The organism is Paenibacillus sp. J22R67, from assembly GCF_059692175.1.
Window position 1 is genome coordinate 1 of sequence record NZ_JCAUAX010000020.1, and the last position, 57,671, is coordinate 57,671.

At 48.2% G+C, this 57,671-nt stretch carries 47 protein-coding genes and 4 tRNA genes (1 of these 51 running past the window's edge); 34 read left to right on the top strand and 17 right to left on the bottom strand.

Annotated features, from left to right (window positions below; genetic code table 11):
- Positions 1–63: 63 nt before the first annotated feature.
- Positions 64–143: transfer RNA gene (locus AC58VC_RS35985), tRNA-Leu, on the top strand.
- A 178-nt stretch (positions 144–321) separates the two neighbouring features.
- Positions 322–1,023, top strand: a complete 702-nt coding sequence (locus AC58VC_RS35990) for a phytanoyl-CoA dioxygenase family protein (protein ID WP_497376317.1) — start codon at positions 322–324, stop codon at positions 1,021–1,023.
- Positions 1,024–1,049: 26 nt separating this feature from the next.
- On the opposite strand, the gene AC58VC_RS35995 is transcribed toward AC58VC_RS35990, so the two are convergent.
- Entirely contained in the window at positions 1,050–1,892 is an 843-nt protein-coding gene (locus tag AC58VC_RS35995; protein ID WP_497376318.1) for a helix-turn-helix domain-containing protein, read from the bottom strand.
- Between the two features lie 135 nt (positions 1,893–2,027).
- Here AC58VC_RS35995 and AC58VC_RS36000 point away from each other — a divergent pair.
- The 3 genes from AC58VC_RS36000 to AC58VC_RS36010 all read left to right on the top strand — a co-directional run bounded on the left by AC58VC_RS36000 (position 2,028) and on the right by AC58VC_RS36010 (position 2,289).
- A tRNA-Gly gene (locus AC58VC_RS36000) sits at positions 2,028–2,102 on the top strand.
- Positions 2,103–2,110: 8 nt separating this feature from the next.
- Positions 2,111–2,187: transfer RNA gene (locus AC58VC_RS36005), tRNA-Arg, on the top strand.
- A gap of 28 nt (positions 2,188–2,215) precedes the next feature.
- Positions 2,216–2,289, top strand: a tRNA-Pro gene (locus AC58VC_RS36010).
- Positions 2,290–2,358: 69 nt separating this feature from the next.
- Here AC58VC_RS36010 and AC58VC_RS36015 read toward each other — a convergent pair.
- Positions 2,359–2,931, bottom strand: a complete 573-nt coding sequence (locus AC58VC_RS36015) for a DUF1697 domain-containing protein (protein ID WP_497376319.1) — start codon at positions 2,929–2,931, stop codon at positions 2,359–2,361.
- A gap of 344 nt (positions 2,932–3,275) precedes the next feature.
- On the opposite strand from AC58VC_RS36015, the gene AC58VC_RS36020 reads away from it, so the two are divergent.
- The 6 genes from AC58VC_RS36020 (at position 3,276) to AC58VC_RS36045 (ending at position 12,195) form a co-directional block, all read left to right on the top strand.
- Positions 3,276–4,313, top strand: a complete 1,038-nt coding sequence (locus AC58VC_RS36020; RefSeq protein WP_161406494.1) for an HD-GYP domain-containing protein — start codon at positions 3,276–3,278, stop codon at positions 4,311–4,313.
- A 42-nt stretch (positions 4,314–4,355) separates the two neighbouring features.
- A complete protein-coding gene (locus AC58VC_RS36025) occupies positions 4,356–5,246 on the top strand; it encodes a GGDEF domain-containing response regulator (protein WP_497376320.1) in 891 nt (296 codons plus the stop codon).
- Positions 5,247–5,273: 27 nt separating this feature from the next.
- Positions 5,274–7,067: a sensor histidine kinase gene (locus AC58VC_RS36030; protein ID WP_497376321.1), complete on the top strand. Its 1,794-nt coding sequence runs from the start codon at positions 5,274–5,276 to the stop codon at positions 7,065–7,067.
- A gap of 5 nt (positions 7,068–7,072) precedes the next feature.
- Positions 7,073–8,731, top strand: coding sequence for a thiamine pyrophosphate-binding protein (locus tag AC58VC_RS36035; RefSeq protein WP_497376322.1), 1,659 nt, complete (start codon positions 7,073–7,075; stop codon positions 8,729–8,731).
- A gap of 138 nt (positions 8,732–8,869) precedes the next feature.
- Positions 8,870–9,748: an aldo/keto reductase gene (locus AC58VC_RS36040; RefSeq protein WP_497376323.1), complete on the top strand. Its 879-nt coding sequence runs from the start codon at positions 8,870–8,872 to the stop codon at positions 9,746–9,748.
- A 413-nt stretch (positions 9,749–10,161) separates the two neighbouring features.
- Positions 10,162–12,195, top strand: a complete 2,034-nt coding sequence (locus tag AC58VC_RS36045) for a transglycosylase domain-containing protein (protein ID WP_497376324.1) — start codon at positions 10,162–10,164, stop codon at positions 12,193–12,195.
- 117 nt (positions 12,196–12,312) lie between these two features.
- On the opposite strand, the gene AC58VC_RS36050 is transcribed toward AC58VC_RS36045, so the two are convergent.
- A complete protein-coding gene (locus tag AC58VC_RS36050) occupies positions 12,313–13,227 on the bottom strand; it encodes a hypothetical protein (protein ID WP_497376325.1) in 915 nt (304 codons plus the stop codon).
- Between the two features lie 63 nt (positions 13,228–13,290).
- On the bottom strand, positions 13,291–14,199 hold the full coding sequence (gene hprK, locus AC58VC_RS36055) for an HPr(Ser) kinase/phosphatase (protein WP_497376326.1): 909 nt from the start codon (positions 14,197–14,199) through the stop codon (positions 13,291–13,293).
- A gap of 177 nt (positions 14,200–14,376) precedes the next feature.
- Between hprK and AC58VC_RS36060 the strand changes: the two genes are divergently transcribed.
- Positions 14,377–14,643 (top strand): zinc ribbon domain-containing protein, encoded by a 267-nt coding sequence (locus tag AC58VC_RS36060; protein ID WP_497376327.1) that lies wholly within the window; start codon positions 14,377–14,379, stop codon positions 14,641–14,643.
- A gap of 79 nt (positions 14,644–14,722) precedes the next feature.
- Here AC58VC_RS36060 and AC58VC_RS36065 read toward each other — a convergent pair whose 3' ends face one another.
- The 4 genes from AC58VC_RS36065 to AC58VC_RS36080 form a co-directional block, all read right to left on the bottom strand.
- Positions 14,723–14,893, bottom strand: a complete 171-nt coding sequence (locus AC58VC_RS36065; protein ID WP_315956040.1) for a hypothetical protein — start codon at positions 14,891–14,893, stop codon at positions 14,723–14,725.
- A gap of 148 nt (positions 14,894–15,041) precedes the next feature.
- A complete protein-coding gene (locus tag AC58VC_RS36070) occupies positions 15,042–16,424 on the bottom strand; it encodes a DUF4129 domain-containing protein (protein WP_497376328.1) in 1,383 nt (460 codons plus the stop codon).
- The gene (locus AC58VC_RS36075) at positions 16,387–17,538 is read right to left on the bottom strand and encodes a DUF58 domain-containing protein (protein WP_497376329.1); all 1,152 of its coding nucleotides are present in this window, start codon (positions 17,536–17,538) and stop codon (positions 16,387–16,389) included. Before AC58VC_RS36075 ends, AC58VC_RS36070 begins: the two co-directional genes overlap by 38 nt.
- A gap of 4 nt (positions 17,539–17,542) precedes the next feature.
- Positions 17,543–18,499: an AAA family ATPase gene (locus AC58VC_RS36080; RefSeq protein ID WP_497376330.1), complete on the bottom strand. Its 957-nt coding sequence runs from the start codon at positions 18,497–18,499 to the stop codon at positions 17,543–17,545.
- A gap of 226 nt (positions 18,500–18,725) precedes the next feature.
- Here AC58VC_RS36080 and AC58VC_RS36085 point away from each other — a divergent pair, with 226 nt between their 5' ends.
- The 7 genes from AC58VC_RS36085 (at position 18,726) to AC58VC_RS36115 (ending at position 28,901) form a co-directional block, all read left to right on the top strand.
- Positions 18,726–20,384 (top strand): response regulator, encoded by a 1,659-nt coding sequence (locus AC58VC_RS36085; protein ID WP_497376331.1) that lies wholly within the window; start codon positions 18,726–18,728, stop codon positions 20,382–20,384.
- A gap of 114 nt (positions 20,385–20,498) precedes the next feature.
- Entirely contained in the window at positions 20,499–22,193 is a 1,695-nt protein-coding gene (locus AC58VC_RS36090) for a cache domain-containing sensor histidine kinase (protein WP_497376361.1), read from the top strand.
- A 12-nt stretch (positions 22,194–22,205) separates the two neighbouring features.
- Complete coding sequence (locus AC58VC_RS36095; RefSeq protein ID WP_497376332.1) at positions 22,206–23,186, top strand: substrate-binding domain-containing protein; 981 nt, start codon at positions 22,206–22,208, stop codon at positions 23,184–23,186.
- 112 nt (positions 23,187–23,298) lie between these two features.
- Positions 23,299–24,375 carry a galactose ABC transporter substrate-binding protein gene (locus AC58VC_RS36100; protein ID WP_497376333.1) on the top strand — a complete coding sequence of 359 codons (1,077 nt, stop codon included), beginning with the start codon at positions 23,299–23,301 and terminating at the stop codon, positions 24,373–24,375.
- Between the two features lie 138 nt (positions 24,376–24,513).
- Positions 24,514–26,031, top strand: coding sequence for a sugar ABC transporter ATP-binding protein (locus tag AC58VC_RS36105; RefSeq protein WP_497376334.1), 1,518 nt, complete (start codon positions 24,514–24,516; stop codon positions 26,029–26,031).
- Between the two features lie 18 nt (positions 26,032–26,049).
- Positions 26,050–27,081: a galactose/methyl galactoside ABC transporter permease MglC gene (gene mglC / locus AC58VC_RS36110; RefSeq protein ID WP_497376335.1), complete on the top strand. Its 1,032-nt coding sequence runs from the start codon at positions 26,050–26,052 to the stop codon at positions 27,079–27,081.
- A gap of 89 nt (positions 27,082–27,170) precedes the next feature.
- On the top strand, positions 27,171–28,901 hold the full coding sequence (locus tag AC58VC_RS36115; RefSeq protein WP_497376336.1) for a methyl-accepting chemotaxis protein: 1,731 nt from the start codon (positions 27,171–27,173) through the stop codon (positions 28,899–28,901).
- Positions 28,902–29,173: 272 nt separating this feature from the next.
- On the opposite strand, the gene AC58VC_RS36120 is transcribed toward AC58VC_RS36115, so the two are convergent.
- Positions 29,174–29,638: a RidA family protein gene (locus tag AC58VC_RS36120; protein ID WP_497376337.1), complete on the bottom strand. Its 465-nt coding sequence runs from the start codon at positions 29,636–29,638 to the stop codon at positions 29,174–29,176.
- A gap of 68 nt (positions 29,639–29,706) precedes the next feature.
- Entirely contained in the window at positions 29,707–30,837 is a 1,131-nt protein-coding gene (locus tag AC58VC_RS36125; RefSeq protein WP_497376362.1) for an alanine racemase, read from the bottom strand.
- A 334-nt stretch (positions 30,838–31,171) separates the two neighbouring features.
- Here AC58VC_RS36125 and AC58VC_RS36130 point away from each other — a divergent pair, with 334 nt between their 5' ends.
- From AC58VC_RS36130 to AC58VC_RS36150, 5 genes are all read left to right on the top strand, one after another.
- On the top strand, positions 31,172–32,968 hold the full coding sequence (locus tag AC58VC_RS36130; protein ID WP_497376338.1) for a cache domain-containing sensor histidine kinase: 1,797 nt from the start codon (positions 31,172–31,174) through the stop codon (positions 32,966–32,968).
- Positions 32,965–34,524 carry a response regulator gene (locus tag AC58VC_RS36135; RefSeq protein WP_497376339.1) on the top strand — a complete coding sequence of 520 codons (1,560 nt, stop codon included), beginning with the start codon at positions 32,965–32,967 and terminating at the stop codon, positions 34,522–34,524. Before AC58VC_RS36130 ends, AC58VC_RS36135 begins: the two co-directional genes overlap by 4 nt.
- A 132-nt stretch (positions 34,525–34,656) precedes the next feature.
- On the top strand, positions 34,657–36,003 hold the full coding sequence (locus AC58VC_RS36140; protein ID WP_497376340.1) for an extracellular solute-binding protein: 1,347 nt from the start codon (positions 34,657–34,659) through the stop codon (positions 36,001–36,003).
- A gap of 78 nt (positions 36,004–36,081) precedes the next feature.
- Positions 36,082–36,957, top strand: a complete 876-nt coding sequence (locus AC58VC_RS36145) for a carbohydrate ABC transporter permease (protein ID WP_497376341.1) — start codon at positions 36,082–36,084, stop codon at positions 36,955–36,957.
- A gap of 60 nt (positions 36,958–37,017) precedes the next feature.
- Positions 37,018–37,872 carry a carbohydrate ABC transporter permease gene (locus AC58VC_RS36150; protein WP_497376363.1) on the top strand — a complete coding sequence of 285 codons (855 nt, stop codon included), beginning with the start codon at positions 37,018–37,020 and terminating at the stop codon, positions 37,870–37,872.
- A gap of 647 nt (positions 37,873–38,519) precedes the next feature.
- Here the strand turns inward: AC58VC_RS36150 and AC58VC_RS36155 are convergent.
- The 3 genes from AC58VC_RS36155 to AC58VC_RS36165 all read right to left on the bottom strand — a co-directional run bounded on the left by AC58VC_RS36155 (position 38,520) and on the right by AC58VC_RS36165 (position 42,102).
- Positions 38,520–39,362, bottom strand: a complete 843-nt coding sequence (locus tag AC58VC_RS36155; RefSeq protein ID WP_497376364.1) for an SDR family oxidoreductase — start codon at positions 39,360–39,362, stop codon at positions 38,520–38,522.
- Positions 39,363–39,547: 185 nt separating this feature from the next.
- A complete protein-coding gene (locus AC58VC_RS36160) occupies positions 39,548–41,164 on the bottom strand; it encodes a long-chain fatty acid--CoA ligase (protein WP_497376342.1) in 1,617 nt (538 codons plus the stop codon).
- Positions 41,165–41,304: 140 nt separating this feature from the next.
- Positions 41,305–42,102, bottom strand: coding sequence for a Cof-type HAD-IIB family hydrolase (locus AC58VC_RS36165; RefSeq protein WP_497376343.1), 798 nt, complete (start codon positions 42,100–42,102; stop codon positions 41,305–41,307).
- Between the two features lie 121 nt (positions 42,103–42,223).
- Here AC58VC_RS36165 and AC58VC_RS36170 point away from each other — a divergent pair, with 121 nt between their 5' ends.
- On the top strand, positions 42,224–42,925 hold the full coding sequence (locus AC58VC_RS36170; RefSeq protein ID WP_497376344.1) for a DNA alkylation repair protein: 702 nt from the start codon (positions 42,224–42,226) through the stop codon (positions 42,923–42,925).
- Between the two features lie 27 nt (positions 42,926–42,952).
- A complete protein-coding gene (locus tag AC58VC_RS36175; protein WP_497376345.1) occupies positions 42,953–43,795 on the top strand; it encodes a helix-turn-helix domain-containing protein in 843 nt (280 codons plus the stop codon).
- Positions 43,796–43,858: 63 nt separating this feature from the next.
- Here AC58VC_RS36175 and AC58VC_RS36180 read toward each other — a convergent pair whose 3' ends face one another.
- A complete protein-coding gene (locus AC58VC_RS36180) occupies positions 43,859–45,751 on the bottom strand; it encodes a rhamnogalacturonan lyase (RefSeq protein ID WP_497376346.1) in 1,893 nt (630 codons plus the stop codon).
- A 360-nt stretch (positions 45,752–46,111) separates the two neighbouring features.
- On the opposite strand from AC58VC_RS36180, the gene add reads away from it, so the two are divergent.
- The 7 genes from add to AC58VC_RS36215 all read left to right on the top strand — a co-directional run bounded on the left by add (position 46,112) and on the right by AC58VC_RS36215 (position 52,732).
- Entirely contained in the window at positions 46,112–47,155 is a 1,044-nt protein-coding gene (add, locus tag AC58VC_RS36185) for an adenosine deaminase (protein ID WP_497376347.1), read from the top strand.
- Between the two features lie 612 nt (positions 47,156–47,767).
- A complete protein-coding gene (locus AC58VC_RS36190) occupies positions 47,768–48,121 on the top strand; it encodes a hypothetical protein (protein ID WP_497376348.1) in 354 nt (117 codons plus the stop codon).
- A gap of 134 nt (positions 48,122–48,255) precedes the next feature.
- On the top strand, positions 48,256–50,499 hold the full coding sequence (locus AC58VC_RS36195; protein WP_497376349.1) for a heavy metal translocating P-type ATPase: 2,244 nt from the start codon (positions 48,256–48,258) through the stop codon (positions 50,497–50,499).
- Positions 50,500–50,580: 81 nt separating this feature from the next.
- On the top strand, positions 50,581–50,910 hold the full coding sequence (locus AC58VC_RS36200) for a metal-sensitive transcriptional regulator (RefSeq protein ID WP_497376350.1): 330 nt from the start codon (positions 50,581–50,583) through the stop codon (positions 50,908–50,910).
- Positions 50,911–50,939: 29 nt separating this feature from the next.
- Positions 50,940–51,143, top strand: coding sequence for a copper ion binding protein (locus AC58VC_RS36205; RefSeq protein WP_497376351.1), 204 nt, complete (start codon positions 50,940–50,942; stop codon positions 51,141–51,143).
- Positions 51,140–51,940, top strand: coding sequence for a DUF8832 domain-containing protein (locus AC58VC_RS36210; protein WP_497376352.1), 801 nt, complete (start codon positions 51,140–51,142; stop codon positions 51,938–51,940). The genes AC58VC_RS36205 and AC58VC_RS36210 overlap by 4 nt, the downstream gene beginning before the upstream one ends.
- Before the next feature lie 39 nt (positions 51,941–51,979).
- Complete coding sequence (locus AC58VC_RS36215; RefSeq protein WP_497376353.1) at positions 51,980–52,732, top strand: (S)-benzoin forming benzil reductase; 753 nt, start codon at positions 51,980–51,982, stop codon at positions 52,730–52,732.
- A gap of 57 nt (positions 52,733–52,789) precedes the next feature.
- Here the strand turns inward: AC58VC_RS36215 and mscL are convergent, their stop codons facing one another.
- Positions 52,790–53,257, bottom strand: a complete 468-nt coding sequence (gene mscL / locus AC58VC_RS36220) for a large conductance mechanosensitive channel protein MscL (RefSeq protein WP_497376354.1) — start codon at positions 53,255–53,257, stop codon at positions 52,790–52,792.
- Between the two features lie 84 nt (positions 53,258–53,341).
- A complete protein-coding gene (gene hisC, locus AC58VC_RS36225; RefSeq protein ID WP_497376355.1) occupies positions 53,342–54,490 on the bottom strand; it encodes a histidinol-phosphate transaminase in 1,149 nt (382 codons plus the stop codon).
- 152 nt (positions 54,491–54,642) lie between these two features.
- On the opposite strand from hisC, the gene AC58VC_RS36230 reads away from it, so the two are divergent.
- Positions 54,643–57,345, top strand: a complete 2,703-nt coding sequence (locus AC58VC_RS36230; protein ID WP_497376356.1) for an ATP-binding protein — start codon at positions 54,643–54,645, stop codon at positions 57,343–57,345.
- 82 nt (positions 57,346–57,427) lie between these two features.
- Here AC58VC_RS36230 and AC58VC_RS36235 read toward each other — a convergent pair whose 3' ends face one another.
- Positions 57,428–57,671: the 3' portion of a 5'-nucleotidase C-terminal domain-containing protein gene (locus AC58VC_RS36235; protein WP_497376357.1), read on the bottom strand. 1,907 nt of this gene lie beyond the right edge of the window; 244 of the gene's 2,151 nt are visible here — the last part of the coding sequence; its start codon lies beyond the right edge, outside the window — the gene reads right to left on this strand; the stop codon is at positions 57,428–57,430.

Sequence of the window (57,671 nt, forward strand, 5' to 3'; positions counted from 1 at the left end):
TTTTAATCAGGGTGTCGTAGGTTCGAATCCTACATGACTCACCATTTGCCTTATTTACAGCATGCGCGTATGGCGGAATTGGCAGACGCACTAGACTTAGGATCTAGCGGGCGACCGTGGGGGTTCAAGTCCCTCTACGCGCATACCTAGCAAAAAGGATTAAGTTATCATTAACTTAATCCTTTTTGCTTTTTGTGCGTCTTTTGCAGCAATTTGAATTGAAGTGAACAAAATTGCTAGTATTCGCCTCTTGAATTGCAAGTAATTGTGCGGCATTCTCATTTACAATAAAGTCAATATCCACGAAGGAGGTTGAGGACAATGACTCAAGTGACAAAGTTTGAATTGACGCAGGAGATGGTTGAACAATTTTATCGGGAGGGTTTCTTCTATGCTCCAGGTTTTCTTACAAAAGAAACGGTAGACGCCATCAATGAGGAGAACGCTGCTTTCGCCAACGAAAGAGGAACTGGTGAATGGAAAAGTAAAGGCATAACCGATATTGCCAAGGAGCAAGAAGCTTACCCTGAGACTACGAGATTTTTGACGAGTCCGGATATTGTAAACGTTTTAGAACAAATTCTAGGGGATCAAGTCAAACTATGGATGGGGATGTATGCGGTCGTGGCTCCACACGGCAATGGGTTGGAGTGGCATCAGGATAATCAATACACACATATTCTCGGCCATATGCTCAATGGTTTCATTGCACTGGATGATATCAGCCAGCAGAACGCGGGCCTATGGCTGGCCCCAGGATCGCATCTACTCGGCCGACAGCCTAATATCAATACAGAGCCTGGTCACAGGCGTGCTGCAGAGCCGGAGAATGGTGTGCCATGCCCGCCACTCGCCCCCGGCGATGCTGTATTCTTCCATCGGGAAACGCTGCACCACAGCAAGAAGAACCATACGGATAAGCCCAGACGCGCGTATGCCTTCCAAGTCGCGGCAGCAAGCTGCCGGTACGCCCAGTCGGGCAAGCGGCTAGAGGATCGTGTCCTTTTGTCAGCCAAGTTGTAGTCCACCACAGTAATATTCTGAATTAGCTAGGTAGCAGTCTGTTTCCGGTACGCACTTGGTGTCATACCCCTATGCTCTTTGAACACTTTGTTGAAATAGCTAGGGGTGCTAAAACCGCAGGCGAGGGCTATATCTGTGATGGAATCATGCGTATGCATCAGCATATGAGCTGCATATTGAAGGCGAAGCCGAATGATGAATTCATTGGGAGTCGAGCCTGTTACTTCTCTGAATTTGGTATAAAACCAGGTTTTCTTTCGTTCAGAGTGTTGAATTAGCATGTCTACGTCGACCTCCTCAGACCAATGGGTCATGATATGCTCGATGGCTGTTAGGATGCCGGATAGGGAGGGGGCTCCGAACGATTGCTCTAACATATGGTAGTATCTATGAATTTGGACAAGAATTTGAATGAATAGCGTCATCTGCTGCAGCTCCCAGCCTGGCTGAGCTTGTGTCTTCTCCTGCAGGGCCTCTATGGCAAGCCGCATGATGGACTTAGCGTGCGGCGAGGCTGCAGGGATTACCTGTGATGTGTTCATCATATAGAAAGGGACAAGCAAACTGTGTCCGTTCGGTATGAAAGCAACATAATCGGGTGAGAAGAGAAGCATGATCCAACGGCTAGGCTTCCCTTCCTCACGAGTTAAGTTCCAGTGCGGTTCGAACGGACGCAGCAAGAGGACATCCCCAGGATCGGCATAATACCACTCGTCGCCAAGCGGATATTTCATCGTGCTATCAAGTGCGATGCTGACCTCCAGTGCAATATGCATATGAAATTCATGCTCCGTGTATACAGCCAGCTTTTCTTCGATAATGACACCTTGTGTGACCTTAACGTTCTGATCAAAATAGGTTGTAACCACGTAGTCCCTCTTCTCAGCATGAAAATGATAGGTGAAAACTGGAAATAAATAATTGGACAAATTGTTTGCTTTTTGTTAAGAATCCTGTTATATTACTACTTGTCGCTTAAAAAGAGCGGCATGAAACACCTACTTGCGGAAGTGGCTCAGCGGTAGAGCATCGCCTTGCCAAGGCGAGGGTCGCGGGTTCGATCCCCGTCTTCCGCTCCATATTTTAAGCGCCCTTAGCTCAGCTGGATAGAGTATTTGACTACGAATCAAAAGGTCGGGAGTTCGAATCTCTCAGGGCGCGCCATTCTTACTTACAACATACATAGTAGTATCGGGATGTAGCTCAGCTTGGTAGAGCACCTGCTTTGGGAGCAGGGGGTCGCATGTTCAAATCGTGTCATCCCGATCCAAAAAAAGAAGTATAATCGATCAGTAGATAGACTGGGAGATTATGCTTCTTTTTATGTTGTCTGTGCTACAGACGCGAGGATTCGGTCATTGCATTGGCTAAAGTAACAAGCTTACTTACTGTTTTCCAATTTCGCACGGTAGCAGGGACATCCAGTTTCGGAAGGTTATTCGCAAGCTTGGATTTTAGAATACTGTGTCTGTATAACAGATAGATTTCTCTTCCTTTTGTTCGCAGCTGGTCATTCTCCGTTTGCAACACTTCAAGACGCGCTAAGCTTTCTTTAGATGGCTCCTTAGGCAGGAAGGCTACGTATAGGCTTTCGGCATCGGACATGGACTCCGCTTCGGCAATTTCGCCCGCGGTGTACGGACAATTTGCGGCTATGAAATTTAGTTCCTCCACTGTTCTCAAAATCACGGCTAGAGATATATGAAAGACGTTTTCAATCTCATTTTCAAGCTGTTTGCGCAGCGATTCTTCATCCTCATCGGATTCGAACAATACATTGCCGCTCTGAATGTAAGTCTGAACACGAAGCAGCCCAAGCTGTTCCAATGTTTGTCTGAGCTCGGCCATTTTGATGATGTTTTTCCCGCCTACATTAATACCTCGCAATAACGCAATATAGATCGCCATCCAAGTCACTTCTCTCTTTTAATATACAATTATCCCATTCCCTCAATATCCATACTTTACCATAGAAATACTATTGTTACACGTTAGTTAGTGGAGGGTTGTGTCAACATGTGTCGAAAGACCTATCGGGATTGCAAAAAGGCTCTGGACCCACTTTGACATGAATCGACGAATGTGTCTCGCACAAATGCTCATAATGTGTGAAAATATCACTTTTCAGGTAAAAAAATATTAAAATTATGGAAAAAATTATTTATAATAGAGGAGATTCTCCTTAACAAGAAGAACTAGTACTAATTAAATTGTCGGGGCAGTCTACTTGAGAAGAATAAGAGGTAACATCTATGCAGAATTCATTGTTTTTCAAGAATGTGATAAATTCTGATTCCATCTTCGAATCGATCGGCCAATTGAACGATATCGCCAAAAAATCAATAGGCTGTGAACATATCTCTCTTTTTCTAATGGATGAGAAACATCAGATTACCCCAGCTTCTTATTCCGTAAATATTAGTACAGCAGTCATGGAGCAGTTAAAGTACATAGTCCTTCAAACACAGTTTTTTTCCCAAATGCCAGAAGGTTCACGTTTGTCTGTGTATGAGGCAGATGGAATGCTTCGAGATTACCTTTTAAAATCCAGATACGAATGTATCTATGGATTCCACATAAAGCACGGCCCTTCGTACGGTGCCCTACTATTCTCATTTCCTTCGGATACTCAGTTGAAAGACGATCAATTGCAGTTGTGCAATCTCATCAAGCTCCATATGGAGCAGTTGATTAAAAAGATTCAATTCCGCAAGCAAGTGTTAAAGCAGCAGGCTTACGAAAGTCTTTTTAATACATTAAGAGTGAAAGACAGCTTCACAGTTGATCATTGCTATAATGTTGCTTTCTATTCAACGCTGCTTGGTGCCAAAGCCGGTGTCACTGAAACTGAGTTGGAAACTTTGAAACTAGGCGCTTTGCTTCACGATGTAGGGAAATTAGCTATTCCCGATCATATTCTTATGAAGCCTGGCCGTTTAACGGACGAAGAGTTTAATGTCATTCGCCAACATCCTGTGATTGGATTTGAATTGCTGAAGGAGCTGCAGGATGTGGAGCACTTATTACCGATGGTAAGGTGGCATCATGAGCGGATGGATGGCCGGGGCTACCCGGATCAATTGAGCGGATCGGATATCCCCTATCTGGTACGCATTGTAAGTATTGCCGACGCGTTCGACGCGATGACATCCACGAGAGTTTACCGAAATTCGCTTCATGTTCATGAGGTAAGAGAACAGCTGCTTACTCACGCGGGAAAGCAATTTGATGAGAAATTAGTACGAATCTTCTTAAGCATCATCGATGAGCAAATGCAAATGAATGGTTAGTTAACGGAAACCTATTATCGTAATGAAAGATGGGATAAAAGAATGAGCGGTCGTATTCTGATCATCGATGATGAACCTCATAATTTAAATATACTACGTATATTTTTGAATTCTTTACACTATGAAATTTTTACCGTTGAAGATGGTACAAAGGCCCAAGAGATGGTCAAGGAAACTATGCCTGATCTGATTTTGCTCGATGTGATGATGCCAGAAATATCAGGGTTTGAAATATGTAAAAACTTGATTGCGGAAGATGAGTTTGATACGCCCATTATTTTCTTATCAGCCAATGCACAGAAAGAAGATATTTTACAAGGACTACGTCTAGGAGCAGTTGATTATTTAACAAAGCCTTTTGATCTGGATGTGCTGGAACGGAAAGTTGAGATCGCCCTCCATCAAAAGGCTAAGATCAAGAACCTGAAGAAAGATAATAAACAACTCGCCAAGTTGGTCTACGTGGACGCATTAACCGGTCTATATAATCGAGCTTATCTAGATATTACGATCCGCATGATCAGTGAGGGAACTAAGAAATTCCAAGCTGCTATGATGGTGGATATGGACTATTTTAAAGATATTAATGATAACTTCGGCCATTTGGTTGGCGATCAAGTATTGCGGGAAGTTGCTGCAATCATACAGTCCAAAGTTTCAAGCGATCATGATTTAGCGTTTCGATATGGCGGAGATGAATATTTGGTTCTGCTCCATAATGAAGCGAATTGTGTTGAGATAGCAAGTAGCATTATTAAGGAAGTAGATAACTTAAAGGTCAGCCTGGCACCTAATAAGTTGCAAGAGTTTTCCGTAAGTATTGGATTAACCAATAATTTCGATCCTACCTGTTTTGAGCAAATTATTTCACAAGCAGATGCTGCATTACTCGGAGCCAAAAACAGTGGAAGACATCAAATAAAGATTCGCTAGACAAAGGAGAATGAGGAAAGTATGGTCATGGAGCTTATGAGTTTTCAGAAATTGTTTCAGATGACAAAAGTTATAAATTCACAGTTTGAACTGTCCGAAATTTTGCAGGTTTTCGTAGATGCAATCGCAGGAGAGATTACGCAAGCAGATCTGGTTGGTTTTTTCCTGAAGCAGCCCGACGGTACGTTCAAAGGATATAAAGGCAATAAATTACCCGTTGATATTACGGAATTGCTCATTGATCCCAAAGAGGATGAATTTGTAAGAGATATTTTACGAAATCAAGCGAGCGACTACATCTCTGATACGAGTGTAGACCTGCGTTTGGATCAGTCCAAAAGACAATTACTGAAAATTAAATCCATCCTCGGTATTCCTGTCATCGTCGACAATGATGTATTTGGTCTAGTATTTGTCCATGATTTTGGTAAACCAATGAACATTACTCCAGAGCAGATGGAAGTCACAGAAGCCTTCGTTAACATGGCAAGTGTGGCCATTCGCAATATCCGGATGTTTGAGCAGCGCCATTTGCTTATGGAGAAGCAGCAGCTTCTTCTCGATGCGACGAAAGCATTATCTGAATCGTTATCGGTTAAAGATGTACTTAACACGTTTTTCTACTATATGCGCAAAGCAAGTGGATCGAAAGATATCGGGATTCATTTATATAATGAAAAAGAACATACGATCGAGCCTTATCAGTTGTCCTCAGAGAACGTGACGATGGATGAATGGAAGGTGAAACATCGCGAGGTCAAATTAACGATTGAGAACGACCGGCTGTTGTATGAAGTCATCACAGAGAAAAAAGCAGCAGCTATCGAGGACGTTTATGCAGATCCACGACCTAATCATAAAGCGTTCGTTTCCTTTGATATCAAAAGTATCATGGTATTCCCGCTTGTAGCCAAAGGCTCCGTGTACGGCGTGGTTGCGATCCCGTCTATCGGTAAGCAGCGGAAGTATGAAGCTAGCATTTTGGAGTTCTGCCAATCCATTTCGGATGCGACGGCAACAGCCTTATCCAATGCGCAGCACACCGAAACTCTGGACCATTCCGTGCATGAGCGATCCATCGAATTACAGCAAGCCAACTTCAAGTTAGAGGGTCTAGTGCGGGAGTTGGAACATTTGAACGAGCTCAAAAGTGATTTCATAGCGACATTGTCACATGAGCTGCGTACGCCGATTACAGCAGTCAAAGGATCAGTTGATATTCTTGGAAAAGGCATTCTCGGCGATCTTAACGATTCCCAGAAAGATTTACTGGATATTGCGGCTAAGTCAATCGACCGATTGCTTGATCAAGTGAATGAGTTGCTCGATTTTGCCAAAATGGAAAATGGTAAATTTGAGCTGCTTTACACCGAAGCAGATTTCAATGAAATTGTTAAAGAATCCGTCCATATCGTACAGTCGCTTATTAATAAAAAGAAATTGATCCTGGTCGTTGAGACCGAAGTGGATAAAGATACCGTCGTCCGAGTGGATAAGCAACGCATTCTACAAATTCTGCTCAATTTACTTTCCAATGCCATTAAATTTACGCCTCCACTAGGTGTAATTACTATAAAAACGAAATTCGAGGATAGCTTGCTCACTGTTGAAGTGCATGATAATGGGATCGGGATTCCGTTTGAGAAGCAGAAAAATATCTTTACCAAGTTCTATCAGGCAAATAATCAAATCAATGGGACAGGCCTCGGTCTTGCGATTTCGAAACAACTGATAGAGCTGCACGGCGGCCGCATTTGGTTCGATAGCAGTGAAGGCCAAGGATCGGCATTTAAGTTCACATTACCAATCGGAAAGGAGTAACGAAGATGCGGGCGATTGAAGTAGGATTGAGATTTCTTGTGCAGCAAGGAGTGAAGTATGTATTCGGTATTCCAGCGGGTTCGATCAATGCTATTTATGACGCCCTTATGGACATCCCAGAGCTTAAGCCGATTGTCGCCAAGCATGAGAACAGCTCCGGTTATATGGCAGGGTCTTATACGAGAATTACCGGTATTCCTTCGCTCTGTGTAGCTTCCAGCGGGCCAGGAGCGACGAATCTGGTAACGCCGGCTGCGAATGCATGGAAACAGAAGCTGCCCGTTATTTTCATCACAGGATCTGTTCCATCGACCAAACTAGGCAAGGGCGGCGCGCAGGAGTTGTATGCGGAGCCGATCTTTGCTTCGATCACGAAGATGAGCCGGACGGTGCTGGATCCACATGAGCTGCCGGAGATTCTGGCAGAGGCTTATCATACTGCAATAAGCGGTGTGCCAGGTCCTGTTCATCTAGCGATTCCGATCGACATTCAGATGAAGGATATCGGGGAAAGAGAGCTTCCGATACTGCCTGCCTTGCAGCAGCCGGTTATGGATTTGGCGGCTGTAGAGGCTGCTGCACAGCGAATGAAGGCAGCAGGCTCCCGTGGAGCTATTTTGCTCGGCAGCGGGGCAAAAGCAGCTTCGGACAGCATCGTGCAATTTGCCGAAACGCTCGGCTGGGGAGTTGCGACTACCCCTCGTGGTAAGGGAGCATTCCCTGAGGATCACCCGCTGTCGCTAGGGGGATATGGCCTTTCAGCCAACTGGAAGGCAAGCGAATATTTGAATGGCGGCAACCACGAAGTGCTGCTTATCATTGGGTCGAGCCTCGGTGAGCTGGCAACAAGCAACTGGGAACCGCGTTTGGTTGCAGGTCGTGAGCTGATTCACATCGATTATGACGTTAGTGAGCTTGGGAAGGTGTATGAGACCCATTACCCCGTACATGGGGAAATCAAGTTGGTTATCGCGGAGCTGCTCGAACAACTGTCGTTAGATGGACAGGTGGATGAAGCCGTGAGCGATACTTTCGCTGGCTTGGCAGAGGCTGCAGCGGCAACCGAGCCTGGCGAGGAGCAGTGGAATACACGATCTGCCATCCGCGGACTAAGTGCAGCAGCACCGAAGAATGCACGCTTCTTTCTGGATATCGGGGAATTCATGACCTACTCGATTCAAAATGTGTTGATCGAAAGCGGACAAGAGTTCGATATCGATATCAATTTCGGAGGCATGGGCTCCGGTCTAGGCGGAGTTCTCGGCGCTCAGCTAGCAGAGCCGAACAGGCCAACGATTTGTATAACAGGCGACGGCTGCTTTTTCATGCATGGCCTAGAAGTACTGACAGCGAAGGAATATCAGCTTCCAATCCTTTTTGTCGTCATCAATAATGCCCGTTTGGGAATGGTCTATCACGGACACATGCTGCAATACAAACGATGCCTCGATGATTTCTCGCAAGAACGCGTAAGTATCGCAGGAATCGCGCGATCCCTTGGATTGCGTCATGCTGAGATTACATCGCTTGATCAATTGCAAAGTGAACATGTAACGGAGTGGCTATCGCATGGGGAGCCAGTTGTGATAGAAGTTATCGTGGACGGGAACGAGATTCCTCCTATGGGGGAGAGAGTGAAGTTCCTACAAGGGGCAACGTATTAATTGGAGTTGCTGATTTAAGCTCTTGGATGCTCGCATCCGAGAGCTTTTTTGCATGCAGGAGGATGGAGATTGTATTCTTGGTTCTGGAAATGATATGGTTATAGGGAGCAAGAACACTAAGGAAGGGGCACTTCATCCATGTTGAAACGCACCATAGGTCGTTTGAATTACGAAAGCTCAGTCGTTATGTTTGGAGCCGCAAGTCTCGGCAATGTGAAGCAGGAGGAAGCGGACGCATCAATTGCTTATGCCCTGCAGCATGGGGTGAACCATTTCGATACAGCCGCCAGCTATGGCGATGCTGAGCTGCGCATGGGGCCAACGATTAGCCAAGTGCGCGGAGATATTTTTCTAGCTACGAAAACAGGGCAAAGATCGAAAAAGGAAGCGAAGGAAGAGATTTATCGATCATTGGAGCGCATGAAAGTGGATTCCGTTGACTTGCTTCAGCTGCATGCCGTGGGTTCAATGGAAGAGCTGGACCGCTGCACAGAAAAGGGTGGTGCCTTGGAAGCGGCTTTGGAAGCGAAAGCCGAAGGCATTGTTAAGGAAATTGGCATTACGGGACATGGGCATGATGCGCCTACTGTTCATTTGGAAGCGTTACATAGATTCCCCTTCGCTACGGTGCTGCTGCCGCTGAACTATTATATGTACGGCTTGCCGCAGTATCGCGAGGCTTTCGATGCTTTGATGGAAGAGGCCGGCAAGCAGCAGGTGGCTGTGCGAGTCATTAAAGCCATTGCGAAGGCGCCATGGGCAGAAGGGCAGGAGCGTCCTTACGCGACATGGTACGAGCCATTTGATCAACAGCAGGTGATTGATGCTTGTGTGCATTTTGTGCTATCGTTCCCAGGGATATGCGGGTTCGCTAGCGCAGGGGACGTTCATTTGTTCCCGAAAATCGTTGACGCCGTCGAGCGATATGGTGCCATGAAGGATGAAGAGGCAGAGCGTATCCTGAGTGGGATTAGCGGGTATACATCTGTGTTTGGAGCGCCAACCTCGATCGCATAAGTAAATAAACGCGTTTTCCCCGTAGGGGAGGGCGCGTTTTTTGTTTTTTGGGGGCGGTGAGTTGCTGTAACGATGAGAAACATCATTGGAGAGGCAAGGGACATGGCTGAGGCAGCTGTAACGATGTAAAACATCGTTGGAAGCCGCGCACAGTGAGGAAGTATGGCCTTTTCTCAGCTGCAGTGATGAGAAACATCGTTAAATTAACCCTCGGGCGAGGGTGAGTTGCTGTAACGATGTTTTACATCGTTAACTATTGCAGGACGGATAAAATGTCCGAGTTAGCAGCATAAAACAAGTTTAACCATCCATCGGGCTATATGCTCAAAATTGACATGAATTGGACTCACTTATGCGTCGCTAACTATAGGCTGAGAACGAATACCTATAGCGAATATAAGGGGGAAGGTAAGATGGTTAAACGATTGTGGTCAAGCAAAAGGTTCTGGCTAATAAGCCTAGTCACGCTTTTGGCTGGTGGCGTAGCTGTATTCGCAGCTTGTTATACATACATTCGCGGGCTCGATGTATCGAAATTAAATCAACCGCTGCCCGAGGCAACGCTCGTGCTGGATAAGAACGGCAAAGCGGCGGCACAGCTCTCCGCTTCAAAGATTGACCCTGTACCGATATCGCAGATGCCTAAGGTGCTCACGGATGCGGTTGTGGCCGTAGAGGATCGAAGATTTTATGAGCATACGGGCATTGATATCCAGTCAATTTTTCGGGCGGTAGCCCGCGATGTGGTGCGAGGCAGCTATTCAGAGGGTGCAAGTACGATTACTCAGCAGCTGGCCCGGAACCTGTTTCTCAATGCAGATAAAACACTGGGGAGAAAATTACGCGAAGCAGCGTACGCGATCAAAATCGATACGTCGTACAGCAAAGATGAAATTCTGGAGATGTATTTGAACAGTATTTATTTTGGGGAAGGCAGCTGGGGTGTACAAGGGGCGGCTAGGACCTATTTTAATAAAAATGTACAAGACTTAACTTTGCCAGAAGCTGCAGTGCTTGCCGCTCTGCCTAAGGCGCCGAGTCGGTACTCGCCCTTTCAGGACGAAGCGCACGCACTAGAACGCAGGAACACTGTACTGGTATTAATGCGCGATGAAGGAAAAATCACTCCGCAGGCGTACGAGAGTGCGAAGGCGGCAGCGATTGGTGTCGTGAAGTCGGATAAAAGCAATGATCTGAAAGGCAAATACCCCGCCTATGTCGATGCGGTCATTAACGAAGCAGTTCGCATGTACGGTTTCACGGAAGAGCAGTTGCTCACGGGAGGCTTACGCATTACTACAGAACTGGAACCTGCCGTGCAAAATGCGGTAACGGAAGTTTATAACAATGACAGTCTCTTTCCCGAAAGCAAGCCGGATCAACTTATCCAGAGTGGCGCGGTCATTGTGGACCAACGGACTGGCGGTATCCGCGCGCTCGCAGGGGGACGGGGAGAAGGCGTCTTTCGCGGCTTCAGTCATGCTACACAGCTGAAGCGGCAGCCGGGCTCGTCTTTTAAGCCGATTGCCGTGTACGGTCCTGCGCTGGAGCAAGGCTATAAGCCATTTTCCACCTTGTATGATGGACAATTGAATATTGAGGGGTATCAGCCGCAAGATTGGGATCACCAATCGCGAGGGCAGGTAACGATGCAGGAGGCGATCGTTTCTTCCTGGAATGTGCCGGCTGTGTGGCTGCTTCATGAGGTCGGCATTGATCGCGGGCTTCAATTTGCCAAATCGCTGGGCATCACATTGCCTGCTCAGGATCGTCAGCTCGGCATCGCGCTAGGCGGACTGTCGGAGGGGGTCTCACCACTTCAAATGGCACAGGGCTTCAGTGCGTTTGCAGCTAAAGGGGATTATCACGAAGCACATACCATTACGAAAATAGAAACTAGCACGGGTCATTTGCTCGTACAAGCTGCTCAAGAGGGCGTACAGGTAATGAAGCCTGAGACAGCTTATGCAATGACCTCGATGCTCCAAGTTGCTGTAAAGGAAGGGACAGGGAAGAATGCTGCAATGAACCGCCCCGTTGCGGGGAAATCGGGTACTACTCAGCTGCCGCAGACGAAGGAGTTCGAGGGAATTAGCAGCGGCAGCGCTAAGGATGCCTGGTTCGTAGGGTACACACCAGAGCTGACAGCTGCCATTTGGGTTGGTTATGACCGCACGGACAAAACCCATTATTTAACGACATCCGGTGGAGCCGTGCCGGCTGTGTTGTTTCGTGAGATAATGACACGGGCGCTAGCTCAAGCACCTGTTGTGGCGTTTGATATGCCCATAGTGGGGACGGAGGGAGTTTCTTCGATCTCGACGGGGAAACCTGAGAAGGAGCCCGGCAGAGGGCCTGAGAAGGGACCAGGCAAAGGTCCAGATAAAAAGCCGGATAAAGAGGATGGGAAACCTCCTGAGCACGGTCATGGAAAAGGGAAGGATTAATCCTATTCCATCCATCTATTTGATTCGAGGCACAGCACCTCAATCGGTAGCTAAGGCATTATGAAAGCTCATACCGAAAAAGCCGCCGGCTCCATGGGAGACTGGCGGCTTTCTTTGTTAATCATCGTGATGGCTGTTGCCACGTGGTTTATCATTATTTTTACGCTCATCTTTATGATCGTCTTTAGCTTTTGGTCCGCTATTAGACTCATTTTTGTTTTTATCATCATGATCATCATGATCATCATCAGGTTTCTTTGGAGTCTGCTGCTGTTGCTGCTGCTCCCATTTGGTTTTCATATGGACATTCAATTTGTTAGCGTCCAAGTTGTAGTGCTGGGCAAGCAGCCCTGCAATTTTCTGCTCAGCATCGGATGATTTGAGATCGATCGAAGCGAGCAGCTTCTGGATCCACTGGGCAGCATCGTCCCCTTTAAGGTGAATCATACCGGAGTCTTCAGGCTTAATACTTAGATCATAGGTCGTTCCTTTAGCATCCTTGGATTGCCCAATGTGCAGCTTGAAATGCTTCCCGTCGACGTTAAGATCAATGCCCTGCAGGTCTGGATAAATGTCTTTATCCGGCTGGGCTGGCTTTGTGCTAGATTCCGGCGCTGGAGTAGCAGGCGTCGGAGTATGTACCTCCGTTGTAGCCGGGCTCTGAGTAGGTTCCGGAGTAGCAGAAGCAACCGGGGACGGCGCAGGCTCATTTGGAACGGTGGATACTGCCTTGACATAGGCAGCCTGCTGCTTGCTATTGAGGATTAGTTCGATCTGATCTCCCGCATGTAAGTCGGTAAGCTGGGCTTTTTGATCATTTTTGAAAACCCACACAGATTTGGCTAAAGGCACCGTTTGGTCCCCACTGTCCGTAATTACAGTGACGGCATCCGTACTAGTAGATTTGAATGTGCCGTTGACTGAAGTAGAAATGGCTGAGTTAGGAGAAGTTGATGCATAGGCTGTCCACCCGCAAACCAACAAAGCCACCAGCGTGATAGATACAATAATAAATGGTAATCTTTTGCGCATGAGAAAACACCTCCACTAACACCTTTCGGCATAGGGAGGTGTTTTGGGACGGTCTTAGGGCTTTTAGTCGCATTGCAGGCGCTGCATGAACTCTTCAGCCGCACTGTATCCTTGCTGGCGCAAATACCAGCTGTTAGCAGCAGCCTCAACAAGTCCGGCAACGTCCCGTCCTGGCTGCAGTTGGATTTCGATATGCGGAATTCGGATATCCATATAGTCTGTAAATGCAGGCTCAAGCTCCAAATCGTTGTTGAGCGCATGCTCCTGCCACTTGGTCAGCTCGATATCAAGCACGATCCGTGTTTCATCTTGGAACGCCTTGCGGCCATAGAGGCGTGACACGTTAATAAGCCCGATGCTGCGCAGCGCAAGGAATTCCTTCGTCTTCCCGTTGTGCGTGCCCAGCAGGGTCTCCGGGCTGATTTTTTTCAGCACAACAATATCATCAGCAACGAGGCGATGTCCTCGGCGGATCAAGGTGTGGGCGGTCTCGCTTTTGCCAACACCGGATTTGCCACGAAGCAAAATGCCGATCCCGGATACGTTGACGCAGACGCCGTGAATGGCAATCTCTTGCGCCAAGGATTTACTGAGATATAAGTCAACGAGATCCTGAAATTTACTTGTTGCTTGGGCGGTACGGAGAAGCGGAATACGCTCTTCCTCGCAATATTTCGTTAAATATTTCAAGCCTTCCTGGTTTCTCGTTACGACGAAACAAGGCGGATGATATTTGACAATATTACCGATATGCAGATTTCTTTCATTTTCGGTGAGCTTGTGCAGGTACGTAATTTCTTTGCGGCCTAAGAGCTGCACATGCTCTTGCGGGAAATATTCAAAATAGCCAACAAATTCCAGACCGGGGCGATGCGCCTTCGTTTTGGTAATCGGACGGTGCAGTTCCGAGTGTCCGGCAAGTACTTCGAGCGAGAAGCGCTCGACTAAATCTTTGACTGTGACGGGCTTCACAACCTGTCCCTCCTTCATAAATTCATAATGCCATATAATTCGCTTACTTACCGTAATAATCCTGCTGTGAAAGCGCTTGAATGTACCATTTTAGTGCAAAATGTGTCAAAATATGCGTTGCTTTTGGAAGCGGCATTGGTATGATAGAGGCAAGAAGTTAATATGGAGGTACATCAAATGGATGCTTATAAAAACTGCCAAAGCTGCGGTATGCCACTAGCGCGTGATGAACAAGGTGGAGGAACGGAGAAATCGGGAGCGAAGAGTAAGGTTTATTGTAGTCATTGCTACCAAAATGGCGAGTTCACGCAGCCTAATTTAACGGTTGACCAGATGAAGGAGACCGTGAAGCAGAAGATGGTGGAGTTCGGGTTCCCACGATTCCTAACAGGGCTTTTCACGCGAAATATTCACAAGCTGCACAGATGGTCCGCGAATAAATAGCGAAAAAAAACGCCCTATGCAAGAAAGCGCACAGAGCGTAGGCCGTATTGGTCGTTTCGTATGTTTATGTAAAAGCAGCTTACCTGTTGTAGCCGCATTTTTTCGCAAGCGTAGGCCATGTTGAGAGGAACATGCCTTCCCACCGGTCTTCGGGCAATACCATGATCCATCTTGCAATTTGATCCAAGCCCATGTCACACAAAGTTTGAACGACTTCTTCTCTTTCACAGCTCGTTTTTAATGCTAACATCTCAAAACCACCTCATCAAATGTATTCAAACAATTATGCATATGCGGCGGCGAGCGGGAATGTGACGATTTTTCATAAAAAAGGTGAAGAGGCCATGCAGTTGGACGCTGCACAGCCTCTTTTTGGTTTACAAATTAGGTGGATTAGGCTACTTTAGGTGATTGCGAAGGTTAGGCTCGACCGATTGCAGCACTTGATCCAGCTGGGCATCGGAGAGGTCCGCTTCACCGTATCGAACTTGATTATAGGCCGATGTAATCGCATGAACGGTTTCCAAAGGCAACTGCTTGCCTAAGCTTAAATCTTTTTCCGTTTCATTAGGAGTCAGAGCTTCCTTATACGTATATCCGCTCAGAGCAGCCCGCTCGATCAAGATCCGGTAAAGAAAGCGGATGCGCTCCCGATTGTTCGGTAGAAGCGACCATTTCTTCGCATGGCTTCTCTCCTTATTCCTTCCTTTCCTCACTTGCTGCCACCACAGGCGAGGCAGTCCTTTCCAATCAACAAGCGCCTCTTTTTCATCAATGAAGCCCTCGGATTCCGCTTCTTGCTTGCTGCTGAGAGAACGGTTCATTAAGCGTCTCAAGAAGGCATTCACCACTGGCAGGAGCTTGGTTACAATCAGATAGACGACAAGGACAATAAGCGCGATCACGATCAGATATCCGAAGACGATCTGAATGTAGTGAAACAAGGCGTCCAGCCAACTCGGTTCTTTGGCTTCAGCCGGGGGCAGGAGCGGCGGCGCAGCAGACGGGCTGGGCTCAGGCGGTGCTTCCGGCGGTGGATCGGATTGCATCAGACTCAGCAGCCATGCGATTGCCGCACGCAAACCGGCAACGATACCTTGTCGAAGCTGCTGGAAATAGCTCGCGACGAAGATAAGGGCAATTAAGACCGTTAACCAAATCCGGCTCGAGCGCTTCACGGTCTCCGACAGGGAGGAAGAGGCGGCTCGCTCATCACTGGCGAGTGTCGCCGTGAGCAGCCCTGTTCGCTGCATAGCAAAGAAAAAGATAATCAGCGAGACGAAGCCTAGTCCATTCATCCAGCCCATGTAAGGCTGATAAGAAGCCTGATGTCCCATGATCGGAACACCGATGAAATACACGGAGCCTGCGACTGCAAAGGAAGCTCCGGGAAAGATAGCCTGCCAGCCGTCTTTCGTGCAGCGAATACCACGATAGGCGAGCAGCATGCCGATAGCGGCACAAGTCCAGCTATGCCAGTTGTTCCCTTGGAATAAGTAGGCTGCTGTTAAGCCGACTAATGCACACCCGAGAAGCTCGTAAAGCGTACGAGATAGCCAAGTAACGCGCCCGAGTAAGCTGCCTGCGACGAAAACAAGCATGAACTGCAGGATCAACTGCCAGAGATGGATCTCTGACAAATAAATGTATGTAGTGACGGCAAGTGGCGAGAATAGGATGAGTTCAGCAACAGCGAACAGAAGAGAATACCCAAAGACTTGAAGATAAGTATCCCTGGTCTTGTTAACTTGCTGAGCTTGCACCTGAAGCGGCGTTGACATCGGATGGACTCGCCTCCTTTTCATGAAGGGTTAGAAGCCCATGCTGCAAGGGAACGATAAAGACGGTATGCCCCTGCGCTTCAAGTCGCTGAATGCTATCTTCAATCGCATCGGATACGAAAGCTGTCAGCAGAATAATATCCAGGGCGCTCCCTTCCTGCAAAGTGCTCTCATCCAGAAAGTCGCTGCAGGAACGGGTATAGGAGATGGACAGCTTTGCCATCGTTTCGAACAGGTACGTCAGATGCGGATGACCGCCCGCAGGTGGGATATGCACAGGGATACCAGGTTGCTGGGTGAGAGAACCGTTATAGCCGAAGCCAACAGGAATCCCTTGACTAATCGCGTATTCAGCCAATGTGGCGGCGTAGGATAAACCCTTTTCTACAAGCTCTGGATCGCTAACAGCATCCCACATGGTTGCGGTTATTTGGGTATTAACGATGATGAGCAGCCTTGGGTCTGCCGTGAACTCCCGATTGTAGACCTGCAGTCGCTGACTGCGGGCAGTGGCTTTCCAGTGAATGCTGTTCATCGTATCGCCGTAGCGATACTCCCGCACACCGGAGACCAGGAATGGATCAGGCATAATCCACCGCTTCACGGTAACATCTCCTTGCCAGCGGCTGGATAGAAGCGGGATGTCATCCCGACTCACTAAGCGCGGGTACACGAGGAGCTCCAAATCTGTGCGCTGACTCTTGGTTGCTGCGTGCATGCCGACCAGATCCCCGATGGAAGCGGATACGGTTTCAAGCTTATACCAGCCTCGCTGCGCGCAGTATACCTGGTGACGCCTGACGATTCGGGTATATGGCATCAGACTGAAAAGACTGCGATGATTCTGGAACATCGCGCCGCTGCTCACGGCAAGATTACTTTGCTTGGCAAAATGAAGCCCGGCATGAATCGTGGACTCCAGGCGCAGCCAAGGAACCGGAGCGAGCTTGCGGTTCTGAATCGTTTCGATCATTTCGATGCGATCCCCTGCGTGGCAGTGATCGGTATTGAATGTTCGTTTAATCGTAAGACCGCGAAAACCCCAGCGGTTGAATAGGGCATGCTGGAGAAGGTACACAAGGCCGGCGATGATTAGGATCCAGGAGATGCCCATCCGCCTACCTCAGCTTGACTTCCGTCGGGACGGGCAGCGCCGCAAGAATGCCAGCGAGCAGCGTCTGCACCTGCTGGTCCTGCTGGCGCGACCGTGTCCGCAGCAGGATGCGGTGCGCCCAGACGGGCTGGGCCAGCGCCTTGATGTCGTCCGGCAGCACGTAGTCGCGGCCCCGCAGCGCCGCGTACACCTGCGCCGCCTTCATCAAGGCGCGCACGCCGCGCGGCGAGACGCCAAGCGCGGCATCCGCATGCGTGCGCGTAGCTTCCGCGAGCTGCACGAGATACTGCAGCAGCTCGTCACTGAAGCGCACCTGCACGAACAAGCGCTGCGCTTCAAGCAGCTCTGCCCGCCCTACAACCGACAGCAGCTGGTCAAGCGGATCTTGCTGCTGGTAGCGCTTTAAAATTTGTACCTGCTCGGCAGCAGACGGATAGCCAAGCGAGAGCTTCATCAGGAAGCGGTCGAGCTGCGCTTCAGGCAGCGGAAACGTCCCCTGATTCTCGACAGGGTTCTGCGTGGCGATGACGAGGAATGGCGCTTCGAGCATGCGTGTTTCCCCGTCGATGCTCACTTGGCGCTCCTCCATGCTTTCCAGCAAGGCGGATTGGGTGCGCGGCGTCGCGCGGTTAATTTCATCGGCGAGCACAATGTGAGCGAATAGCGGTCCTGGGCGGAATTCGAACTCACCGAGTTTTTGATTGTAAAAGTTAATGCCGCTAACATCCGAAGGCAGGAGGTCTGGCGTGAACTGAATGCGCTTCATCGTGCCGTCTAGGGAGCGGGCCAGCGCTTTAGCCAGCTGCGTCTTTCCGGTACCTGGCACATCCTCCAGCAGCACATGCCCGGAAGCGATGAGGGCGATGACCATCAGCTCGACCGTCTCGTCTTTTCCTACAATAACTCTACCTACATTGTCCTTGATGAGTGTAGCGATTTGTCCTATTCGTGTGAAGTCCAACGGCTGTTCCTCCCAAATCATTAATGTGGTGAACAATATGTAAATCGGGACATAAGGGCTGTCTTCTTAAGTTTAACAGACACTAGGTGATTTGTACCATTACTTCCTTATCGCTTGCTAATCCTGTTGTGTATTCCATAGGCAGTTAGTACAATATGGTTAAATATCGTAATTACTAATAACTGCCAGATAAGCACTTTATATGTAAATGTTTAGGGGGACAATGATGTACAAGTTAATTTTAGTGGATGATGAAGAGGATGTCCGTGAAGGAGTCGTTCGGGAGGTGGACTGGGAAGCCATTGGCTTCGAAGTCATTGAGAAAGCGGAGAACGGCAGAGAAGCGCTGGAAATGGTCGAGCGATTACAGCCGGACGTCGTCGTAACAGATATTCAGATGCCATTCATGAATGGATTGCAGCTCGCTGAAGCGATTCGGGAGCGTTATCCGACCATTAAGCTGATTATTCTCACGGGGCATGATGAATTTGAGTATGCCCAAAGAGCGATTAAGCTGCACATTGACGAGTATGTGCTGAAGCCTTTTTCCGCGCAAGAGCTCATCAATGCTTTACTGAAGGTGAAAGGGCAAATTCAAGAGGAAGTGGCTCACCGGGAGAACGTTCAGCTGCTTATGGAGCATTACCGGAAGAGCATGCCTGTGCTGAAAGAGAACTTTCTAGCGACGCTCATGAACAGGAAGCTTCCACGCGAAGAAGTCGTTGAGAAAGCGGTTAACTACGGCATTGAAATCAGCGGTAAAAGCTTCGTCGCGGCTGTCATGAGCATAGACGGGGTACTTATTCCTGAAGAAGAGCTGGAGAATCGGGAAGAGCTGTCCAAATCCGTTTCCTTAAAATATTCGCCTGATCAGGCGCTGAAATATTTCGCCCTATTAAATATCACGGAAGAGATTGTAGATAAACGCCGGCTTGGCCTTGTTTTTATGCATAACGATCAAGTGGTTGTGTTATCTGTGAGGGAGAGTGAGAATAGGGAAATCGCGCTGCAAGAGACCATGAAGGTGCTGGAAGAAGTTCGGCAGAATGTAGAGAAATATTTGAAGTTCACCTTAACGGTGGGGATTGGAACGGTCATGAAGGATGTGACCAAAATCAGCTATTCCTATGAAGATGCCGTGCTGGCGCTGGATTATAGACTTATTCTTGGCAACAACCGGATCATTTCCATTGATGATGTGGAGATGCGCACTGTTGAGAAAGTTCGTTTTGACGATGTGAAAGAGCATGCTTTGACGCGATGTATTAAGGTTGGGACGAATCAGGAGATTCGGGAGACGATGGACGAGCTTTTTCAGGGAATTGAAGGGGCTGTTTCCGTTAAGGACTATCAGATCTATTTGCTTGAAATTTTGACTTGCATCCTGAAGGCGGCGAAGGATTCGAATTTGAATGTGGACGAGGTTTTCGGCGATAACTTCATTCCTTTTACGGAAATCAATAAGTTTACGTCATTAGAAGAAGCCAAGAAATGGCTTGCCGAGCTATGCGCCTCCATGATGAACCATATCGCAACCGACCGTCAATATACCTACAAGAACCTGGTGGAGATGGCCAAGGATTATACCAAAAATCATTATCACGAAGGCGATATTACGATTAATAAAGTGTGCGGCCATTTGCATATTAGCGCGGGGTATTTCAGCAGTATTTTCAAAAAGGAAACCAAAATGACCTTCGTCAACTATTTGAATCATATCCGCATGGAGGCGGCAAAGGAGATGCTGCGTTCCACAGATATGAAGGCACTGGAGATCGCTGAGAAGGTTGGCTATGCCGACGCGAACTATTTCAGCTTTTCGTTCCGTAAAAATGTCGGCGTTTCCCCAAAGGAATATCGCAATAACAGTACCAAAGGGCAGTAGGGGTCAATGAGCGGGGGGTTAGTTTTGATACGAAAAATACGAGCGCTATGCAAGGCTTTGTATGGGGTGCTGCTCGATACGATTCGAGTGAAAAGCATCCAGTTTGCGATTACAATGTCCTTTATTTTTATCACTGTGACCGTCATGCTGATCATTTCGCTGGTCCTATATAATAAGTTTTCCAAGACAGCGGAATCAAGTGCTTTAATAAATACGCAGCAGATTGTAGAGCAGGTCCAATTTAACTTGGAAAATTATATAAAAGCCATGGCGGACACCTTCGAGGTGGTCGATGCCAAGATTGCCAAGAGCCGCGGAGTCCCCTCCGACAAGCTGACGGAACAGTTGGAAACAATTGCCAGCACGCGCGAGGATATTGTTTCTATTAATTTATTTGCTGCGGATGGCGAGCTGATTACGGGCCTCCAAAATGCTGGAATGCGTAAGAATACGAGGCTTCTCGAGCAGTCCTGGTTTAAGTCCGCATTGGATAATCCGAACCATCTGTCGTTCTCTTTGCCGCATATTCAGAACCTATTCAAAGATCCGTACCGGTGGGTTGTTTCGATGAGTAAAGGGGTTTCCATTGAGCGTGGCGGGAAATGGGAAGATGCGGTGCTTCTAGTGGATGTGAATTTTAAAACACTGGATGACGTGTTCCGCACGGTTTCCTTAGGTAAAAAAGGCTACGTTTACATCATTGACGACTCGGCAGGGAACATCGTATATCATCCTCAGCAGCAGCTTATCTATATTGGCTTAAAGTATGAAAATGTGGAGCAGGCGCTTAAATTCTCCTACGGCAAGTACATGGATGTCAGCGAAGGCGAGTCCCGGCTTAATGTTGTTAGGACCGTTAATAATATCGGTTGGAAAATTATCGGGGTCTCATATATGGATGAAATGATCACGACCCGCAAGGAAATTAGCACATTTATGATCTGGCTGCTTGTTATTGTCCTTATTTTTATTTTGCTCATCTCCTCTTTCATGTCAGCGCGTATTTCCAAGCCGATCAAACGGCTCAAGAAGTCGATGGAAATGGTCGAGAAGGGGCATTTTGACACGTACATCCATGTTCGCGGTGCTGATGAAGTGGAGCAGCTTTCACGCAGGTTCAATCTCATGGTTTCCAGGGTGCGCGAGCTCATGGATCAAAATATTCATGAACAGGAGATCAAGAGAAAAAACGAGCTTGAGGTGCTGCAGTCGCAGATTAATCCGCACTTTTTGTACAATACGCTCAATTCCGTGGTTCGGATGGTTGGGAACGGGAAAAACGAAGAGGTCGTCACCACGATTACCTCCTTGTCGAAATTTTTTCGGATATCGCTCAGCAAAGGAAAGAACATCATTACGATTGCAGACGAGATTGAGCATATTCGGAACTATTTGATCATCCAAAAGATGAGGTACAAAGACAAGTTCGATTACGACATTGAAGTAGATGAAGAAGTGCTGCCATATAAAACTCTAAAGCTAATTTTGCAGCCGTTTGTAGAAAATTCGCTCTATCACGGTATTGAATATATGGTGGACGAAGGTCATATCCACATATCCGCTAGAAAAATAGACGATAAAATACGGCTGCAGGTCCAAGACAATGGTGTGGGGATGTCGGAAGAAACACTCAAAAACATTATGATTGGCTCGGTGAATAGCGATAAAGGCTCAGGTGTTGGTCTGCGTAATGTGCATGAGCGGATTCAGCTGTATTTTGGCGCGGACTATGGCGTTAAGGTGGAAAGTGAGCTTGAAGAAGGAACGGTCGTTAAAATCTGGATTCCAGCCATATTGGAAGAGGAATAGGAAGGAGCAGCGATGGATAAAACAATGAAACTAGGTCCCCTCATATTCGCCATATTGGCCGCTGCTGTCTCCATGTCTTCCTGTATGCGCGATACAGAGACTACGCCCACCGAGAAGAAGAAGCATTTGGAAGTAGTGCTTAGAAGCCAGAACGGGGATTATTGGAAGACGGTCAAAATGGGAGCGGAAGTCGCGGCGAAGGAATTCGATGTTACCTTGGATTTCAGGGCGCCAGACGATGAAGGAGATGTTAAGGGGCAGATCGCCTTAATGGAGCAATCTGTTAAAAGCGGACCAGACGGCATCGTGCTTGCGGCTAACGACTATAAGGAACTATCGGGGGTCGTAGACGATGCAGAGGGGAAAGGCATTCCCGTTGTCACGATCGACTCTGAAGTGGAATCTACCAAAGCGAGAAGCTTCATAGGCGCCAACAATTATGAGGCCGGGCAAATGGCAGGTCAGCAATTAATTAAGCTCGCAGGAACGAAAGGAAATATCGCTATTGTGAGCTTTAAACAAGGGGAGCGCAATACAGAGCTTCGGGAGCAAGGGCTCTTGGATGAAATATCGAAATATCCGGCCATAAAGGTCATTGCCAAGGTATACAGTATGACAGACCGGGGGACGGCGGATCAGCTTACTCAAAGCATCATTGAGAAATATCCGCATTTGGACGGCATAGTTGCCCTGAATGAGATTTCCTCCATTGGCGTTGCCGACGCGATTCAGCGAATGAACCTGCAGGATAAGGTGAAAATCATCACATTTGACAGCACCTCTGAGGAATTGGAGCTTCTGCAGGAAGGCGTCATCCAGGCTACGATTATTCAAAATCCGTTCAGCATCGGCTATTTGGGCGTCAAGAATGCGGTTGAAGCCTCACATGGAAAGAAGATTCCGGGCCGTGTTGATACCGGGATTAAAGCAATTGATCTAAACAATATGTTCTGGTCGGATAATCAGAAGTTGCTATTTCCATTTATAAAGTGATGAGAATTTCGATAGAAGATATGAGGATATTGCATTTGTTTCCTAGTTCACATGCCGTATATTTAGACATGTAAACAAACAAATAAAAACACCTTTTAGGGAGGGTCTTACCTTGAAAAAATTGATTACCCTTGCAGTAGCTAGTGCTTTGGTCGCAACCGTAGCAGGATGTGGCGCTAAAACAGAAAAACCTGCAACATCTCCGGCAGCAAGCACAGGTGCAGCGGCAACAGCAGCTCCAGCTAAAACAGACGGCAAAAAACCAACTATCGGTGTAGCTATTTATAAATTTGATGATACGTTCATGTCCGGTGTTCGCGCGGCAATCGCTGACGCTGCGAAAGACAAAGCAACGGTGGATATCGTAGATAGCCAAAACTCACAACCAACACAAAATGATAAAGTTGACCTTTTCATCACGAAAAAAGTAAACGCTCTTGCGATCAACGCGGTTGACCGTACAGCAGCAGGTATTATCATCGATAAAGCAAAAACAGCTAACGTACCGGTTGTCTTCTTGAACCGTGAGCCGCTTGCTGACGATATGAAGAAATGGGATAAAGTTTACTACGTAGGTGCAAAAGCTGAGCAATCCGGAACAATGGAAGGCCAATTGCTTGTTGACTACTTCAAAGCTCACCCAGAAGCGGACAAAAACAAAGACGGTAAAATTCAATACGTTATGCTTAAAGGCGAGCCAGGACACCAAGATGCTGAGCTTCGCACGAAGTTCTCCATTCAAGCGATTACAGATGCTGGTCTGGGCGTAGAGAAAGTAGCAGAAGATACGGCTATGTGGGATCGTGTAAAAGGTCAAGAAAAAATGGCAGCTTTCCTAGCTTCCAGTGAAAACAAAATCGAAGCTGTTCTTGCGAACAACGACGATATGGCTCTTGGCGCTATCGAAGCTTTGAAAGCAAAAGGCTACTTCAAAGACAATAAATTCTTGCCGGTTGTAGGCGTTGATGCTACGGCTCCTGCGCTTCAAGCACTTAGCGATGGGACACTGCTCGGAACTGTTCTGAATGATGCGAAAAACCAAGGTGCTGCAACAACGAACGTAGCAACAGCGCTTGCTAATGGTCAAACACCAAGCAAAGAAACAACGGGCTACGATGTAACAGACGGTAAATATGTTTGGATTTCCTACAAAAAGATTACAAAAGCGAACATGAACGAAGCGAAGTAATCCGAATAGAAGCGGGCAAGAGCAGTTATCCGCTCTTGCCTTCCTTATTTGAAAACCCGTGCAAAGATACAGAGAAATAGGCATAGAACCATGGCTTCACTTTGTGGGGATTATCGTGAGCTGGTAGGGGGAGTTACCATGACATTACATGAGTATTTACTGGAAATGAATCAAATCTCCAAAGAGTTCCCTGGCGTTAAGGCGCTGGATAACGTTACCCTGAAGGTTCGCCCAGGAAGCGTACATGCTTTGATGGGAGAAAACGGGGCTGGTAAATCGACGTTGATGAAATGCTTATTCGGCATTTATAAGCCGGATGGCGGAGAGATCAAGCTGAATGGCGAGACCGTATCCATCGTTAATTCCAAGGATGCGTTAGCAAATGGCATTTCCATGATTCATCAGGAGCTGCACCCGGTTCCACATCGCAATGTGATGGAGAACATTTGGTTGGGCCGCTTCCCGCAAAAAGGTATCGGACCTTTGAAATTAGTGGATCACAAGAAAATGCGTAGAGATACAGAGAAGTTATTTGAGCAGCTCCAAATGGATATTAAACCGGACACACTCGTTGGTACCTTGTCGGTTTCCAAAGTGCAGTCCATTGAAATTGCCAAAGCCGTTTCTTTCAATTCGAAAGTTATTGTTATGGATGAGCCGACTTCGTCATTAACTGGGAATGAAGTTGAACAGCTATTTCGCATCATTCGCGACTTGAAAAGTCGTGGCGTCTCGATCATCTATATTTCACATAAAATGGAAGAAATTCTTGAAATCTCGGATGAAGTAACGATTATGCGTGATGGAACCAAAATTGGCACGTGGCCATCGTCAGAGCTGACAACAGATATGATCATCTCGAAAATGGTTGGACGTGATCTTAAAGAGCGTTTCCCTGAACGTAGCAATGTACCGAACGGTGTATTAATGAGTGTTGAGGGGCTAACTTCGGTTATTCCAAGATCCTTTAAAAATGTTTCTTTCGATCTGCGTAAGGGAGAAATTCTTGGTATAGGCGGTCTGGTTGGAGCGCAGCGTACAGAACTGATGGAAGCTTTGTTCGGACTACGCGGTATTGCATCCGGCCAAATCTCGATCCATGGTAAGCAGGTAAAGCTTAAATCACCGATTGATGCTATTAAGCATAAAATTGCGCTGCTCACGGAAGAGCGCCGCGTGACAGGAATTTTCCCGGTATTATCCGTGCTTGAGAATACGGTCATCGCAAACTTGGGTCGATACATGAACCCGCTGGGGTTCATCAATGAAGCGAAACGAAGAGTCGAAGTAGAGAAAAGCATTGAGATGCTGCGCGTCAAAACGCCGAACATGCACGCATTGATCAAAAACCTTTCTGGCGGTAACCAACAGAAGGTGCTGTTGGCCAGATGGCTGCTAACAGAGCCGGACGTGCTCCTGCTTGATGAGCCTACTCGCGGAATTGACGTAGGAGCGAAGTTTGAGATTTATTCCATCATTGCTGACCTTGCGAAGCAGGGGAAAAGTATTATCATGATCTCTTCTGAAATGCCCGAGCTTCTTGGGATGTCAGACCGAATCATGGTCATGTGTGAAGGACGCCTTACGGGGATCGTAGAAGGAAATAAAGCAACAGAAGAAGAGATCATGCGCCTTGCTGCACAGCATATGGCATAAATGGGGGGCCAAGAAACCATGAGTACAAAAACAGAAACATTAAAATCTAGAGACATTAGTGGGTTCGTGAGCAAATACGCAATCTACATCGTATTGGTCGTGCTCGTTATCGGGATCGCAATTTATGATCCTCGCTTTTTATCCGTTAGTATCTTGCGTGATATTTTGCTACAGTCATCCACGCGTGTCATTATTGCTTTGGGTGCTGCGTTCATCTTGATCACGGGAGGAACCGACCTCTCGACAGGACGGATTGTCGGTTTGACGGCCGTTATCTCGGCCTCCATGCTGCAAACGCAGGATTACGGCCGCAGATTCTTCCCGGATCTACCGCATTTACCGCTAATTGTTCCAATTATCATTGCGATTCTAGCTGGTCTTCTAGTAGGTCTTATTAATGGGATTATCGTCGCTAAATTGAAGGTTCCGCCATTCATCGCAACATTAGGAACGATGGTTGCCGTATACGGTGCCAACTCCCTATACTTCGATATGAAACCGAATCAGTCCCAGCCTATCGGAGGCTTGAGACCTGACTTTAGTAAACTAGGAACAGGTTCTATCGGATCTGATGCCACGTATTCATTACCTTATATCGTTATTATTGCAGTCGCTGTAGCAATTATCGTCTGGATTGTGTTCAACAAAACCAAGCTGGGTAAATACATGTACGCGATTGGCGGCAACATTCACGCTGCAGTCGTTTCGGGGATTAACGTTAACCGTTACCTAATCTATATTTACTCTATCGCGGGTGCTTTGTACGGATTGGCTGGGGTGCTGGAAGCAGCAAGAACCGGCGGTGCAACGAATAACTACGGTAACATGTACGAGCTTGATGCGATCGCAGCTTGCGTAGTCGGGGGTGTATCGACATCTGGTGGTATCGGAACGGTTCCCGGCGTTCTTGCAGGGGTACTGATTTTCAGCGTAATCAACTATGGTTTGACATTTATCGGAATCAGTCCATACTGGCAGTTAATTATTAAAGGTGTTATCATCGTGGCTGCGGTAGCATTCGATATGCGTAAATACATGAACTCTAAATAATAAAGCAAAAGATAACAGGCTGTCGCGTAAAGGGGCAGCCTGTTATTTTACGAAGATAACCGAAAACGTATATAAAAAGGGGCGCATTTATGCAGAAAAAAGAGTCTTCTAGTGGGGAAAAGAAGAAGTTTTCGGTTTCTTTGAGAGGTAAAATCGTAGGGACATTCATCATTGTTTCTTTGCTCGTTGCGGTGACTAGCGGCATGTCCTATACCTATCTGAATAAAGTTGATCGCTCCTATTCGAAACTTTTGAATGATAATGTTACGATTCTTCAGCATGTTGCAGAGATAAAAGAGAAAACGCAAATACAGAACAGCCTGCTGCTAGGCTATGTACTTAATCCGACGAAAGACAAAGAGAAGCTTTTGACAGAAACGAATGCAGGGCTGTCTGCCATTATTGGACAAATGAGTGAGCTTGCGGAAAATGAGGACGAGCAGGGCGCGATCCAGTCCATGGCGGACTCCAACCAAACGTTCATGCGTTTAGTCAACAAAGTGACGGAATATGCAGATAAAGGGAATGTCGATTTGGCCAAAGCGGAAGCGATGCAGTGGGCGATTCCAACGACAGAAACTTTAACACAGTCTGCAGCTAATATAGAAGAGCTGGAAAGAGCTGTTCAAGAGGTGGATACAGCGCGCAACCATGATGTCGTGCAATCGACTGTTCGAACGTTGATTTGGGTGAGTGTAGCTGCGTTCGTATTTGCGTTAGCGATTGGTCTTTTGTTATCTCGGACAATTGTGAATCCAATACGATCCATGGTAAGGGCTGCTGAACGGATTGCGGACTGCGATTTAACGTCCGGGAGCATCTATGTGAGCAATAGGGACGAATTAAGGGATTTGGCCATGGCTTTTAATGGCATGAAAGCTAATCTCCATAGCTTAATCAGTCAGGTGGGCAGCAGTGCCCAACACGTTGCTGCCGCTTCTGATGCGCTGAGCCATAATGCCGAGCAGGTGAGTGAGTCTTCGGAACGGATTACTTATACGATTCAGGAAATTTCGACAGGAACGGATGCGCAGGTACGCAGCGTGCAGCAAGGCGTTTCCATTATGGAAGAAATGTCTGCGGCTGTTTTTCAAATCGCTGGCGTAACTCAATCGGCCGACCAGCAGTCTTTACTCGCCCAGCAAGCTGCTGGTGCAGGCAATACAGCGGTTGAGACGGCGATAACTCAAATGCAAGCCATCTCACAGAAGATGAAGGTGCTTGTAGAGTCAGTTCAGCGACTCGGGGAGCGCTCTGAGCAGATCGTTCAGGCGAATGCGATCATTGCAGGCATTGCGAGACAAACGAATATGCTCGCACTTAATGCTTCTATTGAAGCTGCGCGGGCAGGGGCGGCCGGCAAAGGTTTTGCGGTCGTCGCCGACGAAGTCCGCAAGCTGGCTTTGCAGACGGGCGAAGCGGCTGAAGAAGTTACTCAGCTTGTTTCGAGCATCCAGGAAGAAACAAGTGTGGTTATGAACGCCACCCAGGCGGGGAGCCAAGAGGTGGAGACAGGTCTTGAAGTTGTCGGCGTCGCACAGGCAACGTTCCTGCGCATAAGCGATGCGATGGACGACGTCGCTCGCCAGATTGCGGAAGTGGCCGCCAGCTCGGCCGCTATCTCGGGGAAAACAAGCGCAGCGGTTGACGTGATTCGCGGTATTGATGAAGTCGCGGGACAGACCGCTTCCGGTGCGCGCAACGTCTCTTCCAACATCGAGGGGCAGTATGCGAGTATGGAGGAAATTGTCTCCTCTGCCTCTGTGCTCAGCAGCATGGCAGGGGATTTGCAGGGCTTGATCGCTCGATTCCGTGTGTGAGTGGGAGAGATAGAATAGGCCTGAGGATATTTCCTCAGGCTTGTTTTTGTGTTTGCGTCATGGCGATTAGCCAGAGTGCGGAATAGATGGAATTTGTACCGTTAATCTGCAACGTTTCAGTCCTGGGAACGGAATAGCTGGAGAAACTCCATCTAAATTGTCGGGAGCGGGAGGAAAACGGCTAGATATGGCGGAAATAGTGGGATAAATTCCATCTAAATTGGATGAGATGCTGTTTATACAGACAAATAACAGGAGGTTTTCCAGTTAAGTTAATCCCGAACTTCGACAATCAGCTCAATTTCCACTGGCGTGTGAAATGGCAGATCGCTTGTGCCAATCGCTGAGCGGGCATGCTTGCCCTTTTCACCGAACACGGCAACTAACAAGTCTGACGCACCGTTAATCACATAGGGCTGGTCTCCAAAACCCGGTGCGCTGTTGACAAAAGCGAGCATCTTCACGATTTTAACCACACGGTCCAAATCGCCGAGATACCCTTTCATCACAGCTAGGCAATTGATGATGGTTTGGCGTGCTGCTGCTTGCCCCTGCTCAATCGTCACTTCGCGGCCAAGCTTGCCCTCATACATCAATTCACCGTTAATCCGGCAATCTTGACCGGACAAATAAATGAGATTCCCTGTTTGATTGCAAGGAATGTATGTAAAACGCGGTTCCGGGGATGGAGGGAGTGTAATCCCTAATTCTTGCAGGCGTTCTTCAATGTTCGACATTCTATTGACCTCCAGGTTCTATGTGTGCCTGTTCTGACGACAGGGCATCGCTTTGATTGATGCAGGGCTTACTCCAGCATACCTCGAGCAAGCACAGGTGTAGTCGTATAAGTATGACCATGCTGCATAATCACTTGATTATGCAAGTTGACGGTGCTGCAAATATGATTAGGGATAATGCGCAGCTTATCGCCTATTTGCAGGTTGGCAGCTTGGGCTAGCGGTCCTAGCTCAATCATGCCATGCTCCTCGGTTAAGCGGGCTAGCGTCGCATCCGCAAGCTCCAGGATGTGCCCGAAGCCCTTCAGCTGCAGGGGCTCGGTACCCGGCTGGATGTCGGTTGCGAAGGTTTTACTGCCGCCGTCGACAATTGCGAGATCAGCCGACGGACGGCTGACGACGGTGACGAGCACGCTGCCAGCGCAGTCCTCCAAGATGCAGGCGCCTAGTCGAGCCTGCATCCTGTCGTGGAACACGTACGTGCCCGGGCGCACCTCGGTCACGCCTTCAACCGCCGCGGCGTACGCAGCGGTTGGCGTTGAGCCGACGCTGACATCCGCGATCGCGATGCCCTGCGTCCTGAGACGCTCGGCGAGCTGCACCATCAGCGTGCCTTCTTCCTTACCGGCTGCCGCAACGTCAAGCGTTGGCTTGCCGGCAAGCAGGGAGCCGCGGAAGGTGTAGATGCCGGTCAGCCGCAAGTGCGGCATGGCTGTGATTTCAGCCGCTAGAGCAGCGGCTTGCTCGTACAAGACGCCGGTGCGGCGGAGGCCTGTGTCGATTTCCAGCCGCACTTGCAGAGTGTGCCCATGGCGGCTGGCGATTTGCTCCAATTGCTGAGCGCCTGCTAAGCTATCCACACCTACGATGAGCTCGATTTGCTCGCTCAGACGAATGGCGCGTTCAATCTTGCTGGCGGTCACAAGCGGGTAGGCAACAAAAATATTGCCAATGCCATGCGTGGCCATGACTTCTGCTTCGGCCATTTTCGCCACAGTAATGCCAACAGCTCCTGCTTTGATCTGCTGCAGTGCGATAGCCGGAATCTTATGCGTCTTCGCATGGGGACGCAAGGCCACTTGATGGGTGCGTGCCACATCAGCCATAGCTTGAATGTTCCGATCCATCCGCCCAGTATCAATCAGGAGACAGGGTGTTTCCAATGCCTTTAGTCTTTCCAATGTTTCCAGTCTTTCCATTGATTCCAATGATTCCAATGAGTCCATCACGCATCGCTCTCTTTCGCAGTACGTTTACTTTCTTCTAAGTAGCTGTTGAGGGTATACTTTGAAATATTCAGATAGGCGCAAATCGTTTCGCCACCTTTTTGATATACGTTGGTCTGGGGTTGTATCACTTCGTTAGTTATGTAGCCGCTTGCAATAGTAACAATCATGCATGCTCATCTTGAGCAAAATGGTAACACAAAAGTTTCAGGTGTCAAATAAAAAGTTTGGTCGCCTAAAGAAAAGTATGATTCCGAAACGCTGCACATGCTACTATGTAAAAGTAAAAAGCAAGGAGGGATCGCCCATGAGACGCTGGTTTGCCAAGTCGCTGAAACGCAAGCTGTCATTGATCATTTTACTCGCAGTCGTATTGCCGCTGCTTACCATGGGGATCGTGTCCTATCGGATTGCGACTTCGGTGACGGAAGATAAAGCGAAGCAGGCCGGAATGAACACGCTGAAACAAATAACGGACAAGCTGGATTTCGTTATTCAAGACGTGGAGAATATGTCGATTTTTCTTATCGGCCAGAAGGATATCCAAACCTATTTAAGCAACACCGAAGGGGATGTAAACAGCTATTCGCTAATTGTCGGTACCTTATGGAACTTATCCTATTCCAAAAAATACATTTCCAACATTACGATTACCCCGAAAAATGGCAATCCCGTGCTTTATACAACAACGATAACGAATTCGGGGCTTAATCCACTTTTAGAGCAGTATGAATCCGTTTACAAGTCCACTTCCAAATGGTGGTCGCCGCTTTACGTGAATCAAACAACCGACGGTCCCAAGAGGGTGATTACACTCGTCAGGCCGATTCGGGATGTCAGCACGTTCAGGACGATCGGAACGCTTGCGTTTTCACTCGATCAAGCGGAAATTGAGCATTATTTGACGGATGCTGGTTGGGAAAGCAGTGGTTTTGTGATGCTGACGGACCAATACAACCAAATTATTGCAGGGGGCGAACCAGGCTGGCTGGCCCGAAAGGTCGGAGATGTCTTTCCGAATTTAAGTAAACTTGGCGAAACAAATGGTGTGCTTAACGTGCCTAGAGGGGAGTTGCCGCACACAGTTCTCTATAACTCCATCCCTCGTTTAGGCTGGAAATTAGTTGGGTTCATTCCTACAGAGATCTACCAGAAGCAAAATGGTTACGTGCTTACAGTAACTGCTGTGACGATTGTTATTGCGCTGCTGCTTGCGATGGGGTTAGTGCTGTACTTCTTGCAATGGGTGACTAAGCCGCTAACGAGGTTGACCAAATCGTTGAAGGATTTGAATCCGGATGAGGCGATCCCGACTTATGAGGTGAAAAGCGCCGACGAAGTCGGACTGCTTGTCCACAGCTACAATAAGCTGAGCGAGCGGATCGGCAGGCTGAAGGACCAAGTGCAGCAGAACGAAGCGAAGAAGAAGGAAGCGGACATCATGGCCCTTCAAGCGCAGATTAATCCGCATTTTTTGTACAATACACTCTCTTCCATCCACTGGATTGCCCTGATGAACAAGGATCGTCAAATTGCTGAAATGATTGGGGCGCTTAGTGATTTCTTGCGTTTTAGCTTAAATAAGGGCGAAGAGTTCTGCGCGGTTCAGCAGGAAATTTCACATGCACAGAATTATGCCTATATCCAGGCGATGCGATTTCCTGATCAGTTCGAGATTGAGTTTTTTATCGTGCCAGAAATGCTCCAAACGACGATGCTGAAACTGCTGCTGCAGCCGTTAATTGAGAACAGTCTCATTCATGGTATTCAGAAAAAGAAAGCCAAAGGGCATGTCTACGTCCACGGAGAACTGCGTGATAATCAGATGAAATTCGTTGTGGAAGATACGGGAATCGGCATGGACGAAGCGAAGCTGCGCGACATACATGGACAGCTGGTTGCGGCCAACCAACAATTGGGGATGCTAACGGAAGTTGCGAAAGAAGCGAAGCTGCCGGTCACCTCTTATGGACTTATTAATGTGCACAGACGCTTGCTGCTGCATTACGGCCTTGGGTCGGGTCTTGTTGTAGAAAGCTCGTTAGGTATTGGGACTCGGATATCATTTTCAATTCCGCTTGGGACAGGGGAGCTGGCGACATGAGAATTATGATTGTAGACGATGAAGTCATCATAAGAACGGGTCTTTGTACCGTGATAGATTGGAAAGAACTCGGGCTTGAACTCCTGCCTGCAGCATCTTCGGGGGAAGAGGCGTTAGAGCGAATACCGGAAGAAAAGCCGCACATTGTGCTGACGGATATCCGTATGCAGGGAATAGATGGGATCGAGCTTGCCCGTGAAATCAAAGCTCAATTGCCGGATACAGAGATCGTCATTCTGACGGGGTATGATGATTTCACGTATGCCCAGCAGGCGCTCCGCGAGGGAGTTACCGATTATTTGCTCAAGACAAGCCGGCCAGAAGAGATTATTAAAGCTGCGCTGAAAGCGAAGCAGAACGTTATGGATAAATGGGAGACGTTGAAACAGGAGAATCTCCAGCAAGCGGCGCTGCGCAATCAGTTGTTAGATCGAGCCCTCAAACGGGGGTTGCACGATGATGCGGAAGCAAGAGAACAGCTGCGCGTCTGGTTCCAGAGAAACGGCGTAGACGTTCGCCCGGAATCCGCGACGGCTGCAGCCATGCAAGTGATGCTCGTTTCCGTGTCGGGATGGGAAGCGGGGCTTACGGAGCTGCTGCAAGGTGCGGCGCAGAATATCCTCATCGAGCTGCTTCCGTGCGTGACACTTATGAACAAGGAGCATTTGCTGCTTGTTGTCCGTCATGAAGACAGCGGCTCTGAGCAAGCTGCTCTCGAAGGTGCGCTGAAGCGAGTAACCGAGACGCTAAAATGCACAGCTTTTGCTGCGCTCGGAACTGCCGCGCAAGATTACGAAGGCCTGAAGGATTCCTACCTAGCTGCAAAAGAAGTATTTGCCTATCAAGGGCTGCTCGGTCCGCAAGGTCTTTTCACTTTGGCGGATATCCGGGAGCGAAGCGGGGGCCGCACGGTGCTCACCGAGAAAGAGGAGGCAGCGCTCGCCGCCATTCTGATGAGCGGCAATGCGACCGACCTGCGGCATTGGGTGAACCAGCGAGTTCGCGCGCTCATGGAAGATGCCCTAGCGACGCCGATCACGGTGCAGGGTTATCTGCAGTCGATGATCATCGCAGGTCACCGCTGGTTGGAACGTGCGAATTCATCGCAAGTATCGCTGAGCAAACTCCCGTCCTATGAGGGGGAGGGGCGCCCGGAGGAGGAGGTTTTTAAGATCCTTACGGCGATCATGAACCTTTTCCACCAAGGTTTGGATCAGAACAAGTATGCGTATGTGTACAAGTCAATCGCTTATATCCGCGACAATTTGCATCAGCCGATATCACTGCAGCAAGTGGCGGGTTTTGTTCATATCAATCCGAATCATTTCAGCGAGGTATTTAAACGGGAAACCGGATGCACCTATATTGAGTTCGTGACACAAGAGAGGATGAAGCGGGCTGTAGATCTGCTGCAGAGCACACAAACCAAAGTCAGCGATATTGCCAGAAGAGTGGGATACGAAGACATTAAGTACTTTACGCAGCAGTTTAAAAAGCATACCGGTCAGACACCATCTGAATATCGACAAGGTTCGACAGGGGTCAACAAAGTCTAAAGACTGGAAAATGACCCCCCTTGCGCCGAAGTCTCTCCCGTACCGTCTCCTACAGATGTCCCCTATACTAAAGTTGTAACAAGAGAGCTACAGATTAAGTTTTTACACGAAAACTTTTAGGGGGTTCAACGAATGAAGAAGTCATTTATCGTTACATTGGCGGCCACAATGTCATTAGCGCTATTAGCTGGTTGCGGTGCTGGCGGCACAACAGATGTAGCCAAAGATAGCGCAGCACCTAAACAGGCAGATGCAGCTAAGCCTGCCGAGAAAGTTAAACTATCCATTTGGCACAACTATACAGGTGAAGATCTTCGCGCCAAACTGATGCGTGAATATATGGAAAAGTTCAAGAAAGACCACCCGAACGTAGAGCTGGATATTCAGGGGATTCCACCCGATGGCTACCGTCCGCGACTTAAAACGGTTGCTGCTGCAAATGAAATGCCGGATCTATTCGTTATGTGGCCTGGTGTTATGACGAAGGAATTCGTCGGTGGCGACTTGATCCAACCAATCAATGAGCTGCTCGACAGCAAAACAGAGTGGAAGAACGGCTTCATGCCGGGATCATTCGATGATTTCACAATCAGCGGCAAAACGTATAGTGCGCCAATGGCTTTGTCTCCAACGTCGATCCTTTACTACAACAAAGAAATCTTCAATAAATATAATGTTCAGCCGCCAAAAACATGGGATGATCTTATGAAACTGGTGGACACGTTCAAAAAGAACAACGTAACCCCAATCGCATTGGGTAACAAAGCGGCATGGGTAGCACAATCCAGTATCCTTAGCTCGCTCGCTGACCGCGTGACAGGAACGGAATGGTTCTTGAAAGCAGTGGATCAGAACGGAGCGAAGTTCACGGATCCAGAATTCGTGCAATCGCTAACGTACCTTCAGCAGCTTGGCAAAGCAGGCGCGTTCCAAGATGGTTTCAACAGCATCGATAATACACAAATGGAACAAATGTTTGCGCAAGGTAAAGCAGCTATGATGATCGACGGCGGTTGGGCGCTTCCGAACTTGGCGGCGAATGCATCCAAAGAAGCTTTGGCTAACATGGCTGTAACGGTTCTGCCATCAGTCCCTAACGGTAAAGGTGATCCAAACTCACTTTCCGGCGTCGTTGGTACAGGTCTTGGAATGAGCAAGAAAGTAACTGGCGCACAGAAAGCAGCCGCTTATGAGCTCATCTACGCCTTGTCTGGTCCAGAAGCACAGAAAGCTATCTTGGAAAGCAATCAGCTTGTGTCCTATAAAGTTGATCTGGATACAACGAAAGTATCCTCCTTGTTCGCAGAAGTGTACAAAATGATGAATACGGTTAAGAAAACTCCTGTATACGATGGCAAGCTTAGCTCCGCTAGCGCCGATGTCGTGAACAATGGTCTTCAAGAGCTCCTCATGGGCGGCAAGCCAGAGGATATCGCCAAGAAAATTCAAGACGCGCAAGCGAAAGCCGTCGGCAAATAACGTATGGCCACAGGACTCCAGCCAGGCTCGGCTGGAGCCCTTTTTTCAAAAAAAGTTAGCAAGGGGGGAAGTTAAGTCATGACCGTATCCGCAAGAATCAGAGGATTCATTACTATAGGGCTTCTTCCAGCCTTAGTGCTCTATCTGTTTTTTGTCATCGTACCGATTTTCTGGTCAGCTTACTACGGCTTTTTCGACTGGAAAGGGATCGGAGCCGCCAAATTTATCGGATTAGACAACTATGTAGAAGTGCTTCAAGATCCAATCTTCTGGAAGTCGTTCAAAAACAACATGCTTATCGTTGCGGCGTCTGTATTCGGTCAAGTGCCGATTGCTATGATTCTAGCGCTTTTGCTTATGAAAAGTACTTTATTCCAGCGTGTCATTCGTGCTTCCGTCTTTATGCCCATGGTGCTCTCCTCTGTTGTTGTCGGGATCATCTGGGGATACATTTATCACCCGCAAATCGGTATCTTGAACTTCTTGCTGGAGGGCGTCGGCCTGGAAAGCTGGAAGAAAGCTTGGCTTTCTGATCCGAAAGTATCGATGTTCGCCCTCATGGTGCCGATCATCTGGAATTATATTGGACCTTACATGATTATGTTTATTGCCGCGCTACAAAATATTTCGCCAGAGATCGAAGATGCTGCCCAGCTTGATGGTGTAGGACCGGTTCGCAAATTGTTTGCTGTCACGTTGCCCATGATCTGGGATACCGTCAAAGTGGCTGTCGTATTATGTATCTCCGGAAGTTTGAAGGCTTTCGACCTCATCTACGTCATGACAGGCGGGGGGCCGGCGCATTCAACCGAGTTGCTCGCATCTTACATGTATAACAGCACCTTCAATGTATATCGCTTCGGCTTCGGAAGTGCGATTTCCACAGCCATTATTATTCTTAGTTTGATTTTAATTGTAGGCAGCCAACGCCTTATGAAGCGGGATTATCGTTAGAAATTAGGAATTAGGAATTGAGTTCTCTCAGGAGGGACATCTATGGAGCAGGTTGTATCGATGCAGACGGGTTTTCCCGCTGGAGGTAAGAAACGGAAAGTTTGGACGCGAGGCGTCGTTAATCTTTTACTTAGCTTGTACGCGTTAGTCACGTTGTACCCGCTCATTTGGTTATTTATGAGTGCACTGAAGTCCAACGAAGAGTTTCATTCGCGGCCCTTTTTACTGCCGTCAGTTTGGAAATGGGACAACATTGTCCGGGCCTGGAAAGTTTCCGGGATGGGGCTTTCGCTTTGGAATTCAACCGTCGTCACGATAGCTTCACTCGTGCTGACATTAGTGCTGGGTGCTTTGGCAGCCTTTGTTTTATCGCGGTTTGAGTTCAAATTAAAGCCGTTCTTCATGGGATTATTCCTGCTCGGTATGCTCATTCCAATTCACAGCACCTTAGTGCCTCTCTTTATTATTATGAAAAAAGTCGGTCTTCTGAATACGTACGGAGCACTTATTTTACCTTATGCGGCCTTTGAACTTCCGCTTGCGATTTTCGTTGTTGCTGCGTATTTAGTCACCATTCCCAAAGAAATTGAGGAAGCAGCTTTGATCGATGGTACAGGCTATTGGGGGATTTTCTTCCGGATGATGCTTCCGCTTAGCTTGCCGGCTCTTTCAACCGTTGCGATTTTAGGATTCTTAAGATTTTGGAATGATTTTGCGTTTGCCCTGGTCTTTATCAGCAAGCCTGCGTTGAAAACTGTTCCGCTTAGCTTATCCGCCTTTGCTACAGGCTATATGACGGATTACGAGCTGACGATGGCTGCGCTTGCGATTGCTGTGCTGCCAACCATTGTCGTGTTCCTGCTGTTCCAGGAGCAAATTATGAAGGGAATGACGGCTGGCGCAGTCAAAGGATAACGTATTTTTTTGACTGATAACCTTCCACCATCCCATCTGGCTACCAACATACGCCAACTTCCACCTCGCTTGCCAATAACAAATATGAAAAAACCTAGCGATAAATTCGCTAAGGCTTACTTGGGGGAACTGGAGTCCTTTATTTGGAGGACAACGAATGGCCGGGTAACGGATCATGGTTCATGGTCCCACTACGGCTTGAAATTGGGCCTTTTCGGGGAAATAATGGACTCCAGTTCCTGGGGTTCAGGTCCATTGTGGATAACTTTCTTAGGAGCGATCTGTTTATAATCGGCCCTAAACTTAGATCAAGATCAAGAGGCTGTCCTAAAGTCATCAAATGACCGAGGGAGAGTCTTTTGTGCGCTTGGGAGCTCCTCCTTAGATTAACAGAGGATGTCTCAAGTCGTCCAAGACCGTAGGACAGCCTCTTTCAACGTCCATTCAGAGGCAGAACATGTAAAAAGTACAGCAGTTCGCATCTGAACTAGCTATACGGTAGCGAAATGATGTAAAAAGCACATCAAATTTAGCGAATCTGCTCCATATTCGACGATATCGATGAAATTAACTGTACAAAATACACGATTATCTCCGATAATCTCGATCATACGAAATTTAGATGTACTTTTTGCATCAAATGTCCGCTACGATTTCCCCTTGCGCGTCATCTCCGCAAGACCAACCCACTGCTCATCGGTCACCTCGAGCAGATCGTTGAACTGCCCGGCGCCCTGCAGCCATTCGCCGCCGTCGATCGTGACAACTTCGCCGTTGATGTACCCGGCGTAGTCCGAAATCAGATAAGCTGCGAGGTTCGCAAGCTCATCCTTTTCCCCGACCCGCCGCAGGGGCACGCGGTTGAGCAGCTTCTCCGACAGCTCGGGCGTCGGAGCCAGTCGGCTCCACGCGCCGTCGGTGGGGAACAGCCCCGGCGCGATAGCAACCTGCCGGATGCCATGGCGCGCCCACTCGACGGCAAGCGAGCGCGTCAAGGCGAGCACGCCGGCCTTGGCAGCCGCCGACGGCACAACGAAGGCCGAGCCCGTGGAGGCATACGAAGTGACGATGTTCAGCATCGTCCCGCCGACGCCTTGCTCGATCCATCTTTTGCCCACTTCCAGCGTTGTGTAGAACGTGCCGTGAAGGACGATATTCAGCACCGCATCTACTGCGCGCGGAGATAAATTCTCAGTCGGGCTGGCAAAGTTTCCAGCCGCATTGTTTATCAAAACATCAATCCGGCCATAATGCTGCTCCACGGCCGCCACCATGTCTGCGATTTGCTGCGGATCGCGCACATCACAGCTTTTATAGAACACTTCGCCGCTCATTTCGGAAGCAGCCTTTGCGAGTACTTCCTCACGCCGGCTAGTAATCGCAAGCTGCGCCCCCAGCTCCAGGAAACGCTCCCCCATAGCACGTCCAAGACCCGTGCCCCCGCCTGTGATCAGAATGACTTTATCCTTCAACAAAGATGCATCGAACATATCCACCCTGCCCTTCATCATGAAATTGCCATTTCGCTACTTAACAAAAGCAGCTTCGATTTGCTCGATCCGACTCGCCAGATCTTCGGGTAGCGGTGTGCCTTTTTGCGTATGAACATCGACATAGACACCTGTGCTCGTTGCCAAACTCACGACTTGCCAAATCCGAATAGTTCATAACGAGTCTAGTCTCCCGTGAAATAGGTTTGATACTGCTCGCGAAGCTCGCGTTTCATGAACTTGCCAACCGAGGAACGGGGGATTTCGTGAAGAAATACCACATCATCCGGAATCCACCACTTAGCAAACTTGTCTTCTATAAAAGTAAGTAAACCCTTTTTGTCGCCAGCTTGCAGGGCAGCATCTTTGAGAACGACGCAAGCGAGCGGTCGCTCACCCCACTTGGGATGCGGTACCCCGATAACGCAGGCTTCATACACATTTGGATGCGCCATCAACGCATTCTCCAAATCGAGAGAGGAAATCCATTCTCCGCCGCTTTTGACCAAATCCTTGGCTCTGTCGACTAATTTCACGAAACCCTCGCTATCAATTACCGCGATATCTCCGCTATGAAACCAGCCATCCTGGAAACCCTCAGCAGTTCGCGCATCCTTGTAGTACGCGGTCGCTACCCATGGCCCACGCAGCCAAATTTCCCCCATCTCCTTACCGTCCCAAGCCACCTCGCCTCGTAATCCAACGATTTTCATATCAAGCCCGGGCACCAGTAGTCCCTGCGTGGCGCGCGTAGCGTACTGTTCGTCGAGTGTTGCTTCTTCTTGATAGCTCTTTAGGCGGGCAACAGTAACTAGCGGACACGTTTCTGTCATGCCGTAAGCATGAAAGAACGGGACTTTCAGCCGCTCTTCGTAGCTCTCAATCAGGCTGCGCGGGGCAGCAGATCCGCCGCACACCGCGGCGCGAAGAGATGATAAATCTAGCTGCAGCGCCTCTTGGGCTTGAAGGGCAGCTGTCCAAACCGTAGGTACGCCTGCTGCTATGGTGACCTTTTCGTCTGCAATCAGGCGCAGCAGAATATCCGGTGTAGGCGCTGGTCCGGGAAGCACCTGCTTGCTGCCGAACCAGACTGAAGCGAAGGGGAGCCCCCAGGCGTTAACGTGAAACATCGGTACGACAGGAAGTACCACGTCGCGTTCCGAAAGAGCTAGCGTATCCGCCAAGCCGATGGACAGCGAATGCAGATAAATCCCGCGATGGGAGTACACGACACCTTTGGGATTTCCTGTTGTGGCCGACGTGTAGCACATGCCTGCGGGAGCGCTTTCATTTATATATTCAGGATACGTATAATGAGGATCTCCGCTCTCTATCATGTTCTCATAAAGATAGACGGGCTGTAAAGAAGTAGGCGGCAGTTCCTTTTTATCCGACATGATGATATAGCCTTCAATCGTCGTCAGTTGATCCTGAATTTTTTCAATTATGGGCAGTAAAGTCTCATCCACGATAAGGAATCGGTCTTCCGCATGATTGAGAATGTAGGCGATATGCTCGGCGGGGAGGCGAATATTAACCGTATGGAGGACCGCTTCCATGCAGGGGATGGCGAAATAGGCTTCCAAATGCCAATGATGATTCCAGGCAAAAGTAGCAATTCGATCCCCAGGCTTTACCCCTAACGCTTGCAGTGAGCTGGACAACATCTTCGAGCGTCTTCCGAAATCAGCATACGTATATCGGTGAATACCGGTACTTGTTCGAGAAACAACCTCTTTTTTGGGGAATAAGGCCTGGGACCGTTCGAAGAGAGAGCGCAGCGTTAATGGGTAATTGTCCAAATGGGAACACCTCCGGGGATTGTCTATTTCTATTGTAAATATATAAGGAGGAGGGACAAGATATGTCCAAAAGTGGGTTCTGCGCAAATAAAAAAACCGACACCGCCGCATGCTGTACATGCAGGGAATCGGTCTCACATTCACGCATTCAAAATAAACTTCTCAATAACGTGCCTAACGCCGTCTTCATTATTGCTTTTGGTCACATAATTGGCCAGCTCTTTAAGCTCCGGCAAAGCATTATCCATGGCGACACCAAGCCCCGCAACTTCCAACATTTCGCGATCGTTCCACGCATCGCCGAGGGCGATGACCTCATCCAGCGTACAGCCGATATGGTTGGCAAGGAACGCGATCGCGTGGCCTTTGGTGCCTTCTTTGTGCATGAATTCCAAATAGTGCGGCTTGGATTTCGTAATGTGCATCTGGTCGCCGAGCAGTGGAAGCAGCTCTTCGCGAATTTGGTCGCAAACCTCTGGTTTGTCCACAATCAACAGCTTAGGCTGCGGAATGTCGATCCATTGGCGCAGGTCGCCGATGATATAAGGCGTTTTGGATAGGCGCACATAATTTTTAATTTTATCATTTTCCTCAGCTGCATAAAGCTGGTCGCCATGGTAAAGCTGAAGATGGAGATTTCTCTTTTCGCAATAATCGAGCAGGTAACGCGCGCTTTCGACTGGCACCATACGCTCGTATAGGACTTCTTCGTCGAGGAGATTTTTGATCGATGCGCCTTGATACGTAATGATCGGTACGTTGAGCCCGATTTGGTTAGCGATTTTGGCTGCGGAAGGGAAGCTTCTGCCTGTTGCAATCGTTACCGTTACACCCTGAGCAACTGCCTGATGCATCGCGTCAATCGTTTCCTGAGAAATCGTCAAATCATCACGCAAAAGCGTATCGTCCAAATCAGATGCTACTAACTTGTAAGTCATGTGTTCCTCTCCGTTCCGATAGGTAGTCTATATAGAAATTCTGTTTTAAGCATACCCGAATCAAAGCGGAATTGCTAGAATAAAGCAAGAGCTTTACAGTTTAAAAGGAGGCGCATCAACGATGGCATCATTCTATACGGACAAGCTGGAGGCTTTGCTGAGAGCGCAAAGCAGCGAGGTTGATGCGGCCGCAATGTCCGCTTATATGCGCGACCAATTTCCTTTCCTTGGTATTCGGAATCCGCAGCGCGTGGCATTGACGAAACAGTTTTGGAAGGAGCACGGCTATCCCAAAGGAGCCGAAGGTGTGAAGGTGGCTGAGGAGCTCTGGGCTTTGCCCGAGCGAGAGTTCCATTACACGGCGTTGCAGCTGCTCACTCAGCTTCGCAAAGATGCGGAGAAAGAGCATATTGATTTGCTGGAATGCATGGTCGTAACGAATTCCTGGTGGGATTCCGTGGATCCAATTGCTGATCATTTAATCGGTGTTCATTTGCAAAAATATCCAGATCTTATCCCAACATATGTGGAAAAATGGCTCTCGTCAGGTAATATGTGGCTGCAGCGAACAGCGATTTTGTTCCAGCTCAAATATAAGCAGCGCACAGACGTGCCGCTTCTTTTTAACTGTATTCGGCGTATGGCAGACTCGAAGGAGTTTTTTATCCGGAAGGCAATCGGCTGGGCCTTGCGTGAATACTCGAAGACGGATGCTGCTGCTGTGCAGACGTTTGTCGCTGAGACTGAGCTTTCTCCGCTAAGTGTACGGGAAGCGTTGAAGGTCATTCAGCAGAAAGAGGAGAAAGTGCGATATACTAGTTAATATCTAGGAATTGGAGGAATCCAACTCATGTCGGAATTTATGTGTTTTTCTGCTCAAGAGAACTGCACGACGATCCCTGGAAAGCTAGTATCGGGCCGCTACCGCCAGCCGTTCGGCTATCGAGTGAAGCGGTCGAAAGGAACGAAGGATTTCTACCTCACTATGACGTTGCACGGAAAGGGTTTATTTCATAACGGCAGCCAGGCCTGCGAATGCCCCGAAAGTGAAGTTACGCTCATTACCCCTGGCACACCGCATTATTATGGAACTCCGGAACATACGATATGGGAGTTTAATTGGTGCCATTTTGTTCCCAGAGAAGATTGGCTGCCTCTACTGCAGCTCCCTGAAATGATTAAGGGAATTCGATCGGCCCGTTTTGATAACGAAAAAGATTGGTTTCACCTTGCAGGGGCTTTCAACAGTCTGATTCAGTATAACGAAGAATCGCATCTATTTTCAGAAAGATTGGCCGTTAATGCATTGGAGGAAATCCTTCTCCTGATATCCAAAAATACCCTCGAAACACAATTTCGGATGGATTCACGCGTGGAAGAGACGATAAAGCTTATTTCTCAGCATTACAGAAAGCCATTCAACGTTCCGGAACTGGCAGCAAGAGTTAATCTGTCAACCTCCAGATTCGCACATCTATTCAAAACGCAGACTGGCGAGTCCGTCATGGAAATGTTAAATAAAATCAGGCTCCGGCAGTCTAAAAAGCTGCTAGAAACGACCACCTTGAGCATTGCGGAAATTGCTGAGGAAGTCGGGTTTAACCATCCATTTTACTTCTCGCGTCAGTTTGCTGCTTTTTATGGATCACCGCCTGCGGCGCTTAGAAAACATATTCTCCATTCTAGGAATTAAAAAGAGGGGCTGCCTTCAAAGTAGTGTAATCTACTTGGGGACAGCCCCTTCATTGCAAGTTATTTATGGAGTTACGTAAATATTTGGCTGCGTTGGCGCCGCCATACCTGTACCGAGGTAGTAACTCGTATGTGGCGGCTGGTTGTAAGCTACATTCTGCCAGGCAATATCCAGACGATATAGCGGATCATGCATTAAAGTCCAAAGACGTGTGCTAGTCTCGTAAGGAGTAGAATAGATGCGCAGTGCAGAGCTATCGGACTTCCGCCAGATGGCCTCCTCGCGCCAGTCTCCCAGAATATCGGCCTGCAGACTAGGGTTCCCTTTTGTCCCATTGTTAGAGTAAGTGCCTGTGGCGGTTAAAAGAGTTGTTGTATTGAGGCTTGTATAATTCCACTTATCAATTCTGCCTACCCCATTGGTGCCATCCCAATTATGATCCAACAGCTCACGGGAGACATCGCCGTCCCACCAGATGCCGTAGTTGATGGAAGAGGGTACTGTAGAGCTGATTTTGGTGCCGTTGATTTGGTACAATCCGACACTATTGCTTGCCCATACCTCTTCACCGGCATATCTCGGATCAATATCGGCAGACATACCTCTTCCGGTGTCAGCACCTGTATGCACGCCCCAACGTACCGCACCAGTGCCCGCATTCCAGACAGCAGCTCCATAGGCAGCGCTTGTATTTTCCATAACCTTAAATACTTCAAGCCCCGCGTTATTCGGATCTAGATCGCCTACATGAAGTGCATCACCATGGCCTAGCGCTGTGTTATATTTCCTCGCACCATTATCGTCTACCGTCATGGCGCCATAAACGATTTCGTCCTTCCCGTCTCCATCGACATCGGCTGCGGTCAGGTTGTGGTTCCCTTGGCCAGCATAGGCCGAGTTTCCGGAAGCGTTGCTGTCAAAAGTCCACAGCTTAGAAAGCGTTCCGCCCCGCCAGTTGTAAGCTACCAGCACACTGCGCGTGTAATAGCCGCGGGCCATTACCAGGCTTGGTTTCTCCCCGTCCAGATAGGCGATCGTTGCCAGGAAGCGATCTACCCGGTTGCCGTACGTATCGCCCCAATCTCCAACCGTGCCACGCGGCGGATCGTAGCTCGTAGTTGTTAATATTTTGCCTGTCGGTCCAGCAAAAATAGTTAGGAATTCAGGGCCTGTCAGGACTCGGCCTACCGAATTGCGATAGTCGGCGGTTGAGCTGCCGATCACTGTCCCTGTGCCGTCCTTCGTGCCGTCTGCCGTTTTCATAGCAACTTCAGCTTTCCCATCCCCGTCCAAATCATAGACCATAAACTGGGTATAATGAGCGCCAGCCCGAATGTTTTTCCCCATAGAGATTCGCCATAACCGAGTTCCGTTCAGCTTATAAGCATCGACAAATACTTCACCCGTATATCCGTCCTGCGAGTTGTCTTTAGAGTTAGAGGGGTCCCATTTTAAAACAATTTCATACTGTCCATCGCCATCCAGATCGCCGACACTCGCATCATTGGCATTGTAGGTATAGCTTACGCCATCTGGCGTTGTGCCGCCGGCGGGCCTTTGCAGAGGGACATCCAAATAATTATTTGCCCATGGGATTGCAGCAGCAGATGCGGTCTGCTCGACGCCGCCTACGAGGGCACGGACCGTATAGCTTGAACTTGTAGTCCCTGTGTTATCTTGATAATTTGTGCTAGTTGTAATGGGGGAAGTGTTCAGCTTCACGCCGCTACGATATACGTTGAAAGATGTACTACTTGCCTCAGTACCCAGGAGCCTCCAGCTCACGAGTACACCAGTTGATACTTTGACAGCTACCAGCCCCCTGTCTAGCTTTTCCATTTGCCGGGGCACTGCTGCATGTGCTGTAGGCGCTTGAATACCGAAGGACGAGATGAGTATAGAGCCAAGCGTAACGTAACAGGCTGTTTGTATTAGACGCTTCACATTTTTAAACATTTCTACAACCTCCTTGGATCGTCGAATGTTATTGCAATTGTGCATGACTGTGATGTGGGATTATTGGCATGTATGCTCCTTTCCATTCGTGGATGCGCTTACATTTATGATTATACCTTGTAGAGGACCCAGATTTTAATGCAGACAATGGCTAACTTTCTACACAATACTGCTCTTTGGAAAAAAGAGGTTAAGTCACAGTTGCGTTATAAAACATAACACATATATTATATTGATAAAAATTTGTTATATATATTGACATATAGATGACATTTGTTTTAAAGTTAGTAAAATTCTTTGTAGAGGCATACAGCATGGGGTGCCTGCTCTAACCAATATTAACGAAGGGAATGATAGAAGATGGCATACAATCGGACGCATGATTGGCTAACGCGACTGCCTAAAGTTGATCTTCATTTGCACTTGGATGGGAGTGTGAAGCCGGAAACGATTCTGGAGCTTGCCCTAGATCAAGGCATCGATCTTCCCGTGTACAATAAAGAGGGATTGATTCCACATATGCGTGTAGGCGAGGAATGTGGCAGTCTCATCGAATACTTAAGCAAATTTGATTTTACGACTCGCTTTATGCAATCGGGAGAAGCTTTGGAGCGGGTTGCCTACGAGGTTGCTCAGCAATCGGCAGAGCATAACTGCAAATACGTGGAGGTGCGTTTTGCACCGCAGCTGCATCGGAATAACGGTTTGACCGTGGAAGAAACGATTCATTATGTGGTTGAAGGGATGAAGCGCGGACAGCGGGATTTTGGCGTGAGAGCCGGTGTTATCGCGATCTGCATGAGAAATCATTCCTATGAAAGCAACTTGGAAGTGATTCGGGCGGCAGCAGCGTTTGTCGGTAAAGGCGTAGTCGCCGTCGACTTAGCGGGTGACGAGGCATCCTATCCGCCGGAATGGTTTCGGGAGGTTTTTGCCGAGTCGGGTCGACTCGGAATCCCTGTCACCATACATGCCGGAGAAGCAGCGGGCGCAATGAATGTGTATGAAGCCGTTACGAATCTCGGTGCGGTGCGCATCGGGCACGGTGTCAGGCTGAACGAGAACAGCGACATTTTGGAAATGGTCAAAGACCGCCGCATCCCGCTCGAAATGTGCCCGATCAGCAATATCCAAACGAAGGCCGTTGCCAGCTGGGAGGCTTACCCGATCCGTGAATACTTGGAGCGGGGGCTCCTCGTCACGATAAATACGGATAATCCGAGCGTCTCGGGGACGGACATTACGAATGAGTACCGCGTGCTGTCAGACCGTTTTGGATTTACGGAGCCTGAACTCGTTAGGCTTGTGATGAATGGGGTAGAAGCCGCATTTATGGACGAAAGCGATAAGCTGACGCTGCGGCGGGAGATGGAAGCTGAGATCAAAGACATGGGCATCAAATAAATAATGAGATTATCGCTGCAAGTATTCACCGTCATGAGAGGACTCCGAAAGGGGTCCTCTTTGTTGTGTTCGCACGCGAGAGAGACGGCTTCTCTGGTGCGCTCGGACAGATATTCGGCCTCCCCACCGTCAATTCCAACACGAGACGGCCTATTTGAACGTCTCGCTGCCCGTTGCCAACGCCTAAGGTTCCGAGACGGCCTTTTTGGCTCGCTCGGACGGCCATTCGGCCTCCCTACCATCAAATGCAACACGAGACGGCCTATTTGAACGTCTCGCTGCCCGTTCCCAACGCCTAAGGTTCCGAGACGTTCTTTTTGGCTCTCTTGGACCAAACTGACGTGGGCTGGCGAGACAATCGAACGAAGTCGAGTACAGCTTTTATGTGGGATGCACTCTGAGGAATTATTGTTTTCAATGCTTCACCCCAACATAAGCGCAAAAATAGACCTAAAACGGTGATAATTTAACAAGAAAATTCTTTTGGATATACAAACCCTATTTCATGAATTATTACGAATATAAAAGAAAAATTGGTATAAAAGCCCAATCCTTGGTCGTTTAGGAACAGGGCGATCAGCATTTGAATCAAAGAAAAAACAATTACACGAGATGCCGAATCAAACGCCAGAAGAAATTGAAGCAACCGTTAAAGCTGGCAAAGATCTCAAGAATTTAGGTAAAGAAGTAGCAAAGGAAAAGAAAGTTGTTGATCCCGATGGTGAGGGTGAATTCGCAAATGAACTTAGAAGTTACATAGCTAGTATGAAAGATTCGGTAGGTCAGCTAAAATACATGGCCGAAGAGACAAAAGATAGTCAGTATCTGAAGAAAGCTGGAGAGCTTGAGAAAAAAATTGCTAAGTACGAAAAAGAACAACAAGCTTATCTAAGCAAAAGTAAATCAGCAAAAACACTCGTTCTAATAAAGGACAAGTGTTTTCTTCTATTTACTGAACTTGAATAATCATCTTCAAAGGGAGTCAGACAAGTTCTCTGCTCGACCAGACATATAATATTCAATACATCTTGACAATATAGGGTAGGGGGGTATACTATACAAATATAAACAAATACCAATCACTGTGAGGTGACAATCCTATGAGCACCGAATCTGCAGGACAGCAGCAGCCACCCATCCGACCAACATCAACGGTTGATTTCGATATTACAGGAATGACCTGTGCCGCATGCGCAACCAGAATTGAAAAAGGGCTGAACAAAATGCCCGGCGTAGCGCAAGCATCCGTCAACCTGGCGATGGAAACTGCACGCATCGTATACCAATCATCGGAGGTAACACCGGAAGATATGCAAGCGCGAGTAGCCAAGCTAGGATACGAAGCAGCGCGCAAAAGAGAACAAGCTGAAACCAGCGAGCACCGTGCGAAAGAGATACAGAAGCATAAGCGTAAGCTGTGGATTTCAGCCATACTTTCTTTCCCATTGTTATGGGCCATGGTTAGCCATTTCTCCTTCACTTCGTGGATTTGGGTGCCGGAGCTGCTCATGAATCCATGGATGCAGCTGGCGCTCGCGACACCAGTCCAGTTCATCATTGGGCGCCAATTCTACATTGGAGCCTACAAAGCGCTCACTAATAAAAGCGCCAATATGGATGTGCTCATCTCGCTGGGAACATCAGCCGCGTACTTCTACAGCTTGTATCTGACGTTCCAGTGGGCAGGGCTAACCGATCATCACCATGCGCCAGAGTTGTATTATGAAACTAGTTCCATCCTCATCACACTTGTCATTCTTGGAAAATGGTTCGAAGTTCTCGCCAAGGGGCGCACCTCGGAAGCCATTAAATCCCTGATGGGTCTACAGGCCAAAAGTGCCTTGGTCATCCGTGATGGGCAAGAAATCAGCATTCCGCTCGAGGAAGTTGCCCCTGGGGACATCGCTATCGTGAAACCGGGCGAGAAGATACCGGTGGACGGTACGGTTTTACAAGGACATTCATCGGTTGATGAGTCTATGCTAACGGGAGAAAGCTTGCCGATTGAGAAACGCGAAGGCGATAAAGTGATCGGAGCAACACTGAATAAGAATGGTGTACTCCGCATAAAGGCTACGAAGGTTGGCCGTGACACGGTGCTGTCTCAAATCATCAAAGTTGTTGAAGAAGCACAGGGGTCCAAGGCGCCGATTCAGCGTGTGGCGGACGTCATTTCGGGTATTTTTGTCCCGATTGTCGTAGGGATTGCCCTTATTGCCTTTGTCCTTTGGTACTTCTGGTTTGATCCGGCTAACTTCGCTGGCGCACTCGAAAAAACGATCGCGATCCTCGTTATCGCTTGCCCTTGCGCATTGGGTTTGGCAACGCCAACCTCTATTATGGCGGGGTCCGGACGCGCAGCAGAATTAGGTATTTTGTTCAAAGGTGGAGAACATTTGGAAGCAGCCCATCACCTAGATGTTGTAGTTTTGGATAAGACGGGCACAGTAACGAAAGGGAAACCACAGCTTACAGATGTTCAGACGCATATGGATCAAATAACATTTCTTCGCTTTATCGGAGCAGCAGAGCGCGGCTCGGAACATCCGCTAGCCGAAGCTATCGTCCAAGGAATATTATCGTCTATTCCATCTTTGCCAGAAGCTACGGACTTTAAGGCTATCCCTGGCTTCGGACTAGAAGCGCAAGTGGAAGGCAGTCAGATCGTCATCGGAACACGAAGATTGTTAACTGAGAAGGGGATCGATATCGCCGAAGCATTGACGGAGATGGAACGCTTAGAGAACGATGGCAAAACCGTTATGCTGGCAGCTATTGACGGCGTGTATGCCGGATTTGTTGCTGTAGCGGATACGATTAAGGAAACGTCGCAGGAAGCGGTATCCCGCTTAGAAGCAATGGGGATTGGGGTCATCATGATCACAGGAGATAATGCGCGTACGGCAAAAGCTATTGCCCAGCAAGCTGGCATCAAGCAGGTGTTGGCGGAAATTTTGCCGGAAGGAAAAGCGGCAGAGGTGAAAAGATTGCAAGCGGAGGGGTTCCGCGTCGCAATGGTCGGCGATGGCATCAACGATGCGCCAGCACTAGCAATGGCGGATATCGGCATGGCCATGGGCACGGGAAGTGACGTTGCCATGGAGGCGGCAGATGTAACGTTAATGCGCGGTGATTTGACCTCCATTGCAGATGCCATTGAAATGAGTAGACGGACGATGCGCAATATTAAGCAAAATCTGTTCTGGGCCCTCGGTTACAACACGATTGGTATCCCAATCGCCGCTTTTGGCTTATTGGAGCCTTGGGTAGCAGGAGCCGCTATGGCGTTAAGCTCTGTTTCTGTTGTGCTGAATGCTCTTCGGCTGCAAAGGATTAAACTTTAAGAGAGGTGCATGCCAGAGGATTGACAATATACGGGATGGGGGTATGATAAGTAGTAAACAGCCCTCAAAGGAGACAGCCCTATGAACAAGGAATTGGACACGGAAGTGGACCACTGCGGCTCGGATGAACAGGAGCGGAAGAGTCATCATTCCGATAAACTCAAAGCGGATTTAACGAAGCGATTGAACCGCATTGAAGGTCAAGTTCGCGGGGTCAAAGGTTTGATCGAGAAAGATACGTATTGCGATGATGTTTTGCATCAAATTGCCGCGATTCAGTCGGCGCTTAATGGTGTGGGGAAGCTGCTTCTAGCCGGGCACCTCAAAAGTTGTGTCGTTGAACGTATTCAAGAAGGCGATATGGATGTTGTCGATGAACTGCTCAAAACCATGAATACCCTGATGAAATAATGAAAAATTAAATTTAAGGAGTGAATGCAATGTCCAACATTATTTTAAAAGTAGAAGGTATGTCTTGTAATCACTGTGTGAATGCTGTCGAGAAAGCAATGAAAGAGCTTGGGGCTGAGGGCAAAGTAAATTTAGCCGGTAAATTAGTGGAAGTGGAGTACGATGAAAACAAGCTCAGTGTAGAAGCGATCAAAGAAGCAATCGAAGAGCAAGGCTATGACGTGGTGCAATGAGAATAACGAGTCTTATCGTGTTGTCATTGGCTCTCGTTCTTAGCGGGTGCGGGAAGTCGCAGACTACGGATCATCCGGTACACGGTAGCGGTCATGAAGCGGGGAGCTCAGCGGAGCAAATTCAGGCGATATTTCAAGCACCGCAAGCGAAGGCCAAAGAAGAGACAACGGTGACGATTCAGATTCAAGATAGTGGCGGCAAGCCGATCAATGATTTTGACCTGAATCATGAGAAAAAGATGCATCTCATCGCTGTGAGCAAAGATCTTTCGTATTACAGGCATCTGCATCCGGAGTACAAAGGAAAAGGGTTGTTTACGGTATCGACGCAGTTCCCCTCGGGTGGTGATTATAGGCTTTTTGCAGATTTTCTGCCTAGCGGGAAAGAGAAAACGGTCAAAAGCTACACCTTAACTGTACAAGGGGATCCAGCTCCTCCAGTGGCCATTGAACCAGAGGGTGTTTGGACTAAAACTGTGGATGGCAATGAAGTCACTCTAAATATCGATCATCTTATGGCGGGAATGGAGCTTAATCTGACCTATAGCTTTAAGGATGCAGCTTCCAAAACACCTATTAAGGACTTGCAGCCGTACTTAGGAGCTGTTGGGCATGTTGTTATCCTGGATGCGAATGCGGATCAATACCTGCATGTCCATCCGACGGATGAGAAGTCAACAGGTCCTGAAGCCAAGTTCATGACGACGTTCCCCAAAAGCGGAGTCTACAAAATCTGGGGAGAATTTCAGCGTAACGGTAAGGTGTTTACGGTCCCATTTGTTGTTAAAGTCCCTTAACCCACAGCCTATATTTATATAAAAAAGGAGCCGGTCACCATGCCTGCCTATATCATCACGGGGGGCTCCAAAGGCCTCGGAGCTGAGCTTGCGAGGCAGCTCCTGCACCAAGGCGCCGCGGTCCACTGCGTGTCGCGCGGCGAAAGCCAAAGCCTCCGCCAAGTGGCGTCAAGCATGAAAGGTGACTACACCTTTCATGCTTACGACTTGGCGCAAACGGACGGCCTGGATTCGCTGATGGAGCGAATCCTCGGCCAGGTTGATCGAGCGGATGCCATCACGCTCATCAACAATGCGGGCCAGCTCGAACCGATGACGCTCATCGGCCGAGCTGACCAAGAGGACCTGCAGCGAAGCCTGCAGGTCAATCTCGTCGCGCCCACGCTGCTGACGAACAGCTTCATTCGGCAGACGCAGGCGCTGCCGATTACGAAGCGGGTCGTCCACATCTCCTCGGGCGCGGGGAAGAAGCCCTACCCCGGCTGGGGGGCGTATTGCACCGCCAAGGCCGGGCTCGATATGCTGACGCGGTGCATTGGCGTCGAGCAGATGGAACAGCCTTACCCGGTGGAGGTCTTCTCCGTCGCACCGGGGGTGGTGGATACCGACATGCAGCGGTCGATTCGTGCTGCATCCGAAGAGGACTTCCCGCAGCTAAGCCGGTTCGTGAAGCTGCATACAGACGGCGAGCTGCAGTCGCCTGAAGCTACAGCGGCGCAGCTTCTGGATCTGCTGCAGCGAGATGCTTTCGCGCATGGCGAGATCGCCGATCTGCGCACAAAAAGGAGTTAAGCGGCTAACAAGCGCTTAACTCCTTTTATCATTCATCTCTATGCGTTTCGCGAAAGCCTACTGAATACTTCCCGACACAGATGGCCCGGATGACAGCTCCGATGTGCAGTATTTGCAGCGGGTTGCTTGCGATGGGATATCTGATAAGCAATGCGGACAAGATTTTGTCGCCGGAGCCTTTTCTTTCGGCTCTTCTTTTTTGCGGAACTTGGACAATTGTTTAACAACGATAAAAATGACTGCAGCAACAATTAAAAAGTCTAAGAAAGTAGAAATAAATGCCCCATATTTGAGAACAGGCGCTTTATCAATAGCGGAATCAGCAAGGCTATTGTAGTGTTTGCCATTCAAGGATATGAAAAGTTCATTAAAGTTCACTCTGCCCAGCAGTAACCCGATAGGCGGCATGATCACATCATTGACGATGGATGTGATGACTTTTCCGAAAGCTCCCCCGATAATAACCCCCACCGCTAGATCGACCATATTCCCTTTAAAAGCAAAATCTTTAAATTCCTTCAGCATAACGAACCTCCAACAAACGGCATTTTTTGCATTGTAGCATATTTTGTCGCTTTCGAACAATGAGTTGGATGCACGCGAAGCTGTTTAATCCTTCTGAGCAGATAAGAGTTGCTGTTCCTTGGACTGCTGCAGTACCTCGCATAGGGCACTGATCAACGCTTGATGATCGTCAGGAGTTCCTACCGAAATCCTCACATGATGGGGCAAGTTCCACGCGCCTGCATAACGCAGGATAACGCCTTTTTGCATCAATTGATCGTAGATGGATTTCGCATCCGGTCCAAGCTCCACGAGCACGAAATTACTCATGCTGCGCGTGAATTTGAATCCTAACTCATGCAGACTTTCATAGAGCTGCTCTCTGCCGAGCGTATTGATTTCCCGTGTCGCTTCGAGGTGGGCATCGTCATGAATGGCAGCGGTGGCGCCGACTTGTGCTAAGGCGTTTACGTTGAAAGGTTCTTTGACCTGACGAATATGGTGTAAAATGCTTGCGGAAGCAATGCCATAACCAACACGAATGCCAGCCAAACCATAAGCTTTGGAGAAGGTTTGTGTGACGATAATCGGATATCCTTGACGCACCAGTTCAAGCCCGTCGGAATAATCATCTGCGGTTACAAAGTGGCTGTAAGCCCCGTCGAAAATGACCAGAACATGAGGGGGGAGCTTATCCATTAGTGCATGCAAGTCCTGATTTTTCATATAAGTGCCAGTAGGATTATTTGGTGAGCAAATATATAGCAGCTTCGTTTTCTCGGTTACAGCGGCCAACAGATCTGTCACTTCATAACGGTAATCTTCACGGAGCGGAACTTGTACGACTGAGGCTCCCATCAGATTAGCGCCAAATTCATATTCACTAAAGGTCGGAGAGGGCACGATGACTTCGTCGCCTTCCTCTAAGAACGCTTCGGATAGGAGGGTAATGAGCTCATCGGCCCCATTGGTGACAAGGACTTGCTCTGGCTTAACCTCCAACTTACTGGCAATAGCGCTGCAGAGATCAATCGTGTCAGCGTCAGGATAGCGATGAATATCTGTCAGATAAGATTGAATGGCAAGAGTAGCTAATGGAGACGGACCAATTGGGTTCTCGTTGGAAGCGAGTTTGGTTACTTTGTCGATGCCTAATTCCCGCTGGACTTCCCAAATGGGCTTGCCAGGCGTATATGGCTTCATGCGGGACAGGACTCCGCGTGGGCGTATATGATCAGTTGTGCGATTGCTCATAAGTATCACTCCTTAATAAAATTTACTTTAGTTAAATAATACATTAACTTGGTAAAGTAGTAAAGTATAAAAAACCCATATCCCAACTTTTAGGAGAGTAGTATAATACGTAAAGATGCGTAAAACGACGTTAAGGAGAGGACACTGCGCGGATGGGGAAAAAGAAGAGGTTTGGTATCCGATCCAAAATCATGCTTGGCTACATTTTCATTTTCGCCTGTATAAGTGTTGTATTTACGCTAGTGATTAATCAAGTGACCTCGATGCAAACGGATAGAAATTATATCATTGAGCATGATTTTGCTGTCCATAGTGAAATCAACAGCATCGAAAAATATGTGATGGATATGGAAAGCGGCCAACGAGGTTATCTGATAACCGGAGATTCTACCTACCTTGAACCCTATCACAATGGAGAGGCCAACTGGCGGCAATCCTACATGAGGCTGAGTCAGCTAACACGGGAAAATGCTGTCCAGGAGCAAAGTTTACAAACAATCAAAAAGTCTATAGAACGCTGGATTATACAGCTTGACGGGGCAACGGGCCCAATGATGAAAAGGGAGCAAGATGCAGGAACTTATTCCATTAATCCTTATGACTTTTATTTGGGTAAGCAAAATGTAGAGGATATTCGCTCGCAGCTCGATCGCTTCCGGAATATTGAGATAGCGCTTACCAAAGATAGAGCCAAGCTGTTAGACAATCAGAACAGGATGTTCACGAGATCCTTGTTTGTCATGTTGACCCTACTTCTTATATTTTCATTAACAACTGCACTCTTGATATCGCAGTCGATTGTTGGAACGATTAAGCAGGTAACCAAAAGTATTTTGAAATTAAGCTCATTCAAGAGAGACTACTCACAGCGCATCCATGTCACCATGAACGATGAGGTGAAGGATCTAGCCGAGGCAACGAATATGCTTCTAGAGAACCAAGAGGAGATAGAATGGCAGCAGCGCAAACTTGCGGAAGTGGTCCATATGCTTCAAGGCATTTCGGATATGGAAACGCTGGGTTCTTCCTTTATTAGTAAAGCTGCTGAGCTTTTCGGTGCATCCTTCGGCCTCTTTTATCTTCGTACTACCCACAAGGGCAAAGTTGCCATGGAGAAAATAGCGGCATACGCCATGATGGACAACGAGAATGACATCGGAATTCATCGATTTCATTTGGGGGAAGGGCTAGTCGGTCAATGCGCACTGGAGAAGCGGATGTTCCACTTTATGAATGTGCCTGATCACTATGTCAAAATCACGTCAGGACTCGGCGCTGTGAAAGCGCAAAGCGTGCTGATTGTGCCGATTTTACATCATCATGAAGTTATTGCTGTTATGGAATTAGCCAGTTTAAATAAGTTTACCCATCAACAGATGGAGCTTCTTGAAGATATTCTCGACGTTCTTGGAACTATCGTTCATAGTGTGCAAACGCGTGTGGAAGTGGAGAGGCTGCTTCGAGAGTATCAGCTCATGACCGAAGAACTGCAGATTCAAACGGAAGAGCTCCAAAGTCAGCAGGAAGAGCTGCACATGACGAATGAACAGTTAGAGGAGCATAACCGGTGTTCGGATGAAAGGTCCAAGGAACTTGAGCGCATCAAGATGGCTCTCGAAGAACATGCGGTTCAGCTGCAGCTAAGCTCCAGGTACAAATCGGAGTTTCTGGCTAATATGTCGCATGAATTTCGTACACCGCTTAATAGCGTACTAATTTTATCCCAAATGCTGCAAGAAAATAAGATGGGAAACTTAAGCATCGATGAGCAGGAATATGCCCGTGTGATTCATTCTTCAGGGACTGACCTGCTGTTGCTTATTGACGATATTCTTGATTTATCCAAAGTGGAAGCCGGTAAGCTGGATATTCATATTAGGGAGTTAAATGTAAGAGAACTTCCAAAGCTGATTCAAAGTCAATTTGCCAAGGTGGCTGAGCAGCGCAATCTGATCTTGAACATTGAGCTGGAATTCCCGGTGCTGGAGCACTTCTATACGGACGAGCAGCGACTTAGTCAAATTTTGAAAAACTTGCTTTCAAACGCGTTTAAGTTTACGCATGAGGGCAGTGTTCATGTGAGCATCAAGCGGTGTGAGGTAGATCAAGCTGCCGAGGTGCTGCCTTCTGCTAACCCTGATCAAGTCCTAGCCATTTCCGTTAGGGATACGGGGATCGGCATTCCTCCTGACAAGCAGGCGCTTATTTTCGAGCCTTTCCGGCAAGCTGACGGTACAACCAATCGGAAATACGGGGGAACGGGCCTTGGTCTCTCCATCTCTCGCGAACTAGCGGGACTGCTTGGCGGGGAGATCGGCATGAGCAGTGAAGAGGGAGTGGGAAGCACTTTCACCGTCTACATCCCATCCTTGGAGCCGGGGGTCAGTGAGTTTCAACCAGCCTGGGAGGAAGCAGCAGCAGCCTATGACTCCACAGAAGCAAAGCAGGAAGAACCATCTCTCATTTTGGCAGAGCCAAACATGCTGCGCGGGAGGGTTGTGCTGGTCGTTGACGATGATGTTCGAAATGTTTTTGTGTTAAGCAACGCTTTTGAAAATGAAGGGATGACCGTCATCGTTGCGCATGATGGGCAGGAATGTCTGGCTATTCTGCAGAAGGAGCCGCAGATTGATATTATCCTTATGGATATGATGATGCCCGTGATGGATGGCTATGAAGCGATGCGTATGATTAGAAAAGATGAACGCAACAAGCATCTGCCCATCATAGCCATAACGGCTAAAGCGATGAAGCAGGATCGTGACATTTGTCTGCAAGCAGGCGCTTCCGACTACATCAGCAAGCCGCTGAATTTAAACCAATTGCTGTCCCTTATACGAGTTTGGCTAGCATAAACAATAAGGTCTTTGATTTCTCCTGTGAGGGATTGATCAAAGACCTTTTATTATTTAATGAGATTAATGAATAAATAAGTGCTTATTTTTTTAGATCCAAGCGTACGTCACGCCCGTCGTCCTGAACGGATAGCTCTTTACCCGCAGCTTTCAAGGAGTTCGCGTAACTGACCCATGCATCGAGCATGATCGCGCCATCTTTCCAATCTTTCACCTCACCGAATACCGTAAAGCCATCGCCGCTGCCTGTTGCCATGAAATCATTCGTCGTCACTTTGAACGTACGGTCCGTGTTGAACTTGCCGTCCACGTAGATTGGCGTACCA

Coding starts and splice junctions, on each gene's coding strand:
- AC58VC_RS36035 (WP_497376322.1), top strand. CDS start 7,073: ATGCGGGCGATTGAAGTAGGATTGAGATTTCTTGTGCAGCAAGGAGTG.
- AC58VC_RS36015 (WP_497376319.1), bottom strand. CDS start 2,931: ATGGCGATCTATATTGCGTTATTGCGAGGTATTAATGTAGGCGGGAAA.
- AC58VC_RS36105 (WP_497376334.1), top strand. CDS start 24,514: ATGACATTACATGAGTATTTACTGGAAATGAATCAAATCTCCAAAGAG.
- AC58VC_RS36115 (WP_497376336.1), top strand. CDS start 27,171: ATGCAGAAAAAAGAGTCTTCTAGTGGGGAAAAGAAGAAGTTTTCGGTT.
- AC58VC_RS36020 (WP_161406494.1), top strand. CDS start 3,276: ATGCAGAATTCATTGTTTTTCAAGAATGTGATAAATTCTGATTCCATC.
- AC58VC_RS36045 (WP_497376324.1), top strand. CDS start 10,162: ATGGTTAAACGATTGTGGTCAAGCAAAAGGTTCTGGCTAATAAGCCTA.
- AC58VC_RS36120 (WP_497376337.1), bottom strand. CDS start 29,638: ATGTCGAACATTGAAGAACGCCTGCAAGAATTAGGGATTACACTCCCT.
- AC58VC_RS36215 (WP_497376353.1), top strand. CDS start 51,980: ATGCCTGCCTATATCATCACGGGGGGCTCCAAAGGCCTCGGAGCTGAG.
- AC58VC_RS36165 (WP_497376343.1), bottom strand. CDS start 42,102: ATGACTTACAAGTTAGTAGCATCTGATTTGGACGATACGCTTTTGCGT.
- mscL (WP_497376354.1), bottom strand. CDS start 53,257: ATGCTGAAGGAATTTAAAGATTTTGCTTTTAAAGGGAATATGGTCGAT.
- AC58VC_RS36140 (WP_497376340.1), top strand. CDS start 34,657: ATGAAGAAGTCATTTATCGTTACATTGGCGGCCACAATGTCATTAGCG.
- AC58VC_RS36075 (WP_497376329.1), bottom strand. CDS start 17,538: ATGGGCATCTCCTGGATCCTAATCATCGCCGGCCTTGTGTACCTTCTC.
- hisC (WP_497376355.1), bottom strand. CDS start 54,490: ATGAGCAATCGCACAACTGATCATATACGCCCACGCGGAGTCCTGTCC.
- AC58VC_RS36050 (WP_497376325.1), bottom strand. CDS start 13,227: ATGCGCAAAAGATTACCATTTATTATTGTATCTATCACGCTGGTGGCT.
- AC58VC_RS36175 (WP_497376345.1), top strand. CDS start 42,953: ATGTCGGAATTTATGTGTTTTTCTGCTCAAGAGAACTGCACGACGATC.
- AC58VC_RS36085 (WP_497376331.1), top strand. CDS start 18,726: ATGTACAAGTTAATTTTAGTGGATGATGAAGAGGATGTCCGTGAAGGA.
- AC58VC_RS36190 (WP_497376348.1), top strand. CDS start 47,768: ATGCCGAATCAAACGCCAGAAGAAATTGAAGCAACCGTTAAAGCTGGC.
- AC58VC_RS36125 (WP_497376362.1), bottom strand. CDS start 30,837: ATGGAAAGACTGGAAACATTGGAAAGACTAAAGGCATTGGAAACACCC.
- AC58VC_RS36205 (WP_497376351.1), top strand. CDS start 50,940: ATGTCCAACATTATTTTAAAAGTAGAAGGTATGTCTTGTAATCACTGT.
- AC58VC_RS36095 (WP_497376332.1), top strand. CDS start 22,206: ATGGATAAAACAATGAAACTAGGTCCCCTCATATTCGCCATATTGGCC.
- AC58VC_RS36130 (WP_497376338.1), top strand. CDS start 31,172: ATGAGACGCTGGTTTGCCAAGTCGCTGAAACGCAAGCTGTCATTGATC.
- AC58VC_RS36170 (WP_497376344.1), top strand. CDS start 42,224: ATGGCATCATTCTATACGGACAAGCTGGAGGCTTTGCTGAGAGCGCAA.
- add (WP_497376347.1), top strand. CDS start 46,112: ATGGCATACAATCGGACGCATGATTGGCTAACGCGACTGCCTAAAGTT.
- AC58VC_RS36030 (WP_497376321.1), top strand. CDS start 5,274: ATGGAGCTTATGAGTTTTCAGAAATTGTTTCAGATGACAAAAGTTATA.
- AC58VC_RS36195 (WP_497376349.1), top strand. CDS start 48,256: ATGAGCACCGAATCTGCAGGACAGCAGCAGCCACCCATCCGACCAACA.
- mglC (WP_497376335.1), top strand. CDS start 26,050: ATGAGTACAAAAACAGAAACATTAAAATCTAGAGACATTAGTGGGTTC.
- AC58VC_RS36145 (WP_497376341.1), top strand. CDS start 36,082: ATGACCGTATCCGCAAGAATCAGAGGATTCATTACTATAGGGCTTCTT.
- AC58VC_RS36060 (WP_497376327.1), top strand. CDS start 14,377: ATGGATGCTTATAAAAACTGCCAAAGCTGCGGTATGCCACTAGCGCGT.
- AC58VC_RS36210 (WP_497376352.1), top strand. CDS start 51,140: ATGAGAATAACGAGTCTTATCGTGTTGTCATTGGCTCTCGTTCTTAGC.
- AC58VC_RS36025 (WP_497376320.1), top strand. CDS start 4,356: ATGAGCGGTCGTATTCTGATCATCGATGATGAACCTCATAATTTAAAT.
- AC58VC_RS36155 (WP_497376364.1), bottom strand. CDS start 39,362: ATGTTCGATGCATCTTTGTTGAAGGATAAAGTCATTCTGATCACAGGC.
- AC58VC_RS36065 (WP_315956040.1), bottom strand. CDS start 14,893: ATGTTAGCATTAAAAACGAGCTGTGAAAGAGAAGAAGTCGTTCAAACT.
- AC58VC_RS35990 (WP_497376317.1), top strand. CDS start 322: ATGACTCAAGTGACAAAGTTTGAATTGACGCAGGAGATGGTTGAACAA.
- AC58VC_RS36230 (WP_497376356.1), top strand. CDS start 54,643: ATGGGGAAAAAGAAGAGGTTTGGTATCCGATCCAAAATCATGCTTGGC.
- AC58VC_RS36180 (WP_497376346.1), bottom strand. CDS start 45,751: ATGTTTAAAAATGTGAAGCGTCTAATACAAACAGCCTGTTACGTTACG.
- AC58VC_RS36135 (WP_497376339.1), top strand. CDS start 32,965: ATGAGAATTATGATTGTAGACGATGAAGTCATCATAAGAACGGGTCTT.
- AC58VC_RS36070 (WP_497376328.1), bottom strand. CDS start 16,424: ATGTCAACGCCGCTTCAGGTGCAAGCTCAGCAAGTTAACAAGACCAGG.
- AC58VC_RS36090 (WP_497376361.1), top strand. CDS start 20,499: ATGTCCTTTATTTTTATCACTGTGACCGTCATGCTGATCATTTCGCTG.
- AC58VC_RS36200 (WP_497376350.1), top strand. CDS start 50,581: ATGAACAAGGAATTGGACACGGAAGTGGACCACTGCGGCTCGGATGAA.
- AC58VC_RS36040 (WP_497376323.1), top strand. CDS start 8,870: ATGTTGAAACGCACCATAGGTCGTTTGAATTACGAAAGCTCAGTCGTT.
- AC58VC_RS36150 (WP_497376363.1), top strand. CDS start 37,018: ATGCAGACGGGTTTTCCCGCTGGAGGTAAGAAACGGAAAGTTTGGACG.